Consider the following 57,671-nt stretch of genomic DNA (forward strand, 5'->3'; position numbering starts at 1 on the left):
GCGAGGCGTACCGGATCGGACTCAGTAACGATACTCGCGCCGACACGGGGGGCGATGCGGTCGAGGATCAGGTTGCCGATCGGATCGACGCGCGCGCGCCAGCCGGGCTCGACTATCGTTGTCGAGACGCTGTCGAGGATCAGTGCGGGGCCGTCGATGGCGTGGCCGGCAGGTAACCCCTCGCGGGAGAGAACCGGCGTGTCGTGCCATGCGCCGGCCATGTAGACCGGGACGACGGACAGCGGCGCGGCAGGCTCGTCCGGGAACGCGACCAGCGCGGCGTCGATCGGCGGACTCTCGGCGATAGCTTCCGCGACGATCCGGTCGGCGATCAGCGGTGCCTCGCTGGCGAACCCGAACTGCGCGATGTGCGCGGCGTCGAACGCGGCGATTATCGCTGCCGCTTCGTCGAGATCCAGTTCGATGGTGTGGTCGGTCTGGCCCCGACGCAGATGCACACGCCGCTCGATCCGCACGTTGTCCGCCAAGACGCCCTGCGCTACGAGGGCTTTGCGTGCAGCCTCTGCCAAATCGTCCAGCGCCTGCGTGATTGTGGCATACTCTGCGAACGCCGAACCCGAGGTCGCCTCGCGGAGAACCCGGCGATCGGCCAGCCCCATGCCGTACGCCGACAGCACGCCGGCCAGCGGGTGGATCATCACCCGGTCCATCGCCAACGCATCGGCGACGAGGCACGCATGCTGCCCTCCGGCTCCACCGAAGCACGCCAGCGTATAACGCGTCACGTCATGCCCGCGCGCGACGGAAATCGTCCGGATCGCATTCGCCATGTTGGCCACCGCGACCGCCACGAACCCTTCCGCCGCGACCTGCGGATCGAGCGGCAGTTCCGCAAACCGGGCGTTCACTGCTTCGGCGTCGAGCGGCTGATCGCCCGCCGGTCCGAACAGCGCAGGGAAGAATTCGGGGCGCACCTTGCCGAGCATCACGTTGCAGTCGGTCACCGTCAGCGGCCCGCCGCGGCGATAGCATGCCGGGCCGGGCACCGCGCCCGCACTCTCCGGCCCGACGATCAGCCGCTCGCCGTCGAACCGACAGATCGAGCCGCCGCCCGCCGCGACGGTGTGGATTCGCAGCATCGGGGCGCGGATGCGGGCGCCGGCGATCAGCGTCTCGGTGTCGCGCTCGTACGTCCCGGCGTAGTGCGACACGTCGGTCGAGGTGCCGCCCATGTCGAAGCCGATGATCTGTTCGAACCCCGCCTCCCTCGCGGTCGCGGCCATGCCGACGATGCCGCCAGCCGGCCCCGACAGGATCGCGTCCTTGCCGCGAAAACCCGCGCCGTCGACCAGCCCGCCCGACGACTGCATGAACAACGCGCCCTGTCCCAGCGCGTCGCTCAACCCCGCGACATAGCGATCGACGACCGGCGACAGATACGCGTCGACGACGGTCGTATCGCCGCGCCCGATCAGCTTGATCAGCGGCGCGACGCGGTGGCTGACCGAGATTTGCGTGAAGCCGATCTCGGTTGCGACTGCCGCCAGCGCCTCCTCGTGCGCGGTAAAGCGATAGCCGTGCATGAGGACGATCGCGACCGCGCGTAGCCCGCTGTCGAATGCCGCCTGCAATCCTGCGCGGGCCGCATCGACGTCGAGCGGACGGAGCACGTCGCCGTCCGCGCCGACCCGCTCATCGATCTCCACGACATGCGCGAACAGCGGTGGCGGACGGTTCACGTCGCGCGCGAAAATATCGGACCGCTCCTGGTGGCCGATCAGCAGCGCGTCGCCGAACCCACGCGTGATCGCGAGGCACGTCGGCTCGCCCTTGCGCTCGAGCAGCGCGTTGGTCGCGACCGTTGTCCCGATCCGCAGTTCGAGCGGCACGTCCGCCCCGTCGGTCAACCGCCGGATCGCCTCGAGCGCGGCATCGTCATAGCGTTCGGGATCTTCCGACAGCAGCTTGGCGGTGACGATCCGCCCGTCCGGTTGCCGCGCGACGACATCGGTGAACGTGCCGCCGCGGTCGATCCAGAACTGCCATGCGGTCATCGGTCGATCAGCCTAGAAATTGTGCCATCCGCGCCGCCGCATCGGTCCATGCGACCGCGCGTTCGTCGAGCCATGCGTCATTGTAATAGGTGCAGCCATAGCGGTCGCCGCCATCGCACAACAAGGTGACGATGCTCCCCGTCTCACCCGCCGCCGCCATCTCCTCGACGATCTGCGCGCACGCCCAGAGGTTGGTCCCGGTCGAGCCACCGACGCGCCGCCCGAGCCGGTCGGACAACGCGCGCATCGCACCGATGCTGTCGGCATCCTCGACCGCGATCATCCGGTCGATGACGCTCGGCACGAAGCTGGGCTCGACGCGCGGCCGCCCGATCCCCTCGATCCGCGACGCGCACCCTTCGGGCAACGCCATCACCGATCGGTCCTCGAAATGACGGTGGAACACCGAGTTTACCGGGTCCGCGACGCACAGTTTCGTGTCGTGCCGGCAATAGCGGATGAAGCGCCCGATCGTCGCCGACGTGCCCCCCGTCCCCGCGCCGCAGACGATCCAGGACGGGCACGGATGCTCCTCCTCGGCCATCTGCGCGAAGATGCTCTCGGCGATATTGTTGTTGCCGCGCCAGTCGGTCGCGCGCTCGGCATAGGTGAACTGGTCGAGATAATGCCCGCCGGTTTCGGCCGCGAGCCGGTGTGAGACCGCGTAGACGGTGCGCGGATCGTCGACCACGTGGATCTCGCCGCCGTGGAAACGGATCGCGTCGAGCTTGGGCTTGGCGGTCGTCGCCGGGACCACCGCGATGAACCGCAGTCCCAGCATCCTAGCGAAATACGCCTCCGACACCGCGGTCGACCCCGACGAGGACTCGATCACCGTCGTCTCGGGCCCGATCCATTCGTTGCACAGCGCGTACAGGAACAGCGACCGCGCGAGACGGTGCTTGAGGCTGCCGGTCGGGTGCGAACTCTCGTCCTTCAGATACAGCACGATGCCGGGATAGCGCGGCAGGTCGACGCGGATCAGATGCGTGTCGGCGGACCGGTTATAGTCCGCCTCGATCCGCCGCACCGCCTCCGACAACCAGCGTCGGTCGACGCGCTTCGTCACCCTTGCAGCCCGTGGCGGACCAGCATCGCGGTCGGCTCGGGGTCACGCCCGCGGAACGCGCGGAAGCTGTCCGCCGCGGGCCGCGTGGCTCCGCGCGCGAGCACTTCCTCGCGGAACCGGTCGCCGGTCTTGCGATCGACCAGCCCCGCTTCGGCAAACGCCTCAAAGCCGTCGGCCGCCAACAGTTCGGCGTAGAGATAGCTGTAATAGCCCGACGCATAGCCGCCCGCGAAAATGTGGCTGAACGCGTGTGGGAAGCGGTGCCATGCGGGCGGGCGGATCACCGCCACTTCGTCGCGTACCGCCTCGATCACCTCGATCGGATCGCTGCCCATCGTGCCGAGATGCAGCAGCAGGTCGAACAGCGCGAACTCGACCTGGCGCAGGATGAACATCCCCGCCTGGAAATGCCGCGCCTTCACCATCCGCTCGAACAGGTCGGCGGGGAGCTTCTCGCCGGTCTTGTAGTGGCCAGACATGCCGGTCAGCACGTCCTTGTCCCAGGCAAAATCCTCCATAAGCTGGCTCGGCAGCTCGATCGCGTCCCACTCGAAACCGTTGGTGCCGGCGATGCTCGGCCGGTTCACCTTGGTGAAGAGCAGATGGATGCAATGCCCGGTCTCGTGCAGCAGCGTGGTCACGTCGTTGTGGCTCAGCAGCGACGGCGTCTCGCCGCCGTCCGGCGCGAAATTGCAGACGAGATACGCGACCGGCACCGTCACGGTATTGCCGTCATGCAGCCGAGGCCGCGCCTGCGCCATCCACGCGCCACCACGCTTGCCGGTACGCGCGTGGAGATCGAGATAGAGCCCGGCAAACACCGTCCCGCTCTCGTCCACCACGTCGAAGAACCGCGCGTCGTCATGATACAGCGAGACGTCGTCACGCTCGACCAGCTTGATCCCGAACAGCCGCTGCATCAGCGTCTGCCAGCCTTCCATCACGCGCTCGACCGGGAAATACGCCTTCACCACCTGCGCATCGACCGCATAGCGATCCTGCCGCAACCGGTTCGACACAAAGCCCGCATCCCACGGCTCGAAATCGGCAATCCCGAGCTGCTCGGCGGCAAACGTCTTCAGCTCGGTCAGGTCGCGCTCCGCCGCCGGCTTCGCGCGGCGCGCCAGATCGCGCAGGAAGGCGATCACCTCCGCACCATTCGGAGCCATCTTGGTTTCCAGCGACCATGCGACCGGGTCGGTGAAGCCGAGCAGCTTGGCGCCCTCATGCCGCAGCTCGAGGATGCGTGCGATCCGGGCGCTGTTGTCGAACTCGCCCGCGTTCGGCCCCTGGTCCGACGCGCGCGTCGCGAATGCCCGGTACATGCGGGCGCGCAACTCCCGGTTCTCGGCGAAGGTCAGCACCGCGTTGACGCTTGGCTGTTGCAGCGTGACCAGCCAGCCCGCCTGCCCCTTGGCCTTGGCGGCATCCGCGAACATCGCCTTGTCCGCGTCCGAAATCCCGGCGAGATCGGCCTCGTCCGTCACCAGTTCCGACCACGCATCGGTCGCATCCAGCACCGCACTGCCGAACTCGTTCGACAACCCCGACAGTTCTACCGAAATCTCGCTGAACCGGTCGCGTGCCTCTGGCTGCAGCGCCACGCCCGACAGCGTGAAGTCGCGGATCGCCTGCTCCACCGCCACCCGGTCCTCGACGGCCAAGTCGGCAAACTCGGACGACACGCTCAGCGCCACGAACACCTCGTACAGGTCGCGGTTCTGCCCGACCTTCATGTCGTTCTTGACAAGCCGCTTCTGCCCCTCCGAATACGCCGCGCGCAGCTCGGGCGTGTCCGCCACGCCGTGCAGATGCGAAACCGCCGACCAGATCGCGCCGATCTCGGTATTCGCGCGCTCGTACGGCAGCCACGCGCCCGCGAAATCGATCGGCCGCGCGGTCGTCAGCGCCTCGACCATCGCCTCATGCCGCGCGATCGCCTCATCGAGCGCCGGCGCGATCAGGTCGGGCGACAGCTCGGCGAAACGGGGCAGCGACAGCGTATCGAGAAGCGGGTTCGTCGGGGCAGTCATGGGAAATCCTTCAGCATTCGACGACGTTGACGGCCAGGCCCCCAAGCGACGTCTCCTTATATTGCGAGCGCATGTCCTCACCGGTCTGGCGCATCGTCTCGATCACCGCATCGAGGCTGACGATATGGCGACCGTCCCCCCGCAGCGCCAGATACGCGGCGTTGATCGCCTTAATCGCACCCATCGTGTTGCGCTCGATGCAGGGGATCTGGACCAGCCCGCCGATCGGATCGCAGGTCAGCCCGAGGTTATGCTCCATGCCGATCTCGGCGGCATTCTCGATCTGCGCATTGGTCCCGCCGAGCGCCGAGACGAGCGCGCCCGCCGCCATCGAGCACGCGACGCCGACCTCGCCCTGGCACCCCATCTCCGCCGCCGAAATGGAGGCGCGCTTCTTGTAGAGAAAGCCGATCGCCGCCGCGGTCAGCAGGAAGTCATGCGCGCCCTTCGGCGTAGGATCCTTGGTGAAGGTCTCGTAGAAGCGCAGCACCGCCGGCAGCACGCCCGCCGCGCCATTGGTCGGCGCAGTGACGACGCGGCCACCCGCGGCATTCTCCTCGTTCACCGCCAGCGCATACAGGCTCACCCACTCGAACACCGCGGAGGGATCCGCCGCAGTATCGCGCGCCTGCAACCCCTCGAACAACGCCTTCGCCCGACGCGGCACCTTCAGCCCTCCCGGCAGGATACCGCCCTGCCGACACCCGCGATCGATCGACGCGAACATCGCGCCACGGACGGCATCGAGGAACGCATCGGTCTCGCTCTCCGGCCGCCACGCAATCTCGTTCTCGCGGACGATGTCGGCGATCGTCATCCCCGTCGCGTCCCCGGTCGCGAGCAGTTCCGCCCCCGACGAGAACGGCCGCGGCAACAGGATGTTCGCCTTCACCGGCCCAGAACCAGCCTCGACGATCGCGCCACCACCGATCGAGAAATAGGTCCGTCCGACCGTGCGCCCGTCACCGAACGAGGCGGTGAAGGTCACCGCGTTGGGATGCCCCGGCAGGAAGGTCTGCGCATGGAACAGCAGATGCTGGCTCTCCTCGAACCCGATCTCCACCCGCTCCGCCAGCATCAGCCGCCCGCTCGACCGGATCGCCGCCAGCCGCACCGGGATCAGGTCCGGATCGATCGTCTCGGGCTGCGCGCCACTCAAGCCCAACATCACCGCGCTGTCGGTCGCATGCCCCCGCCCGGTCAGCGCCAGCGAACCATACAGGTCGACGCGCACCGCCACCGGCTGCTCGTCGGCGACCAGATCCGCGAACAACCATGCCGCGCGCATCGGCCCGACGGTGTGCGAACTCGACGGGCCGACGCCGATCGTGAACAGATCCAGGATACTGATCGCCTGATGACAATCCGGCCGCGCACGGTCGCGTTCATCGGTGCGGAGAAGGGCTAGCGGCTCCACGGGTTCAGACAGACGCGCAGATCGTCAGCAGCGCGGCGTTCCGCACCGAGCGTACGCAGTGGACAGGATCACGGGTCGACGATGGCAAGCGCATGCTCCTGAAGAACTGCGCCGGCTCTACCCATATGGCCGCCGGTATGAAAGCCAGGATCGGACGCCCTGCCCGCTAGCCGTCAGCCAAGCCCTTGAGCCTTCGCCCAGTTTTCGAACAACGTCGGCCAGATTGCCGCCGGTTTGCCGACTGCCCGGCTCATCCCGAAGCCGTGTCCGCCAGTCGCGAACAGATGCGTCTCGACCGGAACGTCTGCCGCCCTGGCCGCCGCGCGGAACTCCAGCGTGTTCTCGACCGGAACGCTTGCATCGTCTTCGGCATGGACCAGAAAGCAGGGCGGTGTCGCAGCCGTCACGTTCGCCGCGGTAGAATGTGCGCGCTCCAGCGAGGGCGTCGGCGACGGCCCCAGCAGCAGCGCACGCGAACCTGGATGCGCGAGCGGCAAGCGCATCGACTGCACCGCATACATCAGCGCGGCGGCGTTCGGCCGAGCGTCGACCCGGTCCGCGGCATCGACCGGCGCATAGGTCTGCTGCGCGAACCGAGTCGCGAGGTCGCCGCAGACGTGCCCGCCCGCCGAGAATCCCATCGCCGCGACCCGATCCGGCCTGATCCCATAGGTATCGGCCCGCGCGCGGATCAGCCGCATCGCCCGTTGCGCGTCGGACAAAGCGACGTCCGGCCCTGCCGCCCAGCCATCGCCGGGCAGCCGATAGAATAGCACGAACACCGTCCAGCCGCGATCCGCCAGCCAGCGCGCGATCTCATATCCCTCGCGGTCGACGACGAGCCGGACATAGCCGCCGCCCGGCATCACCAACATCGCCGACCCGTTCGGCTTGGCAGGGCGGAACACGACCAAGCGCGGGCGAGCGATGCCGTGGACGGCGCGGTCGGCACCCTCGGCGCCAGTCGCACGGTCCTCGACGACCTCGATCGGCAACTTTGCCGGCGCGCCCGGTGCTCCAGCCGGCCAGAGGTCGATCGTCTCGCGCGGGTCCGGCTGCTTGGGACCGCGCGTCCCGACCCGCGCTGGCGGCGGCGTCTGTGCGTCGACGCCAGCCGAAAGAGCGACGGCGAGCGTCCCTAGAATTGCACTTCGACGATCGATCATGCGCTCGAACCTGTCAAAAAAATGGGCGCAGTCCATGAGGAATGCGCCCGATGGAGAGGAGAGGAATGCCTGTCGAGCCTACATCTTGAAGCGTACGCCGACGAGGAAGGTGCGGCCGAAGTGATTGTTCTCGTAGTTCCGGTTGGCATCGAGATCGGTGTACCGGCTGCGATAATTGTCGGTCAGGTTGGTGCCCTCGAGCGACACCTCCACCGCCGGAGTAAGCTTGTAGCGCATCGATGCATCGACGTTGGTAGTTGCGCCATACCCCTCGAACAGGTTGCCGGTTGCCGACGCGCCGTCGATATACGGGCTGCGATAGCTGATCGATCCGCGCGCGCTGAACTTGGCATCCTCGTAATACAGTGTGCCGTTATAGGCGCGCTTCGACAGGCCGTAGAGCGTTGCCGACCGGGTGGTGTTCGGCAGCGCGCCGAGAGTACCCGCCGGCGTGACGATCGTCGTCGCCGGACCACCTTGCGAATAGCCTGCACTCGAATCGACGAACGTGGCGTTGGCCAGCGCGCCGAAGTTGCGCAGGAACCCGGGCAGGAAGCGGAACGTCGTCTGGAGCGAAATTTCCGCGCCCTTCAACGATGCACCCGTGCCGTTGATCGGCGAGGTGATCTGCCACAACTGGCCTTCCGGGGCGCCTGCGGCCGGCGAGCTTGCCGGGATCACCGACAGCGGCAGGCCGGTCGACGCGAACGTCCCGCTGCGCGTGGCCGAGACCGGGAAGCTCTCGACGTTCTTCTTGAACAGCGCGACCGAGAAGATCGACTGCGGCGCGAAATACCATTCCGCCGACAGATCGAACGCGGTCGCGCGGAACGGCTCGAGCTGCGGATTGCCGAAGGTCACGCGGTAGTTGAAGCCGTCGACCGAACCGCCCGGCGTCAGGCTGCCCAGGCTCGGCCGCGTCAGCACCTTGGCGATTGCGCCGCGGACGATCACGTTCTCGGTCGGGAACAGCGCGACGTTGATCGCTGGCAACCAGTCGTCATAGCTGCGACCGACCGTCGCCGGCGTGTTGACGGTAACGCCGCCCACCACCGCCGACGACAGCCCGGTCGAACGCTGCTTGGTATGGACGTAGCGGATACCGGCGTTTGCGGCATAGCGCAGGCCCAGCAGGTCTCCCTTCACGTCGAATTCGGTATAGCCACCCGTCACCTGCTCGGAGACGCTGCGGGTGTCGCCGACCAGCACGGTCGCGGGACGGTTATACAGCCCGGTATAGGCCGCTGACGCGTCGATGTTCGGGATCAGGAAGCTGGTGGTCGTTCCCGATGGCTGGCCCGCCTTGCCGAGGTTGAAGATCTCGCCGAGGCTGCCGGCCGGGAAGCCGTACACCGCGGTCGGCCCGAACAGCGTGTTCGGCGAACAGGTCAGTGTCCCGAGCACGGTATCGCGGCCACCCGCATTGGGACAGACGACGGCGTCGCGCGAGAAGCCCTGCGTGTCGAAGGTGAACTTGCGGTACAGCCCGCCCGCCTTGATCTGGAAGCCCTCCGCGACGTCCCACTCGGTCCGCAACTGCGCGGTGCGGAACTTGTTGACCGTTTCCGATGGCCGATCGCGAATTTCGGCAAGCTGGAAGTTCGCCGGATCGGTGACGCTGGTGCCGAAGGTCAGCGTCGGGCGCTTCATGTCTGTATAGTCGTAGCTATACCCCTGCGCGTCGCGATCATCGAACACGAAGGTCGTCTCGACCGGGATCGTCGCGTCCGACTTCGAGATGCCGCCCATCAGCGTAAAGCGCAGCTTGTCGGTCACGTCCTGATCCCAGCTGCCGCCAAGCTGGTAGAATTCGGTCTGCGACTTGCGCAGATAATGCTCGGTGCGCACCCAAGCATCGTTCAGCGTCGCCTTGATCAGGTTGTTGTTCGCATCGATCGTGTAGTTGCTGATATCGATCGACCGCTCGTTGGACCGCAGCAGGACTTCGCCCCACTTCTCCTCGCGCGTTTCCTTGAAGCGCGAATACAGGCCGTCGATCGACACCTTGGTCGACGTGCTCGGCGCCCATTGCACGCTGCCGGTAATGCCCAACCGCTCGCGCTCGTGCCGGACCGAGCCGTAACGCGGAATACGCGGATGGAAGGCGAGCGCGGCCGCGGTACACGCGGTGCTCGGCACATAAACGCCGCCGCGGTTCTGCGTGGTGTAGCAGCGCGTGCCATCGACCGAGTCGAACGGCCCCTGCGCCCAGCGAACCGTGTTGTTGCCGAGTTCGAAGTTGTTGGTCTTCGAATACGCGGCTGACGCAGCGACGCCGAAGGTGCCGTCTGCCGACTTCCACGATAGCAAGCCGGCGAGACGCGGCCCGGTGTTCTTGCTCAGATCATTGTAGCTGGCCTGCGCCGAACCGACCGCGGTGAAGCCGATCTTGCCGCCGAGCGGGTTGCCCGTGTTCAGATCGACGACCGCGCCGAGCGACCCTTCGTCGAGCGAGGCCTCGGCGGTCTTGTGGACGACAATCGAGTTGAACAGCTCGGACGCGAACACGTTGAAATCGAACGCGCGATCGCGGTTCGAGCTGGCGCCGTCGGTCGAGGTCGCCACCGTCTCCATGCCGTTGACGCGAACGCGGGTGAACTGCGCACCCAGACCACGCACCGTGATCGCGCGGCCCTCACCGGCATCGCGCTGGATCGAGATACCGGGAATACGCTGGAGCGATTCGGCGAGGTTCTGATCCGGGAACTTGGCGATATCCTCGGCGACGATCGCATCGACCGCGGCGACCGACTGGCGCTTCACGTTGAGTGCGGCGTCAAGCGACTTGCGAAAGCCGGTGACGATGATCTCGGCGGTCTCGCCTTCTGGGGACACCGTCTCTGGTGCAGTCTGCGGTGCGGTGGTGGCGGCCGGATCGGCAGTTTCGCCCTGTGGCACAACCGCAGTCTGCGCGGGCGACGGATCGACCTGGGCCGGCGTTCCCGGCGTCACGCTGTTGGGGATCTGTGCCGCCTGCGCCGCCGCGATCGAAGGCATGACGAGCGCGAGAACCAGGCTGCCCGCGGACACGCCGCCAAGCCAGCCCATCCGCCGAGTCGCTGTCGTTGCTTGAACTTCCATTGCTTCCACTCCCCATTCGGCCGTTGCCGATGACACCGGTTGCGCGCTCGACGTTTCGCCGCTGCGCCTCCGACCTGACCAATTTTGGAGAGTTGGACCCGTTATTTACCACGGGGGCACCCGATCCTCTCCCGAAAGGCCAGCTCTTGCTGGTCCTCCCACCGTCCCTTGTCTGCCTAGGTAACCGGTGTCAGAACAATGTCGCATGATCTTTGGCGTGTCAACATGCCGCGTCAAACATCGCACGAAGCAGGAGATGCATGGATGAAACTCTTGGGACTTACCGCGATGTCGGTCGCCTTCCTGTTGCCCGCATCGGGTTCGGCCGGGCAACGAGCACCGCGACCGATGGTCATCGTCGACGAGGCCGATACGGTCCGCACCGAGCCGCCCCCGCACGGCGCGATCGGCTCCAGCACCGCCTACCGGATCAGCGACGGCGTGCCAGGCCGGACGATGGAGTTCCGCAAGCGCATCCTGCATCCCGGCAGTGCGATCGGCCTCCACCGCATCGCGCACGACGAGGTCTATTACGTGATCTCGGGCACCGGCGCGGTATCGTCCGGCGGAGTGACCCGGCCGGTGCGGACCGGCATCGCCGCCTATCTGTTCGACGGGGAGACGGTCGGCATCCGCCAGACCGGCAGCGAACCGCTCGTGCTGATCATCGCCTATCCGGTTCCGCGCTAGGTCCCAGGCTGGATATACGGCACGCGCGCGAACAGCTCCCGCTCCCAGCGGCGCGGATCGTCCTCGACCCTTGATCGAGCATCGAAGATCATCGTCGAACGCCTGGCCCGGTCATAGCGCGGCCAGTTCGGTGCGCCCGCATGATCGGGCTTGCCGGTGATAGCGAACGCGACGAAACTGTCCTGCATTGCCTTCGAGGCCGCCTGCGCGTCCGCCGCGGTGCCGGTCTGCGACCCTGCGGCACCCAGCGTACCGAACACCAGCGGGATATCCATCGTATGGAACGCCCCGCGCCGAGGCTCGGTCCGCGAGGCGAAGTTGACTTGGTACACCCAGGTCGGCGTTCCCGCATCGGCACGCGCCTCGGCCTCGATCACCTGCCCGCGCCAGCTCCGCCCCGCCGTCGTCGCGCCGTAGAAGACGTCGGTCGGCGACCAGTCCGGATAGCGCGCACGGTACTGCGCCACGACCCATTCCGGCAGGATGTCGATCTTCAGCTCGGGCGCCATCCGCGCGGCGAGATTGCTCCAGTCGAGCCCCCTCATTTTGGGCGAATCCAGCCCGATGAACGCCCGCGTCTCGTCATGCGTGTTGCCGAGCATCATCGGGATACGGTTGCCGAGCGGGTTCGCATCCGGCCAGAACGGGTGTCGCGTCAGCCAGGTCATGTCGAGCACCGGCCCATAATAGACGCCCCCGCCCATGATCGGATCGGTCGCCGGCAGCGCCTCGACCAGCCTTTCGACCGGCATCGACAGCAATGGCGATAGGTCGCCCTCGGCGACACCCAGTTTCGCCAGATAGGCGCGCGCGCGCGCTGTTGCGTTGAGAGGCCCCGACGCGGTTACCTGCTGCCCGCTCATCGTCGCCGCCCGGTGGAACAGGCCAGCGGCGGCGGGCATGCCCATCATCGTCGCGATCTTGGCGCCGCCGCCCGACTGGCCGAACACCATCACGCGCGCTGGATCGCCGCCGAACGCCGCGATGTTGTCGCGCACCCATTTGAGCGCGATGATCAGGTCGAGCTGCCCCGCATTGCCGCTGTCGGGAAACCGCGGATCAAGTCGCGCGAGATACAGATAGCCCAGCGCGTTGAGCCGGTGGTTGACCGTCACGACCACGACGTCACCGCGCGCCGCAAGTGCCTGCCCGTCGTTCTGCGGATCGGTGACGCTGCCGTTCGAATAGGCGCCACCGTGGATATAGACCATCACCGGCTTCTTCGCGCGCGGGTCGGCCGCCGCGGTCCAGACGTTGAGGAACAGGCAATCCTCGGACTGTGGACCATAAGGGCCGGACTGCGGACAGACCGGTCCGAACGCCTGCGCCGATCGGGTCTGGCCCGGCATCGCTACGGCTGTCGGCGCCCGAAACCGCTCGGCGCGACCGTAGCGTATTCCCTTGAACGCGAGGACGTTGCGGTCGGCCATCCCGACGAAATTGCCCGCCGGCGCACGGACTGTCGGTGATGTCTCGGCGCGCACGCCAGACGCCAGGATCATCGCAGCGCCGCCGCCCAAAGCACCGCGCCGCGTCCAGCCGTCAGCGGCGGACATCGAGCCCCCCAGCCAGATATGCATCAATGTCGGCCTGCCGGAACAGGCTCGCGTCGCCCGGCAGCGAGTGCTTCAGTGCGGCAAGCGCCAGACCGATCCGCGCGACCTCGCCGATCTCCGCACCCGAGCGCAGGCCGTGCAGCACGCCCGCGGCGAACGCATCGCCGCCGCCGATCCGGTCGACGATCCCGGCCAGCACCACTTCGTCGGTCTGGACGTGGGCCGCCCGCGTATCGATCCGCGCGGAGAGCCGGTGGAGGTCGACGTGCTCGACGTGCCGCGCGGTCGACGCGATCGTCTGCAACCGCGGGAACGCCTCGAACGCCGCCACGGCCGCTTCACGCCGCCGATCCTCGGCGTCCCCGGAGATATCGCGGCCCAGCAGCAGCGCGATGTCGCGGTGGTTACCGAACATCAGGTCGGCATGCGCGACGAGGTCGGTCAGGATCGCGCGTGGGTTCGAATCCCAACGCTCCCACAGCTTGCCGCGCCAATTGCCGTCGAATGAGACCGGAATGCCGCGCTGCGTCGCCGCCTCGACAGCCGCGAGCGCGCTTTCTGCCGGTACCGGGCCGAGGGCGGGCGTGATGCCGGAGAGGTGGAAGCGATCGACACCGGCGAGCACGGCGTCCCAATCCCACGCGGACACCGGCGCCTCCGCGAACGACGACCACGCGCGATCGTAAATCACTTCGGTCGCACGCAGCCCTGCGCCCGAGGTAACGAGATACAGCCCCATCCGTTCGCCGCCGAGCGCGATCATCGACGTGTCGACACCGTGCCCTCGCAACGTCGTGATCGCCGCGCGACCGAGGTCGTTGTCCGGGACCATGCTCGCCATGCCGACGTCATGACCTAGCCGCGCCAACTGCGTGACGACGTTGGCCTCCGCGCCGGCAACCCACACGTCGAGCTTGGGGGTCTGCAACAGCAACTCGCGCCCCGGCGGCGAAAGCCGCAGCATGATCTCACCGAACGCCAGGAATTTGCTCATATCGCCCCTCATCTAATCCTCCCCGGAACGGGGAGGGGGACCGCCGCCGAAGGCGGGGGTGATGGGGGTTTTCCACGACCGCTACGCGCGTGGAAGCCCCCCCTCCGTCAGCCTGCGACTGCCACCGCCCCGTGCCGGGGAGGAATTTACCGTGCCAGCCAGCCGCCATCGACCGCCAGGATATGCCCCTGGACATATTTCGCCGCCGCCGACGACAGGAACACCGCCGCGCCGCCGAGATCGCTCGGATCGCCCCAGGCACCCGCCGGAATGCGGTCCATGATCGACTTGTTGCGCACCTCGTCGGCTTGCAACGCCGCGGTGTTGTTCGTGGCGATATACCCCGGCGCGATCGCGTTGACGTTGATGCCCTTGCTCGCCCACTCGTTCGCGAGCAGCTTGGTGAGCCCACCGATCCCCGACTTCGACGCGGTGTAGCTCGGCACGCGGATGCCACCCTGGAACGTCAGCATCGAAGCGATGTTGACGATCTTGCCGCCTCCGTTAGCGATCATGTGCCGCCCAGCCGCCTGGCACAGGAAGAACACCGATTTCAGGTTGGTGTCGATCACCGCATCCCAATCCGCCTCGGTAAAGTCGACCGCGTCGGCGCGGCGGATAATACCGGCATTGTTAATGAGGATGTCCAGCCCGCCAAGCTTCGCCACCGTCTCGTCGACGACGCGCTGCACCGGTTCGATCGTCGACAGGTTGGCCGACACGATCTCGGCCTTGCGCCCAAGCGCACGAATCTGCGCGACGGTGTCTTCGGCAGGGGTGCGGCCGACACAGGCTACGTCGGCACCAGCGGCGGCGAGCGCAACGGCGATCGCCTGGCCGATGCCGGTGTTCGCGCCGGTGACGATGGCGACCTTGCCGGTCAGATCGAAGGGATTTGTCATGCTCTTCTCCTCCCCTCCCGCAAGCGGGAGGGGCCGGGGGTGGGCTCGCGCTTTCCTCAAGCGGATCGATGGTGGTGAGCGCGCGCCCACCCCCTGCCCCCTCCCGCACGCGGGAAGGGGAAAGGCAGGTTACGCCAGCTGGCAGATATCCAGCACGTTCATGTCGGTATAATCCTGGTTCTCGCCGGCCATCGCCCAGATGAACGCATAGGCCTTGGTGCCCGAGCCCATGTGGATCGACCAGGGCGGGCTGATCACCGCTTCCTCGTTCGCCATGACGATGTGGCGGGTCGCCTCGCCCTCGCCCATGTAGTGGAACACGCGGTCCTTCTCGAGATCGTCGAGTTCGAAGTAGAAATAGATCTCGCTGCGACGCTCATGGATATGCGGCGGCATCGTGTTCCACACCGATCCGGGCTTGAGCACGGTGAGCCCCATGACCAACTGCGCACTGTCGCAGATGCCGGGGATGACCATCTGGTAGATCGTCCGCTCATTCGAATCCTCGAGGCTGCCGCGCTCCAGCGTGGTCGCATCGCCGACGGAAATCACGCGCGTCGTGAACGCCTTGTGCGCCGGGCACGACGCCAGATAGAAGCGCGCGCCGTCGCCGGAGAACTGCACGTCCTTCGCGCCCATCGTCACGTACAGGCAATCCTTGTTGCCGAGCGTGAACGTCTCGCCATCGACGGTGACGGTGCCACCGACCTTGCCAACGTTGACCACCGCAAGCTCGCGCCGCTCCAGGAACGGATGCCCCGCCGCCGATGCCGGCTCGGCCTGGTCGGGCAGCTTGACGCTACCGCTCGCAACGGCGACGCCGCCGATCACAAAACGCTCGGCATGCGTGTAGTTGAGCACGCATTCGCCGTCGCGGAACAGGTCCTGGATCAGATACCGGTCGCGCAGTTCGTCGTTGGAGACGCACTCCATCATGTCGGGATGCGTGGCGTAATAGGTGCGTTCGTACATGGTAAGCTCCGGTCAGGCCGCTTGCGCAGCAAAATGGGGTTCATCGATACGGTAGGCGCGGCGGACGAGGCCGCTGGTAAGTTCGTGGGCAAGCTCGGCGGCTTCCCAATCGGCGAGACGGTGTTCCGCCACCAGTCGCGCGAGGAACCCGCAGTCGATCCGCCGCGCGACATCGTGCCGTGCGGGGATCGAGAGGAAGGCGCGGGTGTCGTCGTTGAAGCCGACAGTGTTGTAGAACCCGGCGGTCTCGGTCGTCATCTCGCGGAAACGTCGCATCCCCTCGGGACTGTCATGGAACCACCAGGACGGCCCGAGCTTCAGGCAGGGATAGTGCCCGGCCAGCGGCGCCAACTCTCGCGCGTACGTGCTTTCGTCGAGCGTGAAGAGGATGATCGACAGCCGTGTGCTGGTCCCGAACCGGTCGAGCAGCGGCTTCAACGCATGGACGTAATCGGTCCGCGTCGGGATATCGGCGCCCTTGTCACGACCATGGCTCGCGAACAGGCCCGCGTTGTGGTTGCGCGAAGATCCGGGGTGGATCTGCATCACCATGCCGTCCTCGACCGACATCGCCGCCATCTCGGTCAGCATCTGCGCCCGGAACAGCTCGGCATCGACGGGCGTCCAGTCGCCGCGCGTCACCTTGGCGAACAGCGCCTCGGCCTCGACCGGAGACAGATTGGCGGTCGCCGCGGTCGGATGCCCGTGATCGGTCGCGGTCGCCCCCGCCGCACGAAAGTCCGCCCGGCGCTTGCGATGCGCCGAAAGATAGCCCTTCCAGTCATACACATCTTCGCCGGTCAGCTCGGCAAACCGCGCCATCGCGGGCTTGAACGCCTCATGCTCGACGTCGATCACCCCGTCCGGGCGATAGGTCGTGACGACGCGCCCGTTCCAGCCCGACTGGCGGATGCGGCGATGCGCGGCGAGATCGTCATGCGCGCCCTCGGTGGTCGCGAGGAACTCGATACCGAACCGATCGAACAATGCGCGAGGCCGAAACGCTTCGGACGCCAGCTTCTCGCCGATGAGGTCGAAATACTGGTCCGCAGTCGACGCCTCGAGCGCGACGTCGATCCCGAATACATCGGCGAACACATGATCGAGCCACAACCGCGACGGCGTACCGCGAAACAGCGTGTAATGGCCAGCGAACAGCTTCCACGCCGCGCGCGGATCGGTCGCCGGCACGCCGCTCCGCCGCGGGATCGCCAGCGCATCCAGGTCGACGCCCTGACTATAGAGCATGCGATATAGATAATGGTCGGGCGCGAGCAACAGCGAGGTCGCATCGGTCCAGCTGGCATTGTCCGCGAACCAGGTCGGATCGGTATGCCCGTGCGGACTGACGATCGGCGACGCCGCCACCTCGGCGTACAGCGCCCGCGCAATCGCGCGCGTCGCCGGTTCCACCGGGAAAAGGCGGTCCGGATGCAGTTCCAGAGCCCTTGCCATCGTCCATCCTCCTTGCCGCTTCGCGCGATCCTCTAGCGTTCTGGTAACCGGTGTCAGCGTGTCGCGCAACCGCCATTTCTGGGCATGACCTCAGGTCTCCGTATCGGCCGGCGGCGAAACCGACGCGCGCCGGATCAGCGTGGACAGGAACAACGACGGCTCCTCGACCAGATCGCTGCCATCGTCGACGCCCGCGATCAACTTCAACGCGGCCGAGCGCGCCATCGACGCGATCGGCCAGCGCACCGTGGTCAGTGGCGGCCAGACATGCGCGGCGATCGGCGTGTCATCGAACCCGATGATCGACAGGTCGCGCGGGATATCGAGCCCCCGCTGTCGCGCGGCATGGATGATCCCCGCCGCCATCTCGTCGTTCGACGAGAAGATCGCGGTCGGTCGCGGCATGACGTCGAGCAACCGCTCGGCCGCGACCAGCCCCGACTCGAACGTGTAATTGCCGTCCGCGATCATGCTTCGCGGCAAGGCGATCCCGGCCGCGGCCAACGCATCCTCGAATCCGAGACGCCGCTCCCGCGCCGAGCGGAACCCGTGAGGCCCAGCGACCAGCCCGATCCGGCGATGGCCCTGCTCGATCAGATATTCGGTTGCGATCCGCACCGCTTCGCGGTCGTTCGACGCGACCATATGCTCGGTATCGTCGATCACCGCCGAGCCCATCCGGACATACCGACAGCCGATCGAATCGCACAATTTGGCGACCGAATCATTCTCGCTGACCGGCGGCATCAGCAGCACCCCGAAAAGCCGCTGCCGTTCAAGGAAATGGCGCAGATCGTCGAGCATCGTCGCCGAGCCACGATCGAGCGGCCGCACCACCATCTCGAATTCGGTGCCCTGCAACGCCTCCAGCATACCCTGCTGCACGTTCAGCACGGTCTGCGCATTGGGATTGTCGTGGACCAGCCCGATCAGAAAATTGCGGCGTAGCGCCAGCGCGCGCGCCTGCGGATTGGGAATATAGCCGAGCTCGCCGATCACGTCCTCGACCCGCTTGCGGGTATCGTCATTGAGCAGCGGCGACCGGTTGATCACCCGGCTCACCGTCTTCTTGGAAACCCCGGCGATCCGGGCAACGTCGTTGATCGTCGGCTGACCGGTCTTCTGCATTACAACGACATAGCCCGGCCCGACCGAGCCGTCTTGCGGAAAAGCCATCGCCGTCGCATAATGTTGACACCGGTTACCGATATAAGAGGATGCGATGACCAAGGCTCTGAGGGTCGATCCGCGCGACGGCGTGGCGACGCTGCTCGACGATGCGCTGGCCGGCGAGGTCGTGCGTGCGGGTGAAGCGGACATCATGCTGACCGCCGATATCGGCCGCGGTCACAAGGTCGCGCTCGCGCGTATCGCGACGGGCGACCCGGTGCTGAAGTACGGCTTTCCGATCGGCAAGGCGACGCAGGCAATCGAGCCCGGCGCGCACGTTCATTCGCACAATTTGAAGACCGGCCTCGAAGGCACGCTCGCCTATCGGTTCGACCCGGTCGCCGCGGCATCCATGCCCAGCACATCGGACGCGACCTTCGAAGGCTATGTTCGCGCCGATGGCAGCGTCGGCACGCGCAACGAGATCTGGATCCTGTCGACCGTCGGCTGCGTCGCACGCACCGCCGAGCGGATCGCCGCCAAGGCCGCGGCGCTCGTCGGCGATAGTGTCGACGGCGTCCACGCCTTCACGCACCCGCATGGCTGTTCGCAGCTCGGCCAGGATCTGGAGGGTACGCGCACGATCATGGCGAGCCTCGCCTGCCATCCCAACGCCGGCGGGGTGCTGATCGTCGGGCTCGGCTGCGAAGAGAACCAGATCAAGGCGTTGCTCGCGACCATTCCCGAGCCGCGCCGCACGATGATCCGCACATTGACGACGCAGGCCAGCGGCGACGAGATCGCGGAGGGTTGCGCGCTGGTCGCCGAACTGGCCGCGCTGGCGAAAGCCTCGCGCCAGACGGTCGACCTCGACAAGCTCGTCCTGGGCGTAAAATGCGGCGGGTCGGACGGCCTGTCGGGTCTTACCGCCAACCCATTGGTCGGCCGAATGAGCGACCGCGTCACCTCGGCAGGCGGTCGCGTCCTGGTGACCGAGATCCCCGAAATCTTCGGCGCCGAACAGATGCTGATGAACCGCGCGGCAAGCGAGCCTGTCTTTGACCGGATCGTCGACGTCGTGAACGATTTCAAACGCTATTTCCTCGATCACGGCGAGACGGTGTCGGAGAACCCCTCGCCCGGCAACGTCGTCGGCGGCATCACCACGCTCGAGGAAAAGTCGCTCGGCGCGGTCCAGAAGGCGGGCCGTGCCGCGGTCGCGGACGTCATCGATTATGGCGCGCGAATCAGGATGGACGGACTGACGCTGCTCGAAGCGCCAGGCAACGACGCCGTCTCTTCGACCGCGCTGGCGGCGGCGGGGGCGACCGCGATCCTGTTCACCACCGGGCGCGGCACGCCGCTCGGCTTCCCCGTGCCGACGATCAAGATCGCGTCCAACACCGATCTCGCCACACGCAAGCCCGGCTGGATAGATTTCGACGCGGGCGCCGTGCTGGAAGACGGTTTCCCGGCAACCGAAGAGGCGCTGCTTTCGCGCATCATGCAGGTTGTGTCGGGTGCCGAGACCGCTGCCGAGCGCAACGGCGAACGCGAGATCGCGATCTGGAAACGAGGCGTAACGCTGTGAACCGACTGTCTTTTGCAAGCTTTCCCGCCCTGCCCAACTCCGTTCAAAGCCCGAATGGACGGCCGGCTGGCGGTGTCGGCATTGTTCATTTCGGCCCGGGCGCGTTTCATCGCGCGCATCAGGCGACCTATATCGACGATGTCCTGGCGTCCGATCCACGCTGGGGAATCGCGGCGGTATCGATGCGGACGCGCGGCACGATCGACGCGCTTGCAGGGCAGGACGGGCTCTATACGCTGGCGATCCGCGATGCCGATCCGTCGATGCGTGTCATCGGCGCGCACCGCCGCTTCCTCGGCCCGGAGGATGCCGCGCAGACCCACGCATTGCTGGCCGATCTTGCGGTCACGCTGGTAACGACGACGGTCACCGAGAAGGGCTATCGCCTCGCGGGCGACGGCACGCTCGACATCGGCCATCCCGATATCGTCCACGACCTCGCCGGAACGGCTGTTCCGCGCAGCATCGTCGGCTGGATCGTCGCCGGCCTCGCCGCGCGCCGGACCGCCGGGATCGCCCCGTTCGTACCGATGCCGTGCGACAACCTCGCGAGCAACGGCGCCAAGCTGCATGCCGCGCTCGTCGCCTTCGCCGCACAGACCAATGCGTCGCTAGCGGACTGGATCGCGGGCGAGGTCCGCGTGCCCTCGACGATGGTCGATTCGATCACCCCGGCCAGCGACGCCGCGCTCTACGCCGAGGTCGCAGCGACGCTCGGCATCGAGGATCAGGCCGCGGTCCAGCGTGAGACGTTCAAACAATGGGTCATCGAGGACATCGGACGCCCGCTCGGCCCCGATCTGGCCAGCGTCGGCGCAACGATCACCAGCGACGTCGGCGGCTACGAAAAGGCCAAGCTCCGTATCCTCAACGGCGCGCACTCGACTCTCGCCTATACCGGCCTGTTGCGCGGATCGACCAGCGTCGCCGACGCAATGCGCGACGCCGATCTCGCCGCGTTCGTCGACGCCATGATCGCGCGCGATATCATCCCGATGCTGCCCCCCGTCCACGGGCTCGACATCCAGCAGTATCGTGCGACCGTGCTGCAACGCTTCCGCAACCCGGTGATCGTCCACCGGCTCGACCAGATCGCACAGGATGGTTCGCAGAAGCTGCCCTATCGTCTCGGCGACACGCTGATCGCCAACCGTCGCGCAGGACGCATGCCGACCCATGTCGTCGCGGCGTTCGGCACTTGGGTCGCGTTCCTGATCCGCCGATCGCGTAGTGGGCAGGCGATCATCGATCCCGCCGGGGACAGGCTGACGGTGCTGGCGTCCGAGGGTAGCCCGGCCGATATCGTCGGGCGCCTGGCTCGCGAGGGACTCGGCATCCCCCCCGATGTCCTCGACGACACCGCGTTGATTGACGCGCTCGGTCGTGCGGCAACCGACGCTCATGAGGAAAACTGGGCGTCATTGTTCGCGGGCTGAGCGAGTGCGCTTGTCAATGACACCGGTTTCCCATACGCTTCGAAAAAATAGAACGACATGACAGGAGGGGTTCTTGGCGGCACAGCCGAACACGAGCGACAACACCACACGGATCGCCAGGACCTTCGTAGAGGCGCGCCGCGAGGGTAATGTCGTTCCCGAATTTCCCGGCGACGTGCCGGTTACGCTCGACGAGGGCTATGCGGTGCAGGATGCGGCGCTTCTCCTCGCGGACGGCGTGGTTGCGGGGTGGAAGGTCGGCCGGATCAATCCGCCGCTCGACGGGATCGACCGCCTGACCGGACCGATCTTCGCCGATCAGATCGTCTTGGCGAGCGCCGATCCGGTCGCGATGCCGGTGTTTGCACAAGGATTCGCGGCCGCGGAGGCCGAGTTTCTGCTCAGGATCGGTACCGCGCCCGACCCATCCAAGCTGCACTACACAATGGACGAGGCGCGCGCGATGGTCGATGCGGTGCATGTAGGCATCGAGATCGCGAGTTCGCCCTTTCCCGGTATCAACGCGCTCGGGCCGACCGTCACGGTGTCCGATTTCGGCAATAATAACGGTCTGGTCGTCGGCGCGGATGCCGAGGGATGGCGCGATGGCGACGTCAACGACTGGCCCATCGAGCTGTGGATCAACGATGCCTTGATCGGCGCCGCGACGAGTGCGACGATGCTCGACGGGCCGTTCGGCGCGGTCCGCTACCTGCTCGAACACATGGCGGCGCGCGGGATTGCATTGTCGCCGGGACAATGGGTTTCGACCGGCGCGGTCACCGGCGTCCATCCGGTCGCGATCGGCGACCGGGTCGAGGCGCGCTTCGACGGACGGTTCGCCGTCCACTGCACCATCAAGGCCCGCTAGAGGCTGCGTTTAGGAGAGAGCCAATGGCGAGCGTGAACATGCCAGAGGTAGGCGCGGCCAGCGCGAACGGTGACGCGGGGATAGGTGGCAAGATCGGCCGCTATCGCTGGTTGATCTGCAGCCTGTTGTTTGCCGCGACCGCGATCAACTATGTCGACCGGCAGATGATCGGCGTGCTGAAACCGACCATCTCGGCCGAACTCGGCTGGAACGAGACCACCTATGCCGACGTCATCTTCTGGTTCCAGGCCGCCTATGCGATCGGCTATCTGAGCTTCGGCCGGATCGTCGACGTGCTTGGGGCGCGGATCGGCTATTCGGTGGCGTTCGTGATCTGGACGCTCGGCCACACGCTCTGCGGGTTCGCCGGCAACGCGTTCCAGTTCTCGGCGGCTCGCGTGGTGCTCGGTCTTGGCGAGGCGGGCAACTTCCCGGCAGGTATCAAGGCCGTCTCCGAATGGTTTCCCGCCAAGGAACGCGCGTTCGCGACCGGCGTGTTCAACGCCGGCGCGAACATCGGCGCGGTCATCACGCCGCTGATCGTGCCGATCATCACGATCGCGTTCGGCTGGCGGATGGCGTTCATCATCACCGGCGCGATCAGCCTGATCTGGCTGGTCGCCTGGATCGCGATCTATCGTCGCCCGCGCGAAGTCGCCAAGCTTTCCCCCGCCGAACTCGCGCATATCGAGAGCGATCCGGCGGATCCGGCGAAGAAGATCGGCTGGCTCAAGCTGCTCGGCTACCGCGAGACCTGGGCCTACGCGCTGGGCAAGTTCCTGATCGATCCGATCTGGTGGCTGTTCCTGTTCTGGACGCCCGATTTCCTCGCCAAGACCTATCATCTCGATCTCAAGAGCTTCGGTCCGCCACTCGTCGCGATCTACCTGCTGTCCGATCTCGGCAGCGTCGCGGGCGGCTGGTCCTCGTCGAAACTGATGAAGCGCGGCCACACCGCCAACTTCGCGCGGAAGGTCACCATGCTGGCCTGCGCGTTCCTGGTAATGCCGATCTTCTTCGCGCAATATGTTGACAATCTCTGGCTCGCGGTCGGGATCGTTGGGCTGGCGACGGCGGCGCACCAGGCGTTCTCGGCGAACCTCTACACGATCCCCTCGGACATGTTTCCACGCGGTGCGGTGGGTTCGGTAGTCGGGATCGGCGGTACGGTCGGCGCGATCGGGGGCATGATGATGGCCAAATTCACCGGCTATGTCCTGCAGACCACGGGTAGCTACACCTTGATCTTCGCGGTCGCCGGCAGCACGTATCTGATCGCGATCACCGTCGTGCATCTGCTCTCGCCGAGGCTGGCGAGAGTGGACGCTGGCTGAGGTTGCCCCGCCTTCTTGTTCTCCCGCGAAAGCGGGAGCCCAGTCTGGGCTGGCGCCTTCGCGGGAGAACAAGCTTAGGACGACGAACACTTCGCCAAATCGCTTAATGCCGATTGGCCCAAGGAGAGAACAGTGAAGCGTTTCACCACGGCGTCCGTTCTGGCACTCGCTGTTGCCAGCATCGCTCCGGCGCAAGCGCAGGACGCGACCGGCCTCCTGTTCCGCGCCTCCGCCGACAAAAGCCTCACCGCCGACTACGCAACAGGCGACCCCGTCCCCAATTTCCGCAGCGGCGTCGACATCACCCCGGACGGCGCGATCGGCGGTGCCGCGCGCTGGGCCGACGACGGTTACGTCGCGTGGAAAGCCCCCGGTAACATTCGCGCCGACCGCGGTACGCTCGCCTTCTTCTGGCGGTCACGGACACCGGTTGGGGAGGCGCCTTTCGTGATCTTCCGTACCGGGTTCGCCGACCATTCGAGCTGGGACATGGCGTTCCTGCGGATCGACTGGAACGGCCACGGCTTCGACGCCTTCGTCACCGACGCGAACCTCTCCCGCATCCGCGTCTCCTGGACGATCCCCCAAGCCCCCGCCGCCGAAGCCTGGTCGCACATCGCCTTCGCCTGGGACGAGACGGTCGGCGTGCAACTCTACGTGAACGGCAAGCTGGTCGCGCGCAAGGACCAGAAGGCCGACCTCGACAGCGGCCTCGACCAGTTCGGCCTCGCCGGGCGCGTCATGTCCCCGCACCAGGTCCAGAGTCGCTACAATTTCATGCGCGGCTCCGATCTCGACGAGATCCGCGTCTACGACCACCTGCTCCCCGCCACCGACGTCGCAGCGCTCGCCGACAAGCGCGAACCATCCCCCGCGCCCGCATCCGACCCCGTCGCCAAACGAACCGCATGGCTGCACCGCTACGGCTGGGACAAGTCAGCCCCACCCGTGCTCGACGCCGCCGTCACCCGCGTCCGAAAAGTTGAGTTCGCCGACGCGAAGGATCTCAAGCAATGGATGTGGAAAGGCGTCGACGGCATCGCCGAGACGACTTGGCCCGGCGTCTACAACCGCTCGCGCCTGCCCGGCCGCGACGATTATTTCGAGCTGCCCGACTGGAACACCTATGTCGAAGGCGGCAAGCGCTATGACCTGACGATCCCGCCGAACGAACGCGTCAACCGCGTCGAGATCCGCGGCGCCGCGTACGGCCGGCTCGACTGGAGCGACGCCGGCACGACCGCCCGGATCGCCACCCGCCCGCAAGGCGTGGTCCGCAGCGTCGACCAGTTCGCCCCCCGTATTGGCGGTACGCTCAGCTTCACGAACACGATGCAGGAGCAGCCGATCCAGGAGCTCTGGGCCTATGACATCGGCGCAGGCGCAGAACCCGCGGGAAGCTTCAAGCTCTCCTACACCGTAGATGCGGCAGCCTCCCCCAACCTCGCCGCACTCGCCCCCCTCAACGCCTACATCGCCGGCCGCTTCGCCCCGGACGAGCGCAGCACCGTCGTCGCCATGCCCTCCGCCGGCCTCAAAGCCGCAGTCGGCGCAGGCACCGGCGGCGCATCCGGCGCCCCCGTCCGCCGCGACAATGCCGCCCCGATCGTCCACATCCTGATCCCGGCCAGCTTCGGCGACGCGCTCCCAGACCGCCCGCTCGCCCGCGCGTTCGATTACGGCTGGCAGAACCTCAACGACGGCCTCGACGGCATCGCGATCGACATCCCCGCGCTGAAGGCCAAGCCCAACGCCGCCGGTCTGATCCCCCTCAACATCCGCGTGAAGGACCCGATCTGGCCCGGCCGCGACATGATCGACCTCTCCGTCTCGGTCCGCCCCAACGAAGCGCGCACGCTCTGGCTCGACCTCCGCGACCGCATCCTCCCCAACGACAGCCTCTACCTGACGATCGCCAGTGCCGCCCCAGACTTCGACGCCGCCGCGCTGAACGGCGCCAAGATCCGCCTCGTCTTCAAGCCCCGCACCGCCGCCCTCCCCGAACACATCGCCGACCGTCTCGCGCAGGTAAAAGACAATTGGGGCTTCCTCGTCGAGGAACACACCGCGTCGAAGCGCGCCGGCCTCTACCAGCGCCTGTTCGCTGACATCTCCGACCTGCTCCGCGTCGATCCCGACAACGCGCGCGCCCGCGCCTATTGGGCCGACATAAATTATCGCCCCGAAAACCTGCCCGCCTTCGTTCAGCCGATCGCCCCCGCAGGCGTGCCCCTATGGGTCTTTCGCCAACTCGAGGACCTGAAGCGCGTCCGCCAGTTCGTCACCTGGTGGATCGACGAACGTCAGGTCCCCTACGGTGACTTCGGCGGCGGCATCTCCGACGATACCGACCTGACTCAGCAATGGCCCGGTCTCGCGCTGATGGGTGTCGAGCCCGACAAGATCAATGCCTCGCTCCGCGCGCTGTCGGACGCGGTCTACAAGAACGGCATGATCGTCAACGGCCTCGGCTACATCACCGCCGACGAACTCCACGCCTACGAAGAGGGCCTGAACAGCAACGCCGAACGCCTGTATCTCAACTGGGGCGAGCCCAAGGCCGTCGAGCGCCTGATGGACAATACGCGTGCCCTCCAGACCGTGATCCTCAAGAACCCGGCCGGCCACATGCACTTCGCCAGCAACTGGTATGGCGGGCGAAAGATGTACCGCGAGGGCGCATGGGAATGGCAGAAACCCTATGCCTTCACCGTCATGCACGGCCCGATGCTGGTCGGCCTCTACAACGCCAACCCGCTCGCCCGCGGGCTCGTCACCGGCGTGATCGACGGCTGGATGGCACACGGCAAACAGGCCCCGGACGGCAGCTGGAGCTATCCCAACGAGATCAACTGGCGCACCGATGCCGAGCGCGTCGGCGACGGCGGCGGCATCACCACGTCGCTCCAGGCGACCTGGGCGGCGTGGCGCTACACCGGCGACGCGAAATACGTGCGCCCGATCGAAGCCCGCCTCGCCAAGGCCGGCCCCGGCGCGCTGGCCGAGTTCAACGAGAACGCCTTCGATGCACTTCCCGGTGGCGCTGCCGCCCGCAGCAAGCTCGCGGCCAGCAAGTCCGAAGACCCGTTCGCCCGCTACACTGCCTGGGCCGCAACCGGCGACACCGCGCCCCTGGAAGCGCTTCACGCCGACGCGATCGCCGACAAGTCGCAGCACATGGACATGTACACCGAGGGCCATTGGTGGAGCGACCGCGTCGACCAGCCGAACGAGATCCTGCAACGCGAACGCCTCGGCGGCATCGCGCTGCGCCGCAACCAGAGCTGGCCCGGCAACACGGTAAGCTGGCGCTTCGCCGAACCCGGCGCAGCCGAGCGCGTCGCGATCCTGCTGCCCGGCGCCACGCCGACCAGGTTCCGCGTGATCGCCTACAACACCACCGATCAAGCCCAGCGCGCGACGATGTCGACCTGGACCGTCACCGCAGGCCGCTGGTCGATGCAGGCCTCGAGCAGCGCCGACGGCGGCAAGACGCTCGCGCCGATCGGCGGCGTGCAGACGATTGCGCTGGAACGCAGCGCGGGGACGGACGTGACGTTCGCGCCGGGGACGACGGTGCTCGACTTCGCCTTGGTCGAGGCGGGCACCCCGGTAGACGCGCGCGCAGACCTCGGCATCGGCCTGGACGACGTCGCTGTGAAGGGCCGCAACGTCGAGGTCACCGTCCACAGCCTCGGCGCGAAGGACGCGAAGGGTGGCCACGCGAATCTGGTCGACCCGACGGGCAAAGTGCTGGCGACCACGACCATCCCGCCGCTCGCCGCCCCGATCGACCTCCGGCCGAAAACCACGACCGTGAAGCTGGCGATCCCGGCTCGCGTCGATCCCGCAACGCTCGCCGTCCACGTCGCGCTCACCGGAGACGAGCCCGAGATCACCCAGGCCAACAACCTCGTTCCGTTACCTCGATGACGGGTGCCCGATGACACCTCACCAGAACCCTGCCCCGAACCCCGTCGATGGTTATTCCACACCGACATCTACCCATCGTCATCCCCGCGCAGGCGGGGACCCAGATACTCTAACGTCGGCGATCACGCCGAAAAGCCAGCCAGTATGGGTTCCCGCCTGCGCGGGATTGACCGACGGATTTTTGACGGGTGCGGGGACCAACCCCGTTCATAGCTGGACCGCGCCAATCCCGAGTCCCTCCCCCGTCCAGACTGGGCTCGCCCCCACCCCGTTCGTGCTGAGCGAAGTCGAAGCACACGTATCCAAGGGGGAGCCGTTCACTCTAGGCGAACGGAGAGGTGCAAGATGACTCCGACCCGCAGAAACGTACTCGTCGGCTTGGCGTCATCAGCCTTCCTCCCCACAACCGCCCGCGCCCAATCCACCACGTCCCTGCGCCAAGCCCTGGACACCGCCGCTGCAACCGACCCAGACGAAGCGCTCCACCTGCTAGCCCCCTTCAACGAAGAGGGCCTGCAACCCGGCGAACGGCTCGACCTGACCACCGCCCGCGCCGGTCTCACGATCGACGCCGCCATCGGACGGTCCGTGTTCGGCCGCACCGGACGGAGCCCGTATCGCGTCACGCCGACCACCGGCGCGTGGAAGGCCGCGCGCCTCGATAACGCCAAGGTCGATGCAGACACCGCTGCCATCCAAACCGATGCAGACGCCGGCATAATCCTCCCCCGCCTATCCCTCGATCGCACGATCGAAGCCCTCCGCACCGCCTCATCAAACCCCGCGATCGATCGCCAGATCTCCACGCTGGAAAGCCTGCGAGACACCGCCCCCTCCGCCCCCGGTGTCGGCCGGCTCCCCGGCGGTGCGGACTGGTACGCACTCGTCTTCCGGCGCTCGCTCGGCACCATGACGCCAGCCTATGCCGAACGTCGACTATTCGCCGAACTGAACCACCTCCAAGCCCGCGCGACCCACCTGTTCGACCAGATCGGCGCCCCCAAGGGCAGAATCGCAGACCGCTACACCAAACTCTGGCGCGACGACCGCTTCCTCTATCCCGACACCGACGCCGGCCGCGCCGAAGCGGTCGCCGACATGAACCGCGTGCTAGCCACGGCCCGCATCCACATCACGGCAGCGTTCGGTCAACTCCCGCCGTGGTGCATCAACGCCGCCGCTCGCCCTCTGTCCGCGCTCGAGATCGCCAGCGGCCGCGCCGGCTACCGCGAAGTCCCGACTCCGTCCCATCCCGGCGCTTATGTCGTAGACATCAAGGACATCCGCCGCCGCCCGCGCTGGACTCTCCCCAGCGTCGTCGCGCACGAACTGCTCCCCGGCCACATGATCCAGCTCGGCCTGGAGGGACCCGCCCCGCCCCACCCGCTCCGGATCGACTATGCCTCCGCGTTCGTCGAAGGGTGGAGCATCTACGCCGAGCAACTCGCCGAAAAGAGCGGCGCCTATACCGATCCCCATGATGCACTCGGCCACGTCCACTGGCTCCTGTTCCGCGTCACTCGCGCGCTGGTCGACATCGGTATTCACCTCCACGGCTGGTCGATCGACCAAGCCCGAGAACGCCTGATCGAATGGCAGGGCGAACCCGCCTATTTCGCGCCGTTCGACGTCGAACTCGCGCGCATCCCGCTCGAACCTGCCTCCCGCGTCGCCGAGGCGATGGCGTGGCTGACGATCGCCGATACCGCGCACGGCAAACCTCCGATCGCCTATCACGCCGCGCTGCTCGGCCATGGTCGCATGCGGACCGACGACATTCGAAACGCGGTCGCCTGACGAAGATCGATTGGCATCGTCCGCGAACGACACTACCCAGGCCGACGAGAGATCGGTTCGCCGGTTCCTCGCCATGATCGCGTCGGTGCCCGAAAGGGCTTGATTGGGAATGCGGTGCGGAAGGGTTCCTTCCAATGCCGCGGCTGTCCCTGCAACTGTAAGCGGTGAGCGAAACGCACGGGCCCTTCACGCGCGAAGGGCAGCCACTGGATCGATGATCTGGGAAGGCGTGGCGTGGAGCTTTGACCCGTGAGCCAGGAGACCTGCCGGCGTCTGGTCGCTCTTGTCCCGGTCCAGGGGGTGGCCGAGGCACGGTGAACGCCGTCTGAGCGACGACACGCGCGGCAGGGGCCGCACGGCGACGCGCGTCGGCCGCTCATGGCGTCCGGTCTTCGCGTGTCGCGGCCGCTCGCGGCAGGCCCCCGTCCTCGTCGGACGCCGGGGAGTTCTGCATGACGACTGCGACGCTAGATAGACCGGTCGAGAGACCGACGCGCGCCGCCACCCGTAAGCGGATCGGCTGGATGTTCGCATGCCTGGTCATTGCCAACATCGCCGCGTGGGGCTGGGCCTTCTCGCTGTTCCACGCGCAACCGCTGATGCTGGGCACCGCGCTGCTCGCTTGGGGTCTTGGCCTGCGCCACGCGGTCGACGCGGACCACATCGCCGCGATCGACAACGTAACGCGCAAACTCATGCAGGACGGCCAGCGCCCGATCGCGGTCGGCTTCTGGTTCGCGATCGGCCACTCGGGCATCGTGCTGATCGCCGCTGTCGCAATCGCGGTTACCGCCAGCGCGCTGTCGCAGTTCGAGGCGTTCAAACAAGTCGGCGGCGTCATCGCGACCGTCATCTCCGCCGTCTTTCTGTTCACGATCGCGGCGATGAACCTGATCATCCTGCGCTCGGTCTGGCGTACCTTCGGCCATGTCCGCGGTGGCGGCACCTATGTCGAGGAGGACCTGGAACTGCTGCTCGGCAATCGCGGCCTGCTCGCGCGGCTGTTCCGGCCGATGTTCCGACTGGTCACGCGGAGCTGGCACATGGCGCCGCTCGGCTTCCTCTTCGGGCTGGGGTTCGACACGGCCACCGAGGTTGCGATCCTTGGCCTGTCCGCGAGCCAAGCCGCCGACGGCCTGTCGATCGGCACCGTGCTCGTTCTACCGGTGCTGTTCGCGACCGGCATGGCGCTGGTCGATACCGCGGACGGTGTCGTCATGCTCGGTGCGTATGAATGGGCGTTCGTGAAGCCGATCCGCAAACTCTATTACAACATCACCATCACGTTGATCTCCGCGATCGGCGCGATCGCGATCGGCGGGATCGAGACGCTCGCGTTGCTCGGCACGAAGCTCGAACTCACGGGCGGCGTATGGGACGTCGCCGCGGCGCTCGGCGAGAATTTCAACGGCCTCGGCTTTGCGATCATCGGCCTGTTCGTGCTCTGCTGGGTGCTGAGCTTTGCGATCTACCGCTGGAAACACTTCGACGAGATCGAAGTCGTGAACGGATAGCTAGCGGCTTGGCGCAAATTCCTTTAGGCCGCCTTCGCGAGGGTCGGTTGGACCGAACCTCACAGATCGCGCCGGTGCCCCAAAGGGCTTGAATGGGAATGCGGTGCGGGGGGATGCCCTCCCAATGCCGCGGCTGTCCCTGCAACTGTAAGCGGTGAGCGAGACGCACACGCCCTTCGTTTTAAAGGGCAGCCACTGGGTAATAACCTGGGAAGGCGTACGTCGAGCCTCGACCCGCGAGCCAGGAGACCTGCCAGCGCAACGGTCGCTCTTGCCATGATCCAGGGGATGGTCGCGGCACGGTACTCCGTCTGAGCGACGAACGCGTGCGGCTACGAAGCCGTGCGTGCGTGTGCTCGAAGGAGAATAAGAATGTCGGATCTCGCCAAAGTCCCCGTAACAATCGTCACCGGCTTCCTCGGAGCGGGCAAGACGACACTGATCAGCCATCTGATCCGCAACGCGAACGGCCGCCGTCTCGCCGTCGTCGTCAACGAATTCGGCACGCTCGGCATCGACGGCGACATCCTCAAGGGCTGCGCGATCCCCGACTGCCCCGCGGAGAACGTGGTGGAGCTCGCCAATGGCTGCATCTGCTGCACCGTCGCCGACGACTTTATCCCGACCGTCGAGACGCTGCTCGCACTCGACCCTCGCCCCGACCACATCCTGATCGAGACGTCCGGCCTTGCGCTGCCCAAGCCGCTGTTGAAGGCGTTCGACTGGCCTGCGATCCGTTCGCGCATCACCGTCGACGGCGTCATCGCGCTTGCCGATGCCGAGGCCGTCGCCGCCGGGCGGTTCGCGCCTGACGTCGCTGCGCTCAACGCCCAGCGCGCCGCCGACCCGAGCGTCGATCACGAGACGCCTTTGTCGGAAGTGTTCGAGGACCAGCTCGCCTGCGCCGATCTCGTTCTCCTGACCAAGGTCGATCTCGCCGGCCCCGAAGGCGTCGCCAAGGCGCGCGCGGTGATCGCCGCCGAGTCCGCGCGGCCGCTCCCGGTGATCGACCTCACCGACGGCGTGATCGATCCGGGCGTGATCCTGGGCCTCAACGCCGCCGCCGAGGACGACATCGCCAGCCGCCCCTCGCATCACGATGGCGAGGACGATCACGAGCATGACGATTTCGACAGCGTCGTCGTCGAGCTCGGCGAGATTGCTGACCCCGCCGACCTCACCGCAAAGATCGAGGCACTCGCCCGCAGCGCCGACATCCTCCGCGTGAAGGGCTACGCGGCAGTCACCGGCAAGCCGATGCGCCTGCTCGTCCAGGCCGTCGGCGCGCGCGTACGCACGCAGTACGACCGCCCGTGGCGCGCCGACGAACCGCGTCGCACGCAACTCGTGGTCATCGCCGAGCACGACCGAATCGACGAGGCCCGCATCAAGGCCGCGCTGGACGGCTGAGGCCCACGATGCACGTCGTCTTCCGCGAGACCCACGGGCTGGAGGAAAGCGCGGTCCCGCAGGACCTCGCTCAAACGCCTGCGGACCTCGTCGTCCTGTCCTTCTCCGACGGCGACCTCGGCGCATTCGCCGCGGGCTGGAGACGTGCGGACGCGACCGGAAGCCGATTGCCGTCGCTACGCCTCGCGAACCTGACCGCGCTCCAGCATCCGCTGTCGGTCGACACCTACATTGAGCAGACTTTATCCAGCGCGAAGGGCATCCTGATCCGGCTGATCGGCGGGCGGTCGTACTGGAGCTATGGTCTGCAACAAGTCGAAAGCCTCGCGCGGGAGAAGGGTATTGCGCTAGCCGTCCTCGCCGCAGACGGTCGCATCGACACGCGACTGGGCGCCGCCTCGACGATCCCGCTCTCCACACTCCGCCGCTTGGCGAACCTTTGCGACACCGGCGGCGCGGTCGCGGCCCAAGCGGCGCTGGCCCAGTTCGCGCTCGCGTCAGGCTGTTACGCGGGGCCCGTCACCGGCGTCCGCGCGATCGCCGATGTTGGCGGCTGGGAACCGCGTGACGGCGTGACCTGCCCGGCCGTATTTGCGCTCAGCGCGGACCGCCCCCGCGTGCTGATCGTCTTCTACCGTTCCTACCTCACCGCTGCCGACCTGCATCCGATCGAAGCGCTCCACGCGGAACTGACCGCGCGAGGTTTCGACGTCCTCGGCCTGTTTGCTCCCTCATTGAAAGCGCCCGACGCAGCCGGCTGGCTAACCCGCTGGGTCGAAGCCCTGAGCCCCGCCGCGATCGTCAACGCCACCGCCTTTTCCGCACGCGGCGCCACCGATACCACGCCGCTCGACGCCGCCAACGTCCCCGTCTTCCAGATCGCGCTGGCTACCTCCGACCACGCGGCATGGCTCGGCGCAACGCGAGGCCTGTCCCCAGCCGACCTTGCCATGCACGTCGTCCTTCCCGAAGTGGACGGTCGCCTGTTCGCCGGCGTCGCCAGCTTCAAGGAAGCCGCCGCCCGCGATGGTGACCTCGAATATACCCGCCGCGAACACCGCGCCGACCCAGCACGCATCACCGCCATCGCAGCGCGTATCGAAGCCTGGACGAAACTCGCCAGCAAACCCGTAGCGGACCACCGCATCGCGATCGTCCTCTCGACCTACCCAGGCAAGGCATACCAGATGGCGCACGCGGTCGGCCTCGACGCGCTCGCCTCCACCCAAGCCATCCTCGCCGATCTTACCGAAGCCGGCTACGCGATGACCCCCGACGTAGGCGATCTCGCTACGTCACGCATAAACTGGCCGCTCGCCGAGTATCGCAAAGCCCTCGCGCAGCTCCCCGAAGCCCTGCGGAATGATCTCCAGGAAACCTGGGCCGACCCCACCGAAGACTTCACCTTCACCGCGATCGACCAAGGCGGGGCGCTCGTGGCGCTCCAACCCGAGCGCGGCCGAACCGAACACCGCACGGAGGAATATCACGACCTCTCGCGCTGCCCCTGCCACGCCTATGTCGCCTTCTACCTCTGGCTTCGCACACGAGGCACCGACGCGATCGTCCATGTCGGCGCGCACGGCACGCTCGAATGGCTACCCGGCAAGTCGGTCGCGCTGTCGGACGCCTGCTGGCCTGAAGCGCTCACCGGCGCGCTGCCCGTCATCTACCCGTTCATCGTCAACGACCCCGGCGAAGCGGCCCAAGCCAAACGCCGCATCGGCGCAGTGACGCTCGGCCACGTCCCGCCACCGCTCGAACGCACCCGCACCGGCGCAGGTCTGGGGCGCCTCGAAGCGCTGCTCGACGAATTCTCCAACGCCGATGGCCTCGATCCAGCCCGCCGCGACCGCCTGCAACGCGACATCCGCGACGAAGCCACTGCCACCGGCCTCGCCGCAACGCTGGGCCTCGACGACACACAGTCCCAGGCCGACGCGATCACCCGCATCGACACCTTCGTCTGCGACGTGAAGGAGAGCCAGTATGGCGACGGCCTCCACATCTACGGCCGCGGCGAGCACGGCGCCGCTGAACGCGCCGGTCTCCTGTCCGCGCTCAAAGGCAAACGCGTCGCACCCGGCCCCTCCGGCTCGCCCTGGCGAGGCCGCGCCGACGTCCTCCCGACCGGCCGCAACCTCTACACGACCGATCCCCGTGCAGTCCCATCACGCGCCGCGCATACCCAAGGCGTGAAGCTCGCCGACGAACTCGTCCGCCGCCATCTGCAGGACCACGGCGACTACCCCCACAATCTCGTCGTCGATCTCTGGGCTTCCGCGACGATGCGGACAGCCGGCGAAGAGTTCGCGATGGCGCTCCACCTGCTCGGCGCGGAACCGATCTGGGACATGCAGTCCGACCGCGTCACGGGCGTCGAGATTCTACCACTGGCGAACTTCGACCGTCCTCGCATCGACGTCACGCTGCGCGTCTCAGGCCTGTTCCGCGATGCCTTCCCGACGCTCTGCACGATGTTTGGCCAAGCCGTCCGAGCCTTGGCCGCACGCGACGAGCCCGCGGACTGGAACCCGTTCGTCGGCCACGAGCCAACACCGCGCGTCTACGGCCCCGAACCCGGCCGCTACGGCCTGAGCATGGGTGACGCCGCCGAAACCTACACGCCGGAGGCGCGCCTGACCGCTGGCAAGGCTTGGCTATCCGCCTCCAGCCACGCGTTGGATGACGGCAGCGACAGCTTCGACCCGGCCGGCATCCGCGACCGTGTCGCCGCTGCCGTCGCCTTCGTCCACGTCCAGGATCTGCCCGAGACCGACCTGCTGCTCGCCGCAGACTACGCCGCGCACGAAGCAGGCTTCGCCGCCGCGCAATCGGTCGCCGGGGGAAGCGCCACTCTCTACCATCTCGACGCGAGAGACCCGTCCCAAGCCAAAGCCCGCCCATTCAAGGAAGAGATCGCCCGCGTCGTCCATGCCCGCGCCGCCCACCCCGGCTGGGTAGACGGCATGATGCGCCACGGATTCCGCGGCGGTGCGGAGATCGCCGCCACGCTCGATCATCTCGGCGCCTTCGCGCATCTCGCCAGCGCGGTCCGCCCCGAACTGATCGACCTCTATTACGACGCCACCCTAGGCCGCGACGACGTCCACGCCTTCCTTGCCAAAGCCAACCCCGGCGCGCTGGCCGCGATGCAGGCGCGCTTTGCAGCGCTCCACGCCGCCGATCTGTGGCCGACCCGCCGCAACTCGATCCTCGCAGCGCTGGACCTGCCGGCATGACCGGGTTCGTCGTCAAAGGCTGGTGCCCCGACGCTTGGCGTCCGATGATGGCCGGCGACGGCCTGCTCGTTCGCGTCCGTCCCCCGCTCGGTCGCCTGACCCGCACGCAGGTTCTGGGCCTTGCTGAAGCCACGACGCAGCACGGCAACGGCCAGATCGACGCCACCACCCGCGCCAACCTGCAGATCCGCGGCGTTCGCGAGGAAAGCTGGCGCCCGCTGATCGACACGCTCCTCGATCTCGGCCTGATCGACCGGGTCCAAACCCGAGAGGCCCGCGCCAACATCCTCGTCACACCCGTCTGGCGCACAGGCGACGACACCCACCGCATCGCCGGGGAGCTGCGCGCCCGACTGTCGGAGCTGCCGGATCTTCCCGGCAAGGTCGGTTTCGCGATCGACGCCGGCGCTGCACCAGTGCTGCAAGACGCGCCCGCCGACTTCCGCGTCGAACGCACCGCATCCGGTCGATTGATCCTTCGCGCAGACGGCCGAGACCTTGGCGCACCGTTGTCGCCCGGCAGCGAAGTCTATCACCTGATCGCGCTGGCCCGCTGGTTCGTCGAAAGCGGCGGCACGGCGAGCGGTCGCATGGCAAGATACGACGCACCTCTCCCCGAGTGGGCCACCGGAACGACGACGCCCGCAGCTGCCGCGCCCCATGTCAAACCCGGCCAGCATCCGCTCGGCATCGCGCTCGGCCTGCCATTTGGCCGCGTCTCGGCGATGGCGCTGACTCGATTCATCGAGGCCGAAACCGCCATCGAAGCTATCCGTCTGACTCCTTGGCACATCGTCATCTGCGAAACGGAGGGGGCGCTCGCGGTACAGCCCGACCCCGCCGACTTCATCACCGATCCTTTATCGCCGTTACTCCGCACGGATGCCTGTGTCGGCGCATCGGCCTGTCCACAAGCCACTGTCGAAACCCGCAGTCTCGCGCACCGCCTGGCCCCTCACATCGCAGGCCGGCTCCACGTCTCCGGATGCGCCAAGGGATGCGCGCGAGCCGCCCCCGCCGACGTAACGCTGACCGGGCGCGAAGGCCGTTACGACCTCGCCTTCAACGCGCGTGCCGGCGCACCACCCTTCCGCGCAGGCCTCGACGCCGCGCAGATCCTCGCTCATTTCGGAGCCGCCTGAATGCCGTACGCCTATGAAACCGACGGCGCGGCGATCTACCGCCAGTCCTTCGCGATGATCCGCGCGGAGGCCGACCTCGCCCGGTTCTCGCCCGAAGAAGAGCCCGTCGCCGTCCGCATGATCCACGCAGCGGGACTGGTCGGCCTAGCCCCACATATCCGCTTCACGCCCAATTTCGCCACCGAAGCACGCCGCGCACTGCAAGCCGGCGCGCCGATCCTCTGCGACGCGCGCATGGTCACGGAAGGGATCACGCGCGCCAGATTGCCCGCAGACAACCACATCATCTGCACGCTCCATGCCCCAGAAACGCCCGAGCTAGCGCGTACGATGGGCAACACCCGCTCGGCCGCAGCACTCGAACTCTGGCGCCCGCATCTCGCCGGCGCGGTCGTCGCGATCGGCAACGCGCCCACCGCGTTGTTCCACCTGCTCAACATGCTCGAAGACCCCGATTGTCCGCGCCCGGCGGCGATCATCGGCTGCCCCGTAGGCTTTGTCGGCGCGGTCGAATCGAAGGCGGCACTCTGGACCGACCAACCCGTGCCGTGCGTCGTCGTCGAGGGCCGGATGGGCGGCAGCGCGATCACCGTCGCCGCGGTCAACGCGCTCGCGAGCGGCACCGAATGACGCCTGGCACGATTCACGGCGTAGGCTTGGGACCGGGTGCGCAGGACCTGATGAGCGTCCGTTCGGATCGCCTGGTCCGCAGCGCGCGTCATATCGCCTATTTCCGCAAAGCCGGGCGCCCCGGTCAGGCACGAAAGATCGTCGACGGCATGCTCCGCGTCGACGTGATCGAGTTCCCGATGGAATACCCCGTAACCACGGAGATCCCGGTCTCCGACCCTCGCTACAACGACTGCCTGTCGGCATTCTACGAAGGCTGCATCGATCACCTTGCGACGCTTGCACGCGCCGGCGAAGACGTCGTCGTACTCTGCGAAGGCGACCCGTTCTTCTACGGCTCGTTCATGCACCTCTACACCCGCCTCCAGACGATCGCGCCGGTGCAGGTCGTCCCCGGCATCACCGGCATGTCCGGCGCCTGGACCGCCAGCAGAGCACCGATCACCTGGGGCGACGACGTGCTGACCGTCCTTATGGGCACGCTCCCCGAGGAGGATCTGGTCCGCCGCATCCGCGACACCGACGCGCTGGTGGTGATGAAGATCGGCCGTCACCTCGCCAAGCTCCGCCGCGCCGTCGCCGCCGCCGGACGCGAGAGCGAGGCATGGCTGGTCGAATACGCCGCGATGGCCGATCAGCGTGTCACGCGGCTCTGCGAGGCGGATGCTATCACACCCTATTTCTCGATCCTGCTGATCCATGGCCAGGGGCGCCGCCCATGACCGGCTCGCTCGCTATCGCAGGGCTCGGCCCGGGCGATCCAAACCTCGTGACGCCCGAAGTCACCGCGGCGCTCGCCGAAGCGACCGACGTCATCGGCTACATTCCCTACGTCGCGCGCGTCGCCCCCCGCGACGGCCTCACACTCCACCCGACCGACAACCGCATCGAACTCGACCGGGCCACGCACGCTCTCAAGCTCGCAGCCCAAGGCCACCGCGTGGTCGTCGTATCCTCGGGCGATCCCGGCGTGTTCGCGATGGCCGCCGCGGTGTTCGAAGCGCTCGAAGCCGGCCCCCAAGAATGGCGCGAACTCGACATCCGCGTGCTGCCCGGCATTACCGCGATGCTCGCCGCAAGCGCCCGCGCCGGCGCTCCGCTCGGCCATGATTTCTGCGCGATCAACCTTTCCGACAATCTCAAACCCTGGCCGCTGATCGCACGTCGCGTGCGCCTCGCCGCCGAAGCCGACTTCGCGATCGCCTTCTACAACCCGCGATCGAAGGCGCGCCCCGACGCCCTGATCCGCATCTTCGAGGTCCTCCGCGAGACCTGTGGCGACGACCGCACCGTGCTGTTCGCCCGCGCCGTCTCGACGCCCGAGGAAACCCTCCGCATCGTTCCGCTCACCGAAGCCCGAGCGGAGATGGCTGACATGCGCACGTTGATCATCATCGGCTCCAGCCTCACCCGGATCATCGACCGTCCGGCAGGCCCGATCCTCTACACGCCCCGGTCGGCACCATGATCGAGCCAGCGCAGCACGTCCTCCGCCGCATGCACCTCGAGGCGAGTCGGCAGGGTCGGCCTATCGATCATGATCACCGGCAGCCCGAGCGCACGGGCCGCGCCCAGCTTGGCCTGCGCGCCCGACCCGCCCGCATTCTTGCAGACGACGACCTCGATGCCGTGCGTCGCCAGCAAACGCCGATCACCCTCGACATCGAATGGACCGCGACTCACCACGAGATGATGCCGCGGCAAGCCGGACGGATGATCGGGCACATTGACGAACCGCAGCAGATAATCGTGCTGCGGTTGCGCTGCGAACGCGTCGACATGCATCCGGCCGAGTGCCAGCATCACGCGCCGCGATGGCCCGGCGAGTGCGGTTACGGCCGCCTCGATATTGGCGACCCGCGTCCATCGATCGCCCGTGACTTCGGCCCAAGGCGGTCGCGTCAAGGCGATATGCTGCACACCCGCGCGGCCTGCGGCGAGGACGGCATTCGCGCTCATTCGCGCCGCGAACGGATGCGTCGCGTCCACCAGATGCGTCACGCCGTGATCGCGCAGATATTCCGTCAGCCCTTCGACGCCGCCAAAGCCGCCTATCCGCACCGGGATCGGCTGTGCCCTCGGGCTGGCGACGCGCCCGGCGTAGCTCAACACGGCCGCATCGCCTCGCCCGGCCAGCAGCACGGCCAGCGCACTCGCTTCGGTCGTGCCGCCCAGAACCAGGATGTTCGACATGGCTGACACTCCCTGGCTGACGATCGTCGGGATCGGCGAAGACGGCATGGCTGGCCTGTCCGCGCCGGCAAAAGCGGCGCTCGCCGGCGCCGATCTCGTGACCGGTGCGACCCGGCATCTGGCGCTGCTCCCCGATCTTACGGGCGAGGTCGTGCCGTGGCCAGTCCCGTTCGACCAGGGGATAGCGGCTTTGCTGACGCATCGTGGTCGCAGCGTCGTCATGCTCGTCTCCGGCGATCCGTTCTGGTTCGGCGGCGGCACCAGCATCACCCGTCATCTCGCCCCGGGCGAGTGGATCGCGCATCCGGTGCCATCGACGTTCAGCCTTGCCGCGGCACGTCTCGGTTGGCCGATCGAGGACACCGCGTGCCTCGGCCTTCACGCAGCGGCATTCACGCGCCTGCGCCGGCATGTTGCGACCGGACGCCGTGCGCTAGTGCTGGTTCGCGACGGTGACGCCGTTGCCGCGTTGGCGCGGTATATCGGTGATCTCGGCTTTGGGGATTCGCGTTTGCACGTCCTCGAAGCGCTGGGCGGCCCCAGCGAACGGATTCGCGAAACGACGGCGGCGGGGCTCGATCTCGACGATGTCGCACACCCCGTGGCGGTCGGGGTCGTGTTCGCCGGCACGGGCGACGCGATGCCCCAGGTCGCGGGTTTGCCGGATACGTGGTTCGAGCATGACGGCCAGATCACCAAGAGCCCGATCCGCGCGCTGACCCTGTCCGCGCTCGCGCCGAGACCGGGCGAGACATTGTGGGATATCGGCGCGGGCGCGGGTTCGATCGGTATCGAATGGCTGTTGTCCGACGCCTCTATGCAGGCGATCGCGTTCGAGGCGGACCCGGTCCGCGCCGCCCGTGCGCGCGCGAATGCGGCTGCGCTGGGGGTGGATCGCCTGACGGTCGTCAAGGGTCGGGCACCGGGTGTGCTCGAGGGCCATGCGCCACCCAACGCGGTATTCATCGGTGGCGGCCTCTCGGAGGCGTTGCTGGATCATGTCTGGACGAAGCTCGTCACCGGCACCCGCCTGGTGGCCAATGCGGTCACGCTCGAATCCGAGGCACTGCTTATCCGCTGGCAGGGGCTGAAGGGGGGCACGCTCCTGCGTATCGAATTGTCGGACGCGACGTCGATCGGCAATCGCCGCGGCTGGCGCGCGCGCTATCCGGTCGTGCAATGGAGCGTCACCGCGTGATCGTCGCAGGCTTCGGATGGCGCACGGGTGCGGATTTGGGAGCGATACGCGCGGCACTTGCCAGCGCGCAGCAAGGCCAGCCTCCGGTCACCGCGCTCGCCGCGCCGCGTGACAAGCTCGCGCTCGTGTCGCCGCTCGCTGAGGCCATGGGGATAGCGATGATCGCGGTATCGCCCGGCGCGCTGCAGTCGACGCCAACGCCGACCCAATCGCCCGCCAGCCTGAAGGCCCGCGCCACCGGCAGCGTCGCCGAGGCCGCGGCGCTCGCCGCTGCCGGTCCTGGCGCGCGGCTGTTGACGACGCGTCACATATCGCCCGATCGAACGGCGACCTGCGCCCTCGCGCGATCGGACACCGAAGGACCTGCCCAATGACCGTTCACTTCATCGGCGCGGGTCCCGGAGCGCCCGATCTCCTCACGCTCAGGGGCCGCGACCGGATCGCCGGATCGCCCGTCTGCCTGTACGCCGGCTCGCTGATCCCGACGGCGATGCTCGATCATTGTCCGGCCGATGCGCGCATCGTCAACACTGCGCCGCTGTCGCTCGACCAGATCATCGCCGAGATCCAGGCTGCGCACGACGCCGGCCACGACGTCGCGCGGCTCCATTCCGGCGACCTTTCGATCTGGTCGGCGATGGGCGAGCAACTCCGCCGACTCCGCGCGCTGGCCATTCCGTTCACGATCACCCCCGGCGTGCCTGCCTTCGCCGCCGCTGCCGCCGCGCTGGAGGTCGAGCTGACGCTGCCCGAACTCGTGCAGTCGGTGGTGCTGACCCGCACGCCCGGCCGCGCCAGCACGATGCCGCCGACCGAAAACCTCGCCACGTTCGCCGCGACCGGGGCGACGCTCGCGATCCATTTGTCGGTGCATAATTTCGCCCAGGTTGTCGCGGATCTCACGCCGGCTTACGGCGCGGATTGCCCGGTCGCGATCGTCTGGCGCGCGAGCTGGCCGGACCAGCAGATCGCGCGCGCCACGCTCGCAACAATCGCCGATGCCATCGCGGGCAAGCCCGATCGGACCGCGTTGATCCTGGTCGGCCAAGCGCTTGCGGCGCGCGATTTCGCCGAAAGTAGCCTGTATGCCCAAGGATACGACCGCCGTTTCCGACCGCAATCGGCGGAATCGAAGTTTGCGGGAAACCTTGCATGATCCCCGGCCTGATGATCGCCGCCCCAGCCTCCGGCACCGGCAAGACCACGGTCATGCTCGGCCTGCTCCGTGCACTCCGCGACGACGGCGTCGCGGTCCAGCCGTTCAAGAGCGGTCCCGACTATATCGACCCCGCCTTCCACCGCGCCGCCAGCGGCCGCGCGTCGTTCAACCTCGATAGCTGGTCGATGCCCGCCGCGATGCTCGACACGCTCGCGGGCAACGCCGACGACGCCGACTTCGCGCTTGCGGAAGGATCAATGGGGCTGTTCGACGGCGTCGCGAAGCTGGGCGCAACCGGTAACGGCGCCAGCGCCGACATCGCGCGGCGAATGGGCTGGCCGGTCGTGCTGGTGATCGACGTGTCTGGCCAGGCGCAATCCGCCGCTGCCACGGCGCTGGGTTTCAGCCGCTACGATCCGACCGTTCCCATCGCAGGGGTCATCCTCAACCGCGTCGCCAGCGCCCGTCACGAGCGCCTCGCGCGCAGCGGAATGGAGGCGGTCGGCATCCGCGTGTTCGGCGCGCTGCCGCGGCGGGGCGACCTGAAGCTGCCCGAACGCCATCTGGGACTCGTGCAAGCGGCGGAGCATCCCGACCTCGATGCACGGATCGGCGAGTATGCGGCCTTTCTTCGGACGCACGTCGATATCGCAAGGCTTCGCGACGCAGCTGGCGCGGTCGATCGGACGAGCCCCGAGCCGACATGGATCCGTCCTCCGGCACAGCGGATAGCGCTGGCGCAGGACGCTGCGTTCTCTTTCACCTACGCGCACGTGCTGGAAGGGTGGCGACGCGCAGGCACCGAAATCCTGCCGTTTTCGCCGCTCGCGGACGAAATCCCAGCGCCCGATGCAGACTTCGTATGGCTGCCGGGCGGATACCCCGAACTCCACGTCGGCAAGCTCGCCGAGGCGCACAGGTTCCGTGCAGCGCTTCGTAAGCATGCGGAGACCCGGCCCATCCACGGCGAGTGTGGCGGGTACATGGCACTCGGCGAGGGACTGATCGACGCCGATGGAACACGTCATCGGATGGCAGGGCTACTCGGTCTCGTCACCAGCTATGCACGGCGCAAGATGCATCTGGGCTATCGCAGCGCGACGTTGCTAGCGCCGATGGGCGGGTTCACGGCGGGAGCCGGGCTCGCCGGGCATGAATTCCACTATTCGACGATCGTCGAGCAACCCGACGCGGCGCTTGCGAACGTCGCGGATGCGGAGGGTACTCCGGTTCCCGAAACCGGGTCTTATCGCGGCCACGTCAGCGGTAGCTTCTTTCATCTGATCGCGGCCGCATGACGGGTTTCGTTTCATTCGTCGGCTCCGGACCCGGCGATCCCGAATTGCTGACTTTGAAAGCGGTCGCAAGGTTGCAGGCGGCGGACGCTGTGCTGTTCGACGATCTGTCGTCAGGTGCTGTGCTGGGTCACGCTCGTCCCGGTGCGGACTTCGTGGCCGTAGGCAAACGTGCGGGCCGCCCCTCCCCCAGCCAAGCGCACGTGTCGCAACTTCTGGTAGAATACGCACAGACCGGTATCCGCGTCGTCCGCCTGAAGTCAGGCGATTGCGGCATGTTCGGCCGCCTCGAAGAAGAGATCGTGGCACTGAGGACGGCCGGCATCCCGTTCGAGATCGTCCCCGGCATCAGCGCAGCCAGTGCTGCCGCCGCCGCGGCCCAGATCCCGCTGACCCGGCGGCTTCGTGCTCGCCGGGTCCAGTTCGTCACTGGGCATGACATCACCGGCGACCTGCCTGAAGAGCTGAACATGGCCGCGCTTGCCGACAAGGACGCGACGACCGTCGTCTTCATGCCCAAGCGTACGTTCCCCTCGCTGGCTGCATCGCTTGTTTCACACGGCCTGTCGCCCGACACACCCGCACTGATCGCCGAGAATGTCGGCCACCCCGATCAGACCCTTACGCGTTCGACGATCGTGGACCTCGCGGCGCAACTGGCGTCCGGTTTCTCCAGCAAACCGGCGCTGATCCTCTACGGTCCACTGATGGACGGCGAATGATAGACCTGCGCCTTATCGGCATCGGCACCGGCAATCCCGATCATCTGACGCGGGCTGCAATTGCCGCGATGAACGCCGCCGACTTGATCCTTCTGCCGCGCAAAGGCGACGCCAAGTCCGACCTGATAGACCTGCGGCGGACGATCTGCGCCGACATCCTGCTGGGATCGACCCGGGTCGTTGAGTTCGACCTTCCCGAACGCGACGCCGAGGCCCCATACCTGAACGCGGTCGACCTTTGGCATGATGCAATCGCGGCGGTTTGGGCCGAACAGATCTCGATGCACATGCCAGACGGCGGGACTGTCGCGCTCCTCGTCTGGGGTGATCCGTCGCTGTACGATAGTACGCTGCGCATTGCCGATCGCTTGCGCGCAGCCGGGATGCTCCTCGCGGTGACGGTCGTTCCGGGCATCACCAGCCTCCAGGCGCTGACCGCGGCGCACGCGATCCCGCTCAACGATCTCGGCGCTCCGGTTCTCATCACGACCGGCCGTCGCCTCCGCGAGGGCGGCTGGCCCGACGGCGTCGATACGCTTGCGATCATGCTCGATGGCGGCTACGCGTTCGAGACGGTGGCACCGGACGGCGTCATGATTTGGTGGGGTGCGTACCTCGGCATGGCGCACCAAGCGCTGGTAGCCGGCGGGCTCGCAGACGTCTCTGCGGTCATTGCCGCCGAGCGCGCTACCCTACGCGCTCGGCACGGCTGGATCATGGACATCTACATCCTGCGCCGCACACCCAAGGCATAGCGGACGACGCTGGCAAGGCGTTCGATCAGATCATATCCTGAAGTGGCGTGTCTGTCTTTGTTGCCAGCGCGCGGAACCGTTTGACGCTCGCGTGCTCATACGGCTTGGCGAAGATCGTCGAAACCGTGCGAAAGTCACCGATCGCGTCTTCCGGGGTCAGCGTTAGCAGCAGGAAGCCCTTGCGGTCCTGGTCGCAGAACCGGACCTCGCCTTGGTTGGCGTCTGCGATCAGCGTGCCGATGCCGGGCAGCAAAGAACCGTAGGACGGGCTGGTGATCGCGGTGCAGCCGAATTCGGCGGCGACGAGCCTACCCGAAGCGTCATGCAAATCGTTTGCCCATGCCGCGTGGCTGTCGCCCGAGAGCACGATCGGCCGCGACTTCGCGCGACGGAACGCGGCGTACAGACGCTCACGGGCTGGCGGATAGCCGTCCCAGCTATCGAAGTTGAACGGGAGGCCGGCACGGTACGACGCGATCCCCGCCGCAAGCCGATCGCGCCACATCGCTGGCAGTTTCGCCATCGTCGCGGCGAAGCGCTCCGGCCCTAGCTGCTTCTCCATGTCCGGCCCGGCGACCTTCGCCATCACGACCTGGTTACCGAGCACTTGCCACGGCTTTCCCGCCGCGACCGAGGTCGCCATCGTCTTCTCGACCCAGCCGAGTTGCGCCGGCCCTAGCAGTTCGCGGTTCGGCAACGCGCGTTCGGCCATCATCGGCGCATAGTCCGCGGGTGCGATCCCCTCGCCCTTGGCGTCGACCTGCTGGCTACGGGCGAGGAGGCGCGTCTCGACCATCACCAGGGTGGCGAGATCTCCAAAATCGAAGCTGCGGTTTATGGCGGCCCAGGGGTGGTCGGGGAGTGGTTCGCGGATTGGCATCCATTCGAAATAGGCCTGCATCGCCGCGGCCTTGCGTTTTTCCCAATCGCCCTCGGTCTTGGGATCGTGATTCTCGGCGCCGTGCATCCAGTCGTCGTTGGCGACTTCGTGGTCGTCCCAGACGCAGATGAACGCGGCTCGGGCGTGGGCGGCCTGCATGTCGACGTCGCGTTTCACCTGCGCGTGGCGCATCCGGTAGTCGGCGAGGCTGACGATCTCGTGCGCCGGCTCGACGATCCGACCGATCTTCTTCGCGATCTCAGCGCCGTACCCTTCAGCGCCATATTCGTAGATGTAGTCGCCCAGGTGCACCACCGCATCGAGCCGTTCGAGCTTGGCGATCGCGTCGTACGCGTTGAACAGCCCGCCCGCGTAGAGCTGGCACGAGACCACCGCCATCACGACATCGGCGACCTTGCCCTTCGGCAGCGTCCGGAACCGACCGACCGGCGAACGCGTACCGTCCGCCGCATCGAACCAGTAGCGATAGTCGCGACCCGGCTGGAGCCCCGTAGCCTGGACCTTCGCCGTGAAGTCGCGCGCCGCCCGCGCCTTGACGCTGCCCGAGCGGATCGGCGTGCCGCCTTCCGTCTCGGCAACGTGCCACGTCAGCGTGATGTCCGCGGCTTGAGCGAGGTCGGCCGGCGTCGCGCGGGTCCACAGGATCGCGCCGTCGATCGAGGGATCGCCGCTCGCCACGCCGTGATCGAAGCGCGCCTTCGCCTGCCCTGCCGCATGTGCCGAAACCGCCGGCAGCGCGAGCGTCGCACCCGATCCTGCGAGTTTCAGGGCGTTCTTCAGGGCATCGCGGCGGTTGATCGTCATTGCACAGTCTTTCAAGCGGGTGTCGCCCGCCTGCTAGCCACGCTCCGCGACACTCTGGCGTAACCGGTGTGACAGTCGAATGACGACACTGTCATGTTCGTTTCATTATTACGCCATCGAAACGTCACCTCTTCCCCCTAGTGCCTCCCCAACGACACGGGGGACACAATGACACGCATCTTCACGCGGCTCGCACTTGCGACGCTCGCCACGACCTGCTCGACCGCAGCACTTGCCCAGGCCGCACTCGGCCAGGCCATCACGCAGGCCGCACTGAACACCGACACGCCCGAAGACGAGATCGTCGTCACCGCGCAGAAGCGCGAACAGCGGATCGCCGACGTCCCCGTCACCGTCACCGCGCTGACCGGCGCGCGCATGGCCTCGATCGGCGTGTCCGAACTCGACGAGGTCGCCGCCTTTATCCCCGGTCTCCAGGTCCAGGAGCAGAGCGCGAACAACCCCGGCTTCGTGATCCGCGGCATCACCTCGGACAATGGTTCGTCGCAGCAGGGCGCGCGCGTCACGCTGTATTACAACGGCATCGATATCAGCCGGTCTCGTGGCGCGTGGCAGGATCTGTACGATCTGGAGCGCATTGAGGTCGTGAAGGGCCCGCAGGCGACGCTGTTCGGCACCGCCGCCGCGGTCGGCGCGATCAGCGTGATCTCCGCCAAGCCGCAGCCCGGGTTCTCGGGCGCGATCGACGCCTCCTACGGCAATTTCGACCGCACGCAGGTGTCGGGCTTTCTGAACGCCGGCAACGAGACGCTCTCCGGCCGGCTCGCCTTCGCGTACAAATACCGCAAGGGCTATGTCCGCAACATCGCCGGCGACGCGAACGTACCCAACCAGAACCAGGGTCTCGTCGACCAGGACGACCTGAACGGCCAGGATCAGCGCGGCGTCCGCGGTTCGCTGCGCTTCAAGCCGAGCGATACCATCACCGCCGATCTCGTCCTGACCTATGACGGCCAGCGCAATCCCGGCACCGCGTTCAAGAGCCGCGCGCATGCTCCGACCGGCGGCCAGACCGGCGATTACGGATATGCCGAACTCTCGGGCTCGCCGTACAGCCTCGAACTGCTCGGCGCGCGTAAACTCGGCCTGACGCGTAACGTCTACGACGCGAACCTGACGATCACCGCGGACCTGTCGCCGGGAATCACCTTCACCACTGTCAACGGCTATCGCCGGTTCGACGCGCTAGAGATCTTCGACGCGGATGGTGGCCCCGCCGCGTATCTGGAGTTCGCCGAGGACGCAAAGGGCGACCAGTGGAGCCATGAGAGCCGTTTCGCGTTCGAAGGGCCGAAATATCGTGCCTCGGTCGGCTGGAACGCGTTCTTCGAAAACGGCTTTCAGCGGGTGCCGTTCGCAACCGAAGAGGGCACGTACCTCGCCTGCTCGGTTGCCGCAGCCTACGCGCCGATCCGCACCGCACTGAACGGCGCTGGCATCCCGACCGGGACCAACTGCGTCGCTGCCAACGGCACCATCCCTGCCACCCGCGCGACATCGGTGCTGACAGGTGGCCGCGCCACTGCAATTCCGTATTCGTCGGTGTTCACCAACTTCGGCAACAACGACACCTATTCGGTGTTCGCCGACGCGACGTACATCCCGGTGCCGGCACTCGAACTGACCGCAGGCGCGCGGATTCTGATTGAGGATCGGCAGTCGGGCTATTCGTCGGTCCAGCCGAACTCGGTGATCCTGGCGGCGCTTGGCATCCAGTCGAGCCTGCTCGGTACGGTCAACACCAACGGCAACAAGTTCGTCGCGGAAAAGAGCTTCACGGCGATCCTGCCGCGCTTCAACGCGCTGTTGAAGGTGACCGACGACGTCAACCTGTATGCGACCATCAGCAAGGGGCGCCGCTCGCCGGTGGTCCAGCTCGCCGCCCAGCGCACGGCGTTCGGCGTCGGCCCCAATCTGCAGGTCGTGCCGCAGGAGAATGTCTGGAACTACGAAGGCGGCATCAAGGGTCGCGTCGGGCCGTTCAGCGGCGCGGCATCGGTGTTCTACCAGACCTATGATGGCTTCCAGGTGTCGGTGACCGCCAATGGCGTGACAACGACCCAGAGCGCAGGCTCCGCCAAGAACCTCGGCGTCGAGCTCGAGGGCAATCTGAAGCTCGCCTCGTATCTCTCTGTATTCGGGACGTTCGCCTATATCGATGGCGGCATTGGTGACGAAGCTGCGAATGGCGTGTTTGCCGGCAACCAGTTCCGTCTGCAGCCGGACAAGACCGCATCGGCCGGCGCGATGCTGCGCCTGCCGGTGGGCGGCGCGACGCTCTATGCCACGCCGACCGTCACCTACAAATCGAAGGTGTTCTTCGAGCTGCCGAACAACCCGGCGATCAGCACGCCCGGCTATACGCTGGTCAATTTGCGTGCCGGTCTCGAGCTTGGCGGCGGCAAGTACAGCGTCGGCGGCTTCGTCCGGAACGCGACCAACAAGCGCTACCTGATCGACGCGGGCAACACCGGCGGCGGCTTCGGCATCCCGACCTACATCGCCGGCGAACCGCGCTTCTACGGCGTGGAACTGGGCGCGAAGTTCTGATCCGTACGCATTGATACGACACCGCATTCTCATTCCCGGGGGAACACAGCATGACGTTCGAGACCATCTATACCGACGGCGATATCGAGACCAATCCGACCAGCACGCCGCATATCAACCACCTGATCGAGGCACGGTACTCGCGTCGCCAGACGCTGATGGGGGGCATGTCCGCGACCGCCGCAGCGGTGTTCGGCGGCATGCTGCTCGCCGGGTGCGACGACGATGACGACAATGGCGCGAGCCCGGTCACGGTGACCGCGACCGCAGGCGGCAGTTCGTCGGCAGGGCGCGTGGCGACTTTGACCGGCGCGGCGATCGGCCAGGTCGACAGCGTGAGCTGGACGCAGACCGCCGGCCCTGCCGTCACCCTCGCCGGCGCCACCACCGCCACCGCGACGTTCGTCGTACCGGGCGCTGCGGCAGGTACGGTCTTGAGCTTCCTGTTCACGGCGGTCTCGGCGGGCAGTTCGGTAACCGCGACGACCAGCGTGACGGTTGGTGCTGCTTCGCTGGGCTTCACAGCGGTTGCGAAGAGCCTTGCGGATGTCGTTGCAGTACCGACTGGATATGCAGTGACGGTGCTGTACCGGCTCGGAGATCCAATCGGCAGCGGCGTCGCGGCGTATGCGAACGACGGCACCGACACGACATTCTCGAAGCGGGCGGGTGATCATCACGACGGGATGAGCTATTTCGGGCTGTCCGCCAGCGGCACGCCGGACGCGAACGGCAACACGCGCGGGCTGCTCGTGCTGAATCATGAGAACATCACCCAGGCCTATCTACATCCGAACGGCGCGACCACGACGGCAGGTGTTCGTCCCGAAGCAGAGGCGCTGAAGGAGATGGAATGTCACGGCGTTTCGGTGATCGAGGTCAGCCGTGCGGCCGCCTGGAGCTATGTCACGACGTCGTCGTTTAACCGCCGTATTACGCCGCTGACCCCGATGAGCTTTTCGGGACCGGTACGCGGCGCGGACAGCCTCAAGACGAAGTATTCGCCGGACGCCACTGCGGGTCGCGGTACGATCAACAATTGTGCCAATGGTACAATGCCTTGGAACACGTACCTGACTAATGAAGAGAACTGGGTCGGGTATTTCAAGCGGGAAGTCGGCGACGGCGTGCGCCGGGCGGCAAGTGGCCCGGTCGGGGTGAAAGCCAACACCTCGCTCGCGCGTTATGGCAAGAGCGAGAGCAACACTGGCGGCAATTACGGTTGGTCGACGGTGACGCCGGCCGACACGACCAGTACCGCCTATGCCCGCTGGAACATCACTGCGCAGGCCGGCGCGCCTGACGACGGCACGGGCGATTTCCGTAACGAGATCTTCCAATATGGCTGGGTGGTCGAGATCGATCCGTTCGATCCCGCCTCGACCCCGCGCAAGCGGACTGCGCTCGGCCGGATGAACCATGAGGGTTGCCAGATCGGCCGGACAATCGCGGGCGTGAAGCCGGCATTCTACATGGGGGACGATGCTCAGAACGAATATATCTACAAGTTCGTATCCGAAACGCCTTGGTCGGCGGCCGATGCGACCGCGGCCAACCGGCTCGCGATCGGCGACAAATATCTCGACAAGGGCACGCTGTATGTTGCCAAGTTCGCCGCCGACGGCACCGGCCAGTGGCTGCCGCTGACGTACAATGTCGGACCGCTGACGGCCGCCAACGCCGCCTACCCCTTTTCCAGCCAGGTCGACGTGCTGATCAACACGCGGCTTGCGGCCGATGCGCTCGGTGCGACGCGGATGGACCGGCCGGAATGGACCGCGGTGAACCCCGCGACCGGCGAGATGTACTGCACGCTGACCAACAACTCGTCGCGGACCGTGGCGACGGCGGATGCGCCCAACCCGCGCGCCTATGTCGATCCAAAGACCACCGGGGGGCAGACCACCGGCAATGCCAACGGCCATATCATCCGCCTGCGCGAAACCCGCGACTCGTCCGAGGCGACGACGTTCGCCTGGGACATATACGCATTCGGTGCGGGCTCGGATCTGGATGCGACCAACATCAATCTCTCGGGGCTGGATGCGACCAACGACTTCTCGTCGCCGGACGGCCTGTGGTTCGGCCTGCCGAGCAACGCCTCGGGGACGGTCGCGCCGGTGATGTGGATCGAGACCGACGACGGCGCGTACACCGACGTCACCAACTGCATGCTGCTCGCCTCGGTGCCGGGGATCGTCGGTGACGGCACGACGCGGACCGTGACCAACACCATCGGCGCGAACACCGGCACGGTGGCGACGCGGATCGGCAAGGCACCGGGCACGACCCTGCGCCGCTTCCTGGTCGGGCCGAAGGAATGCGAGATCACCGGCATCCACTCGACGCCGGACGGTCGGTCGCTGTTCGTCAACATCCAGCATCCGGGCGAGAATGGCGGGCCGACCAACATCACCAGCAGCTGGCCTGCGAACCAGGCTGGTACGGTGACGACGCCGTCACGGCCGCGGTCGGCGACGATCGTGATCACCAAGAATGATGGCGGCGTGGTCGGGCTCTGAACGGCTCCGGGCGTTTCGGTACCGGTCCGCGGTCAACGCGGGCCGGTGCTGGAGCGTTCGACGAAGCTGTAGGGGAGTTGCAACGAGTGTACGCTGCGGATGGTGGCCTGCGGATAGGCCGGGTCGACCAGGATATCGATCGCGGCGGCGGCGAGGTCTGCGTTGGGCTGGCGGATGGTGGTGAGCTGTGGCCACGCCATCCGCGCGATCGGGGCGTCGTCGAAACCCGCGACGGAGAGCGATCTGGGAACGGCGATATCCATCCGCGCGGCGCTGACCAGCACGCCGAGCGCCATCTCGTCGTTGGCGGCGAAGATCGCGGTCGGACGGTCGGCACCGGCCAGGATCGCCTCGCCGGCGGCCATACCCGAGCGGAAGGTGAAGTCGCCCGCCTGCACCCAGTCGTCGCGGATAACCAGACCGGCGTGCGCCACGGCGTCGCGGAACCCGGCGAGGCGCTGGCCCGAGGCCGAATGCGAGGCGATGCCCTGGACGAAGGCAATGTCGTGGTGGCCTAGCGCGATCAGATGGTCGGTCACGTCGCGGGCCGCCTGGTAGTCGTCGATATACACCGCCGCCGAGACGTCGTCCGCAGCGGTCGAGCCGAGCTTGACCGCGGGGATGCCGCGTGCGGCGAGAAGCTCGGTAAGTTCGACCCAGTCGCAGACCGGCGGCGTCAGGATCACGCCGGCGAGATGCAGCGCTTGGAGCGCGTCTGCCGCATCGTCGAGCCAGCCCGGCGCCGACCGGTCGATCCGCTCGACCACCAGGTGATAGCCGTGATGGCGACAGCGGGTGATCGCTCCGAGCTGGACATCGGCGGCATAGCCGGATGCGGGATCGTCGAAGAACAGCCCGATCAGGAACGAGCGCGAACTCGACAGGCTGCGCGCGTGGGCGTTGGGGCGGTAGCCGAGTTCGGCGACCACCTGCAGGACGTGATCGCGGACGGCGGCGCGGACATGCGCTTCGGCGTTCATGACGCGCGACACCGTCTTGGGCGAAACGCCCGCCGCCGCCGCGACGTCCTTGATGGTTACCGAGCTCATGATGGGTCTATACGCACGAGGGCCGCCGTCGCCACCACGCGAACGCCGCGATGACGATATAGCAGGCACCCGGCAGCAGGAACGACGGTGTCAGCCCGACCGCGTCGGCGATCACGCCGGTCAGCAACGGTACGATCGCGCCGCCGACCACGACCATGCACAACAGCATCGAGGCATAGGGCGCGGTGGCGTGATCGTCGGGCAGCGAGAGCGCGAAGATGGTCGGGTACATCACCGCGTTGCACAGCCCGACCGCGAGCAGGGCAGCGGCGGCGACCGGTCCGTGCAGGCCGACCGCCATCGCCACCAGCAGCGCCGCGCCGATCGCGCAGCCGAGCAGCATCGCCGGTGCGCCGAACCGGGTCAGGAACCGCGCGCCGAGCAGCCGCCCGACCATCGCGCCGGCCCAGTAGAGGCTGACCAGCTGCCCCGCCGCGACCGGAGAAACGTCCAGGATCGCGGGCATTGCGAGATATTCGACGAGCAACGTGCCGATCGTGACCTCCGCACCGACATAGGCAAACATCGCGCCGCCCCCCGCGAGCAAGCGGCGGTTCGACAAGACCCCGCGCAGACCCGACAGCGGCACCCGACGCGGGGCGGGCATCGCATGCAGCAGATCGCGGCGGCGCAGGAACGCGACGGCCAGCACCAACGTCACCAGCGCGACGATCAGGAACGGCAGGACGAGGCGGACATGCCCGGCGATGTCGATCGCCTGCGTCCGCCCGGCGTCGAGCAGCAGCGTCGCACCGCCGAGCGAGGCCAATACGGTGCCGAGCGAATTGAAGCCCTGGAGCAACGTCATCCGCGACACCGCGCGGCGCGCCGGTTCGACGACGGGCACGACGATGTTGCCGGCGATCTGCAGGAACGTCACGCCGCCCGCGAGCGCCAGCAGCGCCAGCAGCACCGCGGCATAGCTCGGCGACACGAGCGATCCCGCCAGCAGGACGCAGCCGATCGCCATCACCAGCAGCCCCGCCGCGATGCTGCGCATATAGCCGAACCGGACGACCAGCGCGGTGATCGGCAGCGCGAACAGCAGGTAGCTGGAATGGAACGCGAACTGCACGAGGAGCGAGCGGGTATGGTTCAGCCCCTCGATCATCCGCAGCCGCGGCACCAGCAGGCCGACCAGCGAATTCAGGAAGCCGCCAATGAAATAGATGCCGATGCAGAGCTGGAACAGGCGCGTCGCGCGCTGTTCATCGTCGATGTCGGTGCTGTTCACGGCGCTGGTCACGCGGCCATCCTAGGGTGGTTCGGTGTTTAACGAAATCCGCTGTGTTGGTTCGAGGAGACCATCATTCACGCCCCTTTGTTCTCCCGCAAAGGCGGGAGCCCAGCCTGAGTCCCCGCCTTCGCGAGGAAACAAGGCCAAGCGCAGTCGCCATTGACATCGATGTCGGACTTCGCGATCACGCTCGCAAGCTGCGGCCAAGACGTGGCAGGGGAGGATCGAAACCATGACCATTCGAGTCGCGCGCTATGCCTGCGCGCTGCTGAGCTTCGTGTCGCCAGTCGCGCTCGCCGCGCAGAGCGCACCGATACGCGCCACTAGCGCGCAGACGCCCGGCGCGTGGACCGACACCGCACGAACACCCACGGAGCGCGCCGACGCGCTGGTCAAGGCGATGACGCAGGCCGAGAAGCTCGCCTATGTTCACGGCTTCTTCCCGCCGATGGCCAAGCCGCAAGCACCTGACATGATCCCGTCCGCCGGCTATGTCCCGGGCGTCCCCCGGCTCGGCATTCCGACGTTGCGCGAGAGCGATGCGTCGCTCGGCGTCGCCAACCAGGTCGAGCAGCGCAAGGGCGACGTCGCGACCGCCCTGCCCGCTAGCCTTGCCACTGCCGCCAGCTTCGATCCCGACATCGCCTATGCCGGTGGCGCGATGGCTGGGGCCGAGGCTCGTGCAAAAACCTTCAACGTGCTGCTCGCGGGTGGTGTGAACCTGACGCGGGATGCGTGGAACGGGCGTAATTTCGAGTATCTCGGCGAGGATCCGCTGCTGACCGGGATCATGGGCGGCGCATCGATCCGCGGCGTGCAATCGAACCACATCGTCTCGACGATCAAGCATTTCGTGCTGAACAGCCAGGAGACTGGCCGCGCGATCCTGGACGCACGAATCGACCGCACCGCGCTGCGCGAAAGCGACCTGCTCGCGTTCGAGATCGCGATCGCGGAGGGCAAGCCGGGCTCGGTCATGTGCGCGTACAACCGGATCGATGGCGATTATGCGTGCGAGAACAAATTCCTCCTGACCGACGTGCTGCGCGGTGACTGGAAATACCCCGGCTTCGTCATGTCGGACTGGGGTGCGGTGCATTCGACCGAGAAGGCGGCGAATGCGGGGCTCGACCAAGAATCCGGACAGGAACTGGATTCGAAGATCTTCTTCGGCAAGCCGCTGGTCGATGCGATCGCCGCCGGGCGTGTCTCGACCGCGCGGTTCGACGAGATGGTCCACCGCATCCTGACCGGCGTGATAGCCAGCGGGCTTTACGACCACCCGACGCCGGCCGCCGCGCAGACGATCGACTATGCCGCGCATGCCGAGGTCGCGCAGCGGGCGGCAGAAGCGGGCATCGTGCTGCTGAAGAACACCGGCGACGTCCTGCCTCTCGCCAAGACTGCGCGCTCGATCGTCGTGATCGGCGGACATGCCGATGTCGGCGTCCTGTCGGGCGGTGGATCGTCGCAGGTGCGCTCGGTCGGCGGCGTCCCGATCGAGATTCCGCTGAAAAGCGGTGCCGCGGCGTCGTTCGCACGGATTACCTATCATGCATCCTCGCCGCTACGCGCGATCCAGGCGCTCGCTCCGCAGGCCAAGGTCAGCTTCGTCGACGGCAGCGACCCCGCCGCCGCGGCCGCCGCGGCCCGTGGCGCCGACATCGCGATCGTATTCGCAACACATTGGCAGACCGAAGCTCAGGACACGCCGTCGCTGTCGTTGCCCGACGGTCAGGACGCGGTGATCGACGCGGTCGCCGCCGCCAATCGTCATACTATCGTCGTGCTCGAGACCGGCGGCCCGGTGCTGATGCCGTGGGTCGACCGCGTGCCGGCGATCGTCGAAGCCTGGTATCCCGGCCAGCGCGGCGGCGAGGCGATCGCGCGCGTCCTGTTCGGCGATGTCGATGCATCGGGCCGCCTGCCGATCAGCTTCCCGCGGACGATCGACCAGCTGCCCCGCCCTCGCCCGGTCGAGTCACCGAACGGCAGCACCAAGAGCGACGCATCGGCGAATGCCGGCGCGGGGGATGCGGCTGCGCTGGCCGCGTACCCGGTGACGTATCAGGAAGGTGCGGACGTCGGCTATCGCTGGTACGCGATGCGCAAGGATCGCCCGCTGTTTCCGTTCGGGTACGGGCTGAGCTATGCCAAGACGCGTATCGCCAAGGCGCGGTTCGTCGGCGGCACGGCTGCCAGCGTGACGTTCGAGGTGACCAACCAGGGCACGCGGGCCGGGACGGTCCTTCCCCAGCTTTATGCGACGTTGCCTGACGGCGGTGCGCCACGACTGGTCGGCTGGGCGCGGCGCTCGCTGCGGGCGGGCGAGACCGCAACCGTGACGATCAGCGCCGATCCGCGCATCCTGGCACGGTGGAAAGAACGCGGATGGCGGGTCGCGGGTGGCGCCTATACGCTGACGCTCGCAACCGATGCCGAACACCCGGTCGCGACTGGCAAAGTCACGCTCGATGGCCGGTCGCTGCGGAGCGCGCGTGCTGCTTTAGACACACAGTAAGACAAATCGAACATCGACGGACAACGGTGTCACAATCTGTATCATACTGTGATTGACATCGTTGTCGGCTGATAGCACGATCTGGGAACGCGGGGTTACACCGCCAAGAAATTACCGGCGGGGACGTGCCGGTCAGGGAGGATGATTATGAGGGGTTTCACCATCACGTCGGCGTTCGCGCGCTCGACATCGGCGATCGCGCTGGTGGCCGGACTGGCGATGCCGTCGCTGGCCGGCGCGCAATCTACGTCGGCACAGGCGGCGCTGGCACCGTCGGGCCCGCCGCAAGCTCTGCAAGGCACGCCGCAGGCCGATACCTCGGCCGGTCCGGTCTCGCAGGAAACCGGTGCAACGGCGACCAATGCGATGCCGGACCAGCCGCCCGCGGACGAGATCGTCGTCACCGGCGTCCGTGCCTCGCTCGAGCGGTCGATCGCGCTGAAGCGGGATTCGTTCGGCGTGGTCGATGCGATCTCCGCCGAGGACATCGGCAAGTTCCCGAACACCAACCTCGCAGAATCGCTTCAGCGCATCACCGGCGTTTCGATCGACCGCGTGAACGGCGAAGGCTCGACGGTCACGGTCCGCGGCTTCGGCGCACAATATAACCTCGTCACGCTCAATGGCCGCCAGCTCGCGACCTCGAACGTCGTCGCGGTCGGCGGCGACCAGGGCGGTGACGGCGCCGGCGGTTTCGGTCGCTCGTTCGACTTCGCCAACCTCGCCTCGGAAGGCGTCAAGACGCTGGAGGTCTACAAGACCGGCCGCGCGGCGATTCCCTCGGGTGGCATCGGCGCGACGGTCAACATCGTCAGCCGACACCCGCTCGACGCGCGCACCCCCGGGATCAACGGCTCGATCGGCGCCAAGGCGAGCTACGACACGAGCGCGGACGACTGTGTCGACTGCGGCAGTCACGTGACGCCTGAAGTGTCGGGCCTGCTGAGTTGGAGCAACCCCGACCAGCGCTTCGGCGTGTCGCTGTTCGGCAGCTACCAGAAGCGCAACTTCAGCGTGCCGAGCCAGGCGAACGACGCCTGGAACATCCGCACGCTCTCGGATTTTCTCAATCCCGGCAACGGCTTCGTCAACGCCGCGACAAAGATCAACAACCTGCCGACCAACAGCAACGTCCTGGTCTCGGTGCCGAACGACAGCCGCTATCACTATTCGGAGGACAGCCGCGAGCGGTTGAACGGCCAAGCGGTGATGGAGTTCAAGCCGACCGACTCGCTGACGCTGACCGCCGACGCGCTGTTCGCGCAGTTGAAAGCATCCGAGCGGCGTTCGACCCAGTCAAACTGGTTCAACCGTCCGTTCGACGAAGTGACCTTCGACGATGCGAGCAACGGCATCGCGACGACCAAATATCTGCACGAGACGA

General features: G+C 67.0%; 40 protein-coding genes and 2 riboswitches (2 of these 42 only partly in view). Of the genes, 24 read left to right on the forward strand and 16 right to left on the reverse strand.

Translation table 11 applies throughout. The annotated features are described in order from the left end of the window. The 6 genes from AC3D24_RS04840 to AC3D24_RS04865 form a co-directional block, all read right to left on the reverse strand. Positions 1-2,015, reverse strand: the 5' portion of a protein-coding gene (locus AC3D24_RS04840; protein ID WP_489028703.1) for a hydantoinase B/oxoprolinase family protein. Its footprint begins 1,528 nt before the window's first position; 2,015 of the gene's 3,543 nt are visible here — the first part of the coding sequence; the start codon lies at positions 2,013-2,015; its stop codon lies off the left edge, out of view. 7 nt (positions 2,016-2,022) lie between these two features. Beyond that, the gene (locus tag AC3D24_RS04845; RefSeq protein WP_489028705.1) at positions 2,023-3,084 is read right to left on the reverse strand and encodes a PLP-dependent cysteine synthase family protein; all 1,062 of its coding nucleotides are present in this window, start codon (positions 3,082-3,084) and stop codon (positions 2,023-2,025) included. After that, positions 3,081-5,117, reverse strand: coding sequence for a M3 family metallopeptidase (locus AC3D24_RS04850; protein ID WP_489028707.1), 2,037 nt, complete (start codon positions 5,115-5,117; stop codon positions 3,081-3,083). The genes AC3D24_RS04845 and AC3D24_RS04850 overlap by 4 nt, the downstream gene beginning before the upstream one ends. Positions 5,118-5,127: 10 nt before the next feature. Then, positions 5,128-6,459 (reverse strand): L-serine ammonia-lyase, encoded by a 1,332-nt coding sequence (locus AC3D24_RS04855; protein WP_489033045.1) that lies wholly within the window; start codon positions 6,457-6,459, stop codon positions 5,128-5,130. Positions 6,460-6,707: 248 nt separating this feature from the next. After that, on the reverse strand, positions 6,708-7,700 hold the full coding sequence (locus AC3D24_RS04860; protein ID WP_489028709.1) for an alpha/beta hydrolase: 993 nt from the start codon (positions 7,698-7,700) through the stop codon (positions 6,708-6,710). A gap of 78 nt (positions 7,701-7,778) precedes the next feature. Beyond that, positions 7,779-10,781, reverse strand: a complete 3,003-nt coding sequence (locus tag AC3D24_RS04865; protein ID WP_489028711.1) for a TonB-dependent receptor — start codon at positions 10,779-10,781, stop codon at positions 7,779-7,781. Positions 10,782-11,069: 288 nt separating this feature from the next. Between AC3D24_RS04865 and AC3D24_RS04870 the strand changes: the two genes are divergently transcribed. Beyond that, a complete protein-coding gene (locus tag AC3D24_RS04870; RefSeq protein ID WP_489033046.1) occupies positions 11,070-11,471 on the forward strand; it encodes a cupin domain-containing protein in 402 nt (133 codons plus the stop codon). Here the strand turns inward: AC3D24_RS04870 and AC3D24_RS04875 are convergent. From AC3D24_RS04875 to AC3D24_RS04900, 6 genes are all read right to left on the reverse strand, one after another. Beyond that, positions 11,468-13,027, reverse strand: a complete 1,560-nt coding sequence (locus AC3D24_RS04875) for a carboxylesterase/lipase family protein (RefSeq protein WP_489028713.1) — start codon at positions 13,025-13,027, stop codon at positions 11,468-11,470. The two genes, AC3D24_RS04870 and AC3D24_RS04875, sit on opposite strands and share 4 nt — an antisense overlap. After that, entirely contained in the window at positions 13,014-14,021 is a 1,008-nt protein-coding gene (locus tag AC3D24_RS04880) for a sugar kinase (RefSeq protein ID WP_489028715.1), read from the reverse strand. Before AC3D24_RS04880 ends, AC3D24_RS04875 begins: the two co-directional genes overlap by 14 nt. 146 nt (positions 14,022-14,167) lie before the next feature. Next, positions 14,168-14,923 carry a 2-dehydro-3-deoxy-D-gluconate 5-dehydrogenase KduD gene (gene kduD, locus AC3D24_RS04885; RefSeq protein WP_489028717.1) on the reverse strand — a complete coding sequence of 252 codons (756 nt, stop codon included), beginning with the start codon at positions 14,921-14,923 and terminating at the stop codon, positions 14,168-14,170. A gap of 129 nt (positions 14,924-15,052) precedes the next feature. Next, a complete protein-coding gene (gene kduI / locus AC3D24_RS04890; RefSeq protein WP_489028719.1) occupies positions 15,053-15,895 on the reverse strand; it encodes a 5-dehydro-4-deoxy-D-glucuronate isomerase in 843 nt (280 codons plus the stop codon). A 12-nt stretch (positions 15,896-15,907) separates the two neighbouring features. Then, on the reverse strand, positions 15,908-17,350 hold the full coding sequence (gene uxaC / locus AC3D24_RS04895; RefSeq protein WP_489028721.1) for a glucuronate isomerase: 1,443 nt from the start codon (positions 17,348-17,350) through the stop codon (positions 15,908-15,910). Positions 17,351-17,440: 90 nt separating this feature from the next. After that, positions 17,441-18,478, reverse strand: coding sequence for a LacI family DNA-binding transcriptional regulator (locus AC3D24_RS04900; protein ID WP_489033047.1), 1,038 nt, complete (start codon positions 18,476-18,478; stop codon positions 17,441-17,443). A gap of 94 nt (positions 18,479-18,572) precedes the next feature. Between AC3D24_RS04900 and AC3D24_RS04905 the strand changes: the two genes are divergently transcribed. The 13 genes from AC3D24_RS04905 (at position 18,573) to cobJ (ending at position 38,828) form a co-directional block, all read left to right on the forward strand. Next, a complete protein-coding gene (locus AC3D24_RS04905) occupies positions 18,573-20,051 on the forward strand; it encodes a UxaA family hydrolase (RefSeq protein ID WP_489028723.1) in 1,479 nt (492 codons plus the stop codon). Next, the gene (locus tag AC3D24_RS04910; protein WP_489028725.1) at positions 20,048-21,487 is read left to right on the forward strand and encodes a mannitol dehydrogenase family protein; all 1,440 of its coding nucleotides are present in this window, start codon (positions 20,048-20,050) and stop codon (positions 21,485-21,487) included. Before AC3D24_RS04905 ends, AC3D24_RS04910 begins: the two co-directional genes overlap by 4 nt. A gap of 73 nt (positions 21,488-21,560) precedes the next feature. Next, positions 21,561-22,358, forward strand: a complete 798-nt coding sequence (locus AC3D24_RS04915) for a 2-keto-4-pentenoate hydratase (RefSeq protein WP_489028727.1) — start codon at positions 21,561-21,563, stop codon at positions 22,356-22,358. A 23-nt stretch (positions 22,359-22,381) separates the two neighbouring features. Further along, positions 22,382-23,692, forward strand: a complete 1,311-nt coding sequence (locus AC3D24_RS04920; protein ID WP_489028729.1) for an MFS transporter — start codon at positions 22,382-22,384, stop codon at positions 23,690-23,692. A 132-nt stretch (positions 23,693-23,824) separates the two neighbouring features. Further along, complete coding sequence (locus AC3D24_RS04925) at positions 23,825-27,625, forward strand: LamG-like jellyroll fold domain-containing protein (protein WP_489028731.1); 3,801 nt, start codon at positions 23,825-23,827, stop codon at positions 27,623-27,625. Positions 27,626-27,970: 345 nt separating this feature from the next. Beyond that, positions 27,971-29,422 (forward strand): DUF885 family protein, encoded by a 1,452-nt coding sequence (locus AC3D24_RS04930; RefSeq protein WP_489028733.1) that lies wholly within the window; start codon positions 27,971-27,973, stop codon positions 29,420-29,422. Positions 29,423-29,488: 66 nt separating this feature from the next. Then, positions 29,489-29,707: riboswitch (cobalamin riboswitch) on the forward strand. 167 nt (positions 29,708-29,874) lie between these two features. Next, the gene (locus AC3D24_RS04935) at positions 29,875-30,936 is read left to right on the forward strand and encodes a HoxN/HupN/NixA family nickel/cobalt transporter (RefSeq protein WP_489028735.1); all 1,062 of its coding nucleotides are present in this window, start codon (positions 29,875-29,877) and stop codon (positions 30,934-30,936) included. Positions 30,937-30,991: 55 nt separating this feature from the next. Then, a riboswitch (cobalamin riboswitch) is annotated at positions 30,992-31,208 on the forward strand. A gap of 100 nt (positions 31,209-31,308) precedes the next feature. Next, entirely contained in the window at positions 31,309-32,346 is a 1,038-nt protein-coding gene (cobW, locus tag AC3D24_RS04940; protein ID WP_489028736.1) for a cobalamin biosynthesis protein CobW, read from the forward strand. Positions 32,347-32,354: 8 nt separating this feature from the next. Next, complete coding sequence (gene cobN, locus AC3D24_RS04945) at positions 32,355-35,588, forward strand: cobaltochelatase subunit CobN (RefSeq protein ID WP_489028737.1); 3,234 nt, start codon at positions 32,355-32,357, stop codon at positions 35,586-35,588. Further along, complete coding sequence (gene cobG, locus AC3D24_RS04950) at positions 35,585-36,730, forward strand: precorrin-3B synthase (RefSeq protein ID WP_489028738.1); 1,146 nt, start codon at positions 35,585-35,587, stop codon at positions 36,728-36,730. The genes cobN and cobG overlap by 4 nt, the downstream gene beginning before the upstream one ends. Continuing rightward, a complete protein-coding gene (locus AC3D24_RS04955; RefSeq protein ID WP_489028740.1) occupies positions 36,731-37,360 on the forward strand; it encodes a precorrin-8X methylmutase in 630 nt (209 codons plus the stop codon). Next, positions 37,357-38,082 (forward strand): precorrin-2 C(20)-methyltransferase, encoded by a 726-nt coding sequence (gene cobI / locus AC3D24_RS04960; RefSeq protein WP_489028742.1) that lies wholly within the window; start codon positions 37,357-37,359, stop codon positions 38,080-38,082. The genes AC3D24_RS04955 and cobI overlap by 4 nt, the downstream gene beginning before the upstream one ends. Next, entirely contained in the window at positions 38,079-38,828 is a 750-nt protein-coding gene (gene cobJ, locus AC3D24_RS04965) for a precorrin-3B C(17)-methyltransferase (protein WP_489028743.1), read from the forward strand. Before cobI ends, cobJ begins: the two co-directional genes overlap by 4 nt. Here the strand turns inward: cobJ and AC3D24_RS04970 are convergent. Continuing rightward, positions 38,804-39,553 (reverse strand): cobalt-precorrin-6A reductase, encoded by a 750-nt coding sequence (locus AC3D24_RS04970; protein ID WP_489028745.1) that lies wholly within the window; start codon positions 39,551-39,553, stop codon positions 38,804-38,806. The two genes, cobJ and AC3D24_RS04970, sit on opposite strands and share 25 nt — an antisense overlap. On the opposite strand from AC3D24_RS04970, the gene cbiE reads away from it, so the two are divergent. The 6 genes from cbiE to cobF are packed head-to-tail and all read left to right on the forward strand — an operon-like array spanning position 39,552 to position 44,682. Next, positions 39,552-40,751: a precorrin-6y C5,15-methyltransferase (decarboxylating) subunit CbiE gene (gene cbiE / locus AC3D24_RS04975; protein ID WP_489028747.1), complete on the forward strand. Its 1,200-nt coding sequence runs from the start codon at positions 39,552-39,554 to the stop codon at positions 40,749-40,751. The genes AC3D24_RS04970 and cbiE overlap by 2 nt on opposite strands. Then, positions 40,748-41,125 (forward strand): cobalamin biosynthesis protein, encoded by a 378-nt coding sequence (locus AC3D24_RS04980; RefSeq protein WP_489028749.1) that lies wholly within the window; start codon positions 40,748-40,750, stop codon positions 41,123-41,125. The genes cbiE and AC3D24_RS04980 overlap by 4 nt, the downstream gene beginning before the upstream one ends. Continuing rightward, positions 41,122-41,907, forward strand: coding sequence for a precorrin-4 C(11)-methyltransferase (gene cobM / locus AC3D24_RS04985; protein ID WP_489028751.1), 786 nt, complete (start codon positions 41,122-41,124; stop codon positions 41,905-41,907). The genes AC3D24_RS04980 and cobM overlap by 4 nt, the downstream gene beginning before the upstream one ends. Further along, positions 41,904-43,208 carry a cobyrinic acid a,c-diamide synthase CobB gene (locus tag AC3D24_RS04990; RefSeq protein ID WP_489028753.1) on the forward strand — a complete coding sequence of 435 codons (1,305 nt, stop codon included), beginning with the start codon at positions 41,904-41,906 and terminating at the stop codon, positions 43,206-43,208. Before cobM ends, AC3D24_RS04990 begins: the two co-directional genes overlap by 4 nt. Further along, entirely contained in the window at positions 43,205-43,927 is a 723-nt protein-coding gene (cobA, locus tag AC3D24_RS04995; protein ID WP_489028755.1) for a uroporphyrinogen-III C-methyltransferase, read from the forward strand. The genes AC3D24_RS04990 and cobA overlap by 4 nt, the downstream gene beginning before the upstream one ends. Further along, positions 43,924-44,682: a precorrin-6A synthase (deacetylating) gene (gene cobF / locus AC3D24_RS05000; RefSeq protein ID WP_489028757.1), complete on the forward strand. Its 759-nt coding sequence runs from the start codon at positions 43,924-43,926 to the stop codon at positions 44,680-44,682. The genes cobA and cobF overlap by 4 nt, the downstream gene beginning before the upstream one ends. Before the next feature lie 25 nt (positions 44,683-44,707). On the opposite strand, the gene AC3D24_RS05005 is transcribed toward cobF, so the two are convergent. Continuing rightward, positions 44,708-46,387, reverse strand: a complete 1,680-nt coding sequence (locus AC3D24_RS05005) for an alkaline phosphatase D family protein (RefSeq protein WP_489028759.1) — start codon at positions 46,385-46,387, stop codon at positions 44,708-44,710. 168 nt (positions 46,388-46,555) lie between these two features. Here AC3D24_RS05005 and AC3D24_RS05010 point away from each other — a divergent pair, with 168 nt between their 5' ends. Both AC3D24_RS05010 and AC3D24_RS05015 read left to right on the forward strand, forming a co-directional pair. Then, a complete protein-coding gene (locus tag AC3D24_RS05010) occupies positions 46,556-48,958 on the forward strand; it encodes a TonB-dependent receptor (RefSeq protein WP_489028761.1) in 2,403 nt (800 codons plus the stop codon). A gap of 50 nt (positions 48,959-49,008) precedes the next feature. Continuing rightward, positions 49,009-51,480: a PhoX family protein gene (locus tag AC3D24_RS05015; protein ID WP_489028763.1), complete on the forward strand. Its 2,472-nt coding sequence runs from the start codon at positions 49,009-49,011 to the stop codon at positions 51,478-51,480. A gap of 32 nt (positions 51,481-51,512) precedes the next feature. Here AC3D24_RS05015 and AC3D24_RS05020 read toward each other — a convergent pair whose 3' ends face one another. Beyond that, a complete protein-coding gene (locus AC3D24_RS05020; RefSeq protein ID WP_489028764.1) occupies positions 51,513-52,529 on the reverse strand; it encodes a LacI family DNA-binding transcriptional regulator in 1,017 nt (338 codons plus the stop codon). Positions 52,530-52,536: 7 nt separating this feature from the next. After that, the gene (locus AC3D24_RS05025; RefSeq protein WP_489028766.1) at positions 52,537-53,775 is read right to left on the reverse strand and encodes an MFS transporter; all 1,239 of its coding nucleotides are present in this window, start codon (positions 53,773-53,775) and stop codon (positions 52,537-52,539) included. A gap of 223 nt (positions 53,776-53,998) precedes the next feature. Between AC3D24_RS05025 and AC3D24_RS05030 the strand changes: the two genes are divergently transcribed. Both AC3D24_RS05030 and AC3D24_RS05035 read left to right on the forward strand, forming a co-directional pair. Beyond that, complete coding sequence (locus tag AC3D24_RS05030; RefSeq protein WP_489028768.1) at positions 53,999-56,287, forward strand: beta-glucosidase family protein; 2,289 nt, start codon at positions 53,999-54,001, stop codon at positions 56,285-56,287. A gap of 147 nt (positions 56,288-56,434) precedes the next feature. Then, positions 56,435-57,671 carry the beginning of a TonB-dependent receptor gene (locus AC3D24_RS05035; protein ID WP_489028770.1) on the forward strand. The gene runs 2,054 nt beyond the window's last position, so the window shows 1,237 of its 3,291 coding nt (coding positions 1-1,237); its start codon is at positions 56,435-56,437; the stop codon falls past the right edge of the window.

The sequence above is a fragment of the Sphingomonas sp. SL1004 genome, assembly GCF_057815015.1.

Bases quoted from the DNA above. Each gene is read 5' to 3' on its own strand.
- AC3D24_RS04850 (WP_489028707.1), bottom strand. From the start codon at position 5,117: ATGACTGCCCCGACGAACCCGCTTCTCGATACGCTGTCGCTGCCCCGT.
- AC3D24_RS04955 (WP_489028740.1), top strand. From the start codon at position 36,731: ATGCCGTACGCCTATGAAACCGACGGCGCGGCGATCTACCGCCAGTCC.
- AC3D24_RS04875 (WP_489028713.1), bottom strand. From the start codon at position 13,027: ATGTCCGCCGCTGACGGCTGGACGCGGCGCGGTGCTTTGGGCGGCGGC.
- AC3D24_RS04900 (WP_489033047.1), bottom strand. From the start codon at position 18,478: ATGCAGAAGACCGGTCAGCCGACGATCAACGACGTTGCCCGGATCGCC.
- cobF (WP_489028757.1), top strand. From the start codon at position 43,924: ATGATAGACCTGCGCCTTATCGGCATCGGCACCGGCAATCCCGATCAT.
- uxaC (WP_489028721.1), bottom strand. From the start codon at position 17,350: ATGGCAAGGGCTCTGGAACTGCATCCGGACCGCCTTTTCCCGGTGGAA.
- cobI (WP_489028742.1), top strand. From the start codon at position 37,357: ATGACGCCTGGCACGATTCACGGCGTAGGCTTGGGACCGGGTGCGCAG.
- cobN (WP_489028737.1), top strand. From the start codon at position 32,355: ATGCACGTCGTCTTCCGCGAGACCCACGGGCTGGAGGAAAGCGCGGTC.
- AC3D24_RS04935 (WP_489028735.1), top strand. From the start codon at position 29,875: ATGACGACTGCGACGCTAGATAGACCGGTCGAGAGACCGACGCGCGCC.
- AC3D24_RS04880 (WP_489028715.1), bottom strand. From the start codon at position 14,021: ATGAGCAAATTCCTGGCGTTCGGTGAGATCATGCTGCGGCTTTCGCCG.
- cobG (WP_489028738.1), top strand. From the start codon at position 35,585: ATGACCGGGTTCGTCGTCAAAGGCTGGTGCCCCGACGCTTGGCGTCCG.
- AC3D24_RS04930 (WP_489028733.1), top strand. From the start codon at position 27,971: ATGACTCCGACCCGCAGAAACGTACTCGTCGGCTTGGCGTCATCAGCC.
- AC3D24_RS04990 (WP_489028753.1), top strand. From the start codon at position 41,904: ATGATCCCCGGCCTGATGATCGCCGCCCCAGCCTCCGGCACCGGCAAG.
- cobA (WP_489028755.1), top strand. From the start codon at position 43,205: ATGACGGGTTTCGTTTCATTCGTCGGCTCCGGACCCGGCGATCCCGAA.
- AC3D24_RS05015 (WP_489028763.1), top strand. From the start codon at position 49,009: ATGACGTTCGAGACCATCTATACCGACGGCGATATCGAGACCAATCCG.
- AC3D24_RS04970 (WP_489028745.1), bottom strand. From the start codon at position 39,553: ATGTCGAACATCCTGGTTCTGGGCGGCACGACCGAAGCGAGTGCGCTG.
- AC3D24_RS04920 (WP_489028729.1), top strand. From the start codon at position 22,382: ATGGCGAGCGTGAACATGCCAGAGGTAGGCGCGGCCAGCGCGAACGGT.
- AC3D24_RS05010 (WP_489028761.1), top strand. From the start codon at position 46,556: ATGACACGCATCTTCACGCGGCTCGCACTTGCGACGCTCGCCACGACC.
- kduD (WP_489028717.1), bottom strand. From the start codon at position 14,923: ATGACAAATCCCTTCGATCTGACCGGCAAGGTCGCCATCGTCACCGGC.
- AC3D24_RS04860 (WP_489028709.1), bottom strand. From the start codon at position 7,700: ATGATCGATCGTCGAAGTGCAATTCTAGGGACGCTCGCCGTCGCTCTT.
- AC3D24_RS04865 (WP_489028711.1), bottom strand. From the start codon at position 10,781: ATGGAAGTTCAAGCAACGACAGCGACTCGGCGGATGGGCTGGCTTGGC.
- cobJ (WP_489028743.1), top strand. From the start codon at position 38,079: ATGACCGGCTCGCTCGCTATCGCAGGGCTCGGCCCGGGCGATCCAAAC.
- AC3D24_RS05030 (WP_489028768.1), top strand. From the start codon at position 53,999: ATGACCATTCGAGTCGCGCGCTATGCCTGCGCGCTGCTGAGCTTCGTG.
- AC3D24_RS04870 (WP_489033046.1), top strand. From the start codon at position 11,070: ATGTCGGTCGCCTTCCTGTTGCCCGCATCGGGTTCGGCCGGGCAACGA.
- AC3D24_RS05005 (WP_489028759.1), bottom strand. From the start codon at position 46,387: ATGACGATCAACCGCCGCGATGCCCTGAAGAACGCCCTGAAACTCGCA.
- kduI (WP_489028719.1), bottom strand. From the start codon at position 15,895: ATGTACGAACGCACCTATTACGCCACGCATCCCGACATGATGGAGTGC.
- cbiE (WP_489028747.1), top strand. From the start codon at position 39,552: ATGGCTGACACTCCCTGGCTGACGATCGTCGGGATCGGCGAAGACGGC.
- cobM (WP_489028751.1), top strand. From the start codon at position 41,122: ATGACCGTTCACTTCATCGGCGCGGGTCCCGGAGCGCCCGATCTCCTC.
- AC3D24_RS05020 (WP_489028764.1), bottom strand. From the start codon at position 52,529: ATGAGCTCGGTAACCATCAAGGACGTCGCGGCGGCGGCGGGCGTTTCG.
- cobW (WP_489028736.1), top strand. From the start codon at position 31,309: ATGTCGGATCTCGCCAAAGTCCCCGTAACAATCGTCACCGGCTTCCTC.
- AC3D24_RS04905 (WP_489028723.1), top strand. From the start codon at position 18,573: ATGACCAAGGCTCTGAGGGTCGATCCGCGCGACGGCGTGGCGACGCTG.